This is a genomic window from Actinobaculum massiliense (genome assembly GCF_001457435.1).
Classification (GTDB): domain Bacteria; phylum Actinomycetota; class Actinomycetes; order Actinomycetales; family Actinomycetaceae; genus Actinobaculum; species Actinobaculum massiliense.
In genome coordinates this window covers 230,687-288,357 of record NZ_LN881716.1, presented here as the reverse complement: position 1 = coordinate 288,357, position 57,671 = coordinate 230,687, and the positions used below count along the sequence as shown (strand labels likewise).

Annotated in this window: 49 protein-coding genes (2 of these 49 running past the window's edge); 38 read left to right on the top strand and 11 right to left on the bottom strand. The window is 61.7% G+C overall.

Annotated features, from left to right (window positions below):
- From BN2664_RS01530 to BN2664_RS01520, 3 genes are all read right to left on the bottom strand, one after another.
- Nucleotides 1–1,355, bottom strand: partial view of an AMP-dependent synthetase/ligase gene (locus tag BN2664_RS01530; protein WP_007000461.1) — the 5' portion only. 454 nt of this gene lie to the left of the window's left edge; only the first 1,355 of its 1,809 coding nucleotides appear in the window; it begins with the start codon at nucleotides 1,353–1,355; its stop codon lies beyond the left edge, outside the window.
- A 130-nt stretch (nucleotides 1,356–1,485) separates the two neighbouring features.
- Nucleotides 1,486–3,351: an AMP-dependent synthetase/ligase gene (locus BN2664_RS01525; RefSeq protein WP_007000460.1), complete on the bottom strand. Its 1,866-nt coding sequence runs from the start codon at nucleotides 3,349–3,351 to the stop codon at nucleotides 1,486–1,488.
- A gap of 115 nt (nucleotides 3,352–3,466) precedes the next feature.
- Nucleotides 3,467–5,401: an AMP-dependent synthetase/ligase gene (locus tag BN2664_RS01520; RefSeq protein ID WP_007000459.1), complete on the bottom strand. Its 1,935-nt coding sequence runs from the start codon at nucleotides 5,399–5,401 to the stop codon at nucleotides 3,467–3,469.
- A gap of 276 nt (nucleotides 5,402–5,677) precedes the next feature.
- Here BN2664_RS01520 and BN2664_RS01515 point away from each other — a divergent pair, with 276 nt between their 5' ends.
- The gene (locus tag BN2664_RS01515) at nucleotides 5,678–8,065 is read left to right on the top strand and encodes an HNH endonuclease signature motif containing protein (protein WP_007000458.1); all 2,388 of its coding nucleotides are present in this window, start codon (nucleotides 5,678–5,680) and stop codon (nucleotides 8,063–8,065) included.
- Between the two features lie 172 nt (nucleotides 8,066–8,237).
- On the opposite strand, the gene valS is transcribed toward BN2664_RS01515, so the two are convergent.
- From valS to BN2664_RS01500, 3 genes are all read right to left on the bottom strand, one after another.
- A complete protein-coding gene (gene valS, locus BN2664_RS01510; RefSeq protein WP_007000457.1) occupies nucleotides 8,238–10,928 on the bottom strand; it encodes a valine--tRNA ligase in 2,691 nt (896 codons plus the stop codon).
- Nucleotides 10,929–10,985: 57 nt separating this feature from the next.
- Nucleotides 10,986–11,786: a pyrroline-5-carboxylate reductase gene (gene proC / locus BN2664_RS01505; protein WP_007000456.1), complete on the bottom strand. Its 801-nt coding sequence runs from the start codon at nucleotides 11,784–11,786 to the stop codon at nucleotides 10,986–10,988.
- A gap of 135 nt (nucleotides 11,787–11,921) precedes the next feature.
- Nucleotides 11,922–12,311 carry a hypothetical protein gene (locus BN2664_RS01500; protein WP_058120591.1) on the bottom strand — a complete coding sequence of 130 codons (390 nt, stop codon included), beginning with the start codon at nucleotides 12,309–12,311 and terminating at the stop codon, nucleotides 11,922–11,924.
- A 20-nt stretch (nucleotides 12,312–12,331) separates the two neighbouring features.
- Here BN2664_RS01500 and ileS point away from each other — a divergent pair, with 20 nt between their 5' ends.
- The 7 genes from ileS to ffh all read left to right on the top strand — a co-directional run bounded on the left by ileS (nucleotide 12,332) and on the right by ffh (nucleotide 26,051).
- Nucleotides 12,332–15,547, top strand: a complete 3,216-nt coding sequence (ileS, locus tag BN2664_RS01495; protein ID WP_007000455.1) for an isoleucine--tRNA ligase — start codon at nucleotides 12,332–12,334, stop codon at nucleotides 15,545–15,547.
- A gap of 162 nt (nucleotides 15,548–15,709) precedes the next feature.
- Nucleotides 15,710–17,356, top strand: coding sequence for a bifunctional folylpolyglutamate synthase/dihydrofolate synthase (locus tag BN2664_RS01490; RefSeq protein ID WP_007000454.1), 1,647 nt, complete (start codon nucleotides 15,710–15,712; stop codon nucleotides 17,354–17,356).
- A 105-nt stretch (nucleotides 17,357–17,461) separates the two neighbouring features.
- On the top strand, nucleotides 17,462–21,103 hold the full coding sequence (gene smc / locus BN2664_RS01485; RefSeq protein WP_238318223.1) for a chromosome segregation protein SMC: 3,642 nt from the start codon (nucleotides 17,462–17,464) through the stop codon (nucleotides 21,101–21,103).
- A 91-nt stretch (nucleotides 21,104–21,194) separates the two neighbouring features.
- Nucleotides 21,195–21,992 carry a hypothetical protein gene (locus BN2664_RS01480; RefSeq protein ID WP_040316927.1) on the top strand — a complete coding sequence of 266 codons (798 nt, stop codon included), beginning with the start codon at nucleotides 21,195–21,197 and terminating at the stop codon, nucleotides 21,990–21,992.
- A 188-nt stretch (nucleotides 21,993–22,180) separates the two neighbouring features.
- On the top strand, nucleotides 22,181–23,317 hold the full coding sequence (gene ftsY / locus BN2664_RS01475; RefSeq protein ID WP_007000451.1) for a signal recognition particle-docking protein FtsY: 1,137 nt from the start codon (nucleotides 22,181–22,183) through the stop codon (nucleotides 23,315–23,317).
- A gap of 11 nt (nucleotides 23,318–23,328) precedes the next feature.
- Complete coding sequence (locus tag BN2664_RS01470) at nucleotides 23,329–24,351, top strand: diacylglycerol/lipid kinase family protein (RefSeq protein ID WP_007000450.1); 1,023 nt, start codon at nucleotides 23,329–23,331, stop codon at nucleotides 24,349–24,351.
- Nucleotides 24,352–24,515: 164 nt separating this feature from the next.
- A complete protein-coding gene (ffh, locus tag BN2664_RS01465; RefSeq protein WP_058120590.1) occupies nucleotides 24,516–26,051 on the top strand; it encodes a signal recognition particle protein in 1,536 nt (511 codons plus the stop codon).
- A gap of 195 nt (nucleotides 26,052–26,246) precedes the next feature.
- Here ffh and BN2664_RS01460 read toward each other — a convergent pair whose 3' ends face one another.
- Nucleotides 26,247–27,242, bottom strand: coding sequence for a cation diffusion facilitator family transporter (locus BN2664_RS01460; protein ID WP_007000448.1), 996 nt, complete (start codon nucleotides 27,240–27,242; stop codon nucleotides 26,247–26,249).
- A 353-nt stretch (nucleotides 27,243–27,595) separates the two neighbouring features.
- Between BN2664_RS01460 and rpsP the strand changes: the two genes are divergently transcribed.
- The 12 genes from rpsP (at nucleotide 27,596) to BN2664_RS01400 (ending at nucleotide 37,852) form a co-directional block, all read left to right on the top strand.
- The gene (gene rpsP / locus BN2664_RS01455; protein ID WP_007000447.1) at nucleotides 27,596–28,102 is read left to right on the top strand and encodes a 30S ribosomal protein S16; all 507 of its coding nucleotides are present in this window, start codon (nucleotides 27,596–27,598) and stop codon (nucleotides 28,100–28,102) included.
- On the top strand, nucleotides 28,102–28,341 hold the full coding sequence (locus BN2664_RS01450; protein ID WP_007000446.1) for an RNA-binding protein: 240 nt from the start codon (nucleotides 28,102–28,104) through the stop codon (nucleotides 28,339–28,341). Before rpsP ends, BN2664_RS01450 begins: the two co-directional genes overlap by 1 nt.
- Nucleotides 28,342–28,488: 147 nt before the next feature.
- Nucleotides 28,489–29,022: a ribosome maturation factor RimM gene (rimM, locus tag BN2664_RS01445; protein ID WP_007000445.1), complete on the top strand. Its 534-nt coding sequence runs from the start codon at nucleotides 28,489–28,491 to the stop codon at nucleotides 29,020–29,022.
- Nucleotides 29,023–29,024: 2 nt separating this feature from the next.
- Nucleotides 29,025–30,428 (top strand): tRNA (guanosine(37)-N1)-methyltransferase TrmD, encoded by a 1,404-nt coding sequence (trmD, locus tag BN2664_RS01440; RefSeq protein ID WP_007000444.1) that lies wholly within the window; start codon nucleotides 29,025–29,027, stop codon nucleotides 30,426–30,428.
- 231 nt (nucleotides 30,429–30,659) lie between these two features.
- Nucleotides 30,660–31,010, top strand: coding sequence for a 50S ribosomal protein L19 (rplS, locus tag BN2664_RS01435; RefSeq protein ID WP_007000443.1), 351 nt, complete (start codon nucleotides 30,660–30,662; stop codon nucleotides 31,008–31,010).
- Nucleotides 31,011–31,154: 144 nt separating this feature from the next.
- Nucleotides 31,155–32,477, top strand: a complete 1,323-nt coding sequence (gene lepB, locus BN2664_RS09240) for a signal peptidase I (protein ID WP_007000442.1) — start codon at nucleotides 31,155–31,157, stop codon at nucleotides 32,475–32,477.
- Nucleotides 32,470–33,177: a ribonuclease HII gene (locus BN2664_RS01425; protein WP_007000441.1), complete on the top strand. Its 708-nt coding sequence runs from the start codon at nucleotides 32,470–32,472 to the stop codon at nucleotides 33,175–33,177. The genes lepB and BN2664_RS01425 overlap by 8 nt, the downstream gene beginning before the upstream one ends.
- Nucleotides 33,174–33,551 (top strand): DUF2469 domain-containing protein, encoded by a 378-nt coding sequence (locus BN2664_RS01420; protein WP_007000440.1) that lies wholly within the window; start codon nucleotides 33,174–33,176, stop codon nucleotides 33,549–33,551. The genes BN2664_RS01425 and BN2664_RS01420 overlap by 4 nt, the downstream gene beginning before the upstream one ends.
- A gap of 126 nt (nucleotides 33,552–33,677) precedes the next feature.
- On the top strand, nucleotides 33,678–34,109 hold the full coding sequence (locus tag BN2664_RS01415) for a YraN family protein (RefSeq protein ID WP_007000439.1): 432 nt from the start codon (nucleotides 33,678–33,680) through the stop codon (nucleotides 34,107–34,109).
- Nucleotides 34,109–35,623 (top strand): YifB family Mg chelatase-like AAA ATPase, encoded by a 1,515-nt coding sequence (locus BN2664_RS01410; protein WP_007000438.1) that lies wholly within the window; start codon nucleotides 34,109–34,111, stop codon nucleotides 35,621–35,623. The genes BN2664_RS01415 and BN2664_RS01410 overlap by 1 nt, the downstream gene beginning before the upstream one ends.
- A complete protein-coding gene (gene dprA, locus BN2664_RS01405; RefSeq protein WP_007000437.1) occupies nucleotides 35,616–36,785 on the top strand; it encodes a DNA-processing protein DprA in 1,170 nt (389 codons plus the stop codon). The genes BN2664_RS01410 and dprA overlap by 8 nt, the downstream gene beginning before the upstream one ends.
- A gap of 107 nt (nucleotides 36,786–36,892) precedes the next feature.
- On the top strand, nucleotides 36,893–37,852 hold the full coding sequence (locus BN2664_RS01400) for a tyrosine recombinase XerC (RefSeq protein ID WP_007000436.1): 960 nt from the start codon (nucleotides 36,893–36,895) through the stop codon (nucleotides 37,850–37,852).
- A gap of 5 nt (nucleotides 37,853–37,857) precedes the next feature.
- Here BN2664_RS01400 and BN2664_RS01395 read toward each other — a convergent pair whose 3' ends face one another.
- Nucleotides 37,858–38,454 carry a M23 family metallopeptidase gene (locus tag BN2664_RS01395; protein WP_007000435.1) on the bottom strand — a complete coding sequence of 199 codons (597 nt, stop codon included), beginning with the start codon at nucleotides 38,452–38,454 and terminating at the stop codon, nucleotides 37,858–37,860.
- A 343-nt stretch (nucleotides 38,455–38,797) separates the two neighbouring features.
- On the opposite strand from BN2664_RS01395, the gene rpsB reads away from it, so the two are divergent.
- The 4 genes from rpsB to BN2664_RS01375 all read left to right on the top strand — a co-directional run bounded on the left by rpsB (nucleotide 38,798) and on the right by BN2664_RS01375 (nucleotide 42,231).
- Nucleotides 38,798–39,673, top strand: a complete 876-nt coding sequence (rpsB, locus tag BN2664_RS01390) for a 30S ribosomal protein S2 (RefSeq protein WP_007000434.1) — start codon at nucleotides 38,798–38,800, stop codon at nucleotides 39,671–39,673.
- Nucleotides 39,674–39,725: 52 nt separating this feature from the next.
- A complete protein-coding gene (gene tsf, locus BN2664_RS01385) occupies nucleotides 39,726–40,580 on the top strand; it encodes a translation elongation factor Ts (RefSeq protein ID WP_007000433.1) in 855 nt (284 codons plus the stop codon).
- A gap of 299 nt (nucleotides 40,581–40,879) precedes the next feature.
- Entirely contained in the window at nucleotides 40,880–41,152 is a 273-nt protein-coding gene (locus BN2664_RS01380; RefSeq protein ID WP_007000432.1) for a GlsB/YeaQ/YmgE family stress response membrane protein, read from the top strand.
- 194 nt (nucleotides 41,153–41,346) lie between these two features.
- Nucleotides 41,347–42,231, top strand: a complete 885-nt coding sequence (locus BN2664_RS01375) for a formate/nitrite transporter family protein (protein ID WP_007000431.1) — start codon at nucleotides 41,347–41,349, stop codon at nucleotides 42,229–42,231.
- A 57-nt stretch (nucleotides 42,232–42,288) separates the two neighbouring features.
- Here the strand turns inward: BN2664_RS01375 and BN2664_RS01370 are convergent, their stop codons facing one another.
- Together BN2664_RS01370 and BN2664_RS01365 are read right to left on the bottom strand one after the other, a co-directional pair.
- A complete protein-coding gene (locus tag BN2664_RS01370) occupies nucleotides 42,289–43,641 on the bottom strand; it encodes a PFL family protein (RefSeq protein ID WP_007000430.1) in 1,353 nt (450 codons plus the stop codon).
- Nucleotides 43,642–43,648: 7 nt separating this feature from the next.
- Nucleotides 43,649–43,915, bottom strand: a complete 267-nt coding sequence (locus BN2664_RS01365; protein ID WP_040316926.1) for an ACT domain-containing protein — start codon at nucleotides 43,913–43,915, stop codon at nucleotides 43,649–43,651.
- A 141-nt stretch (nucleotides 43,916–44,056) separates the two neighbouring features.
- Here BN2664_RS01365 and pyrH point away from each other — a divergent pair, with 141 nt between their 5' ends.
- The 9 genes from pyrH (at nucleotide 44,057) to BN2664_RS09415 (ending at nucleotide 50,870) form a co-directional block, all read left to right on the top strand.
- Nucleotides 44,057–44,800: a UMP kinase gene (pyrH, locus tag BN2664_RS01360; protein WP_007000428.1), complete on the top strand. Its 744-nt coding sequence runs from the start codon at nucleotides 44,057–44,059 to the stop codon at nucleotides 44,798–44,800.
- 87 nt (nucleotides 44,801–44,887) lie between these two features.
- Nucleotides 44,888–45,445, top strand: a complete 558-nt coding sequence (frr, locus tag BN2664_RS01355; RefSeq protein ID WP_007000427.1) for a ribosome recycling factor — start codon at nucleotides 44,888–44,890, stop codon at nucleotides 45,443–45,445.
- 75 nt (nucleotides 45,446–45,520) lie between these two features.
- Nucleotides 45,521–46,531, top strand: a complete 1,011-nt coding sequence (locus tag BN2664_RS01350) for a phosphatidate cytidylyltransferase (RefSeq protein ID WP_155856433.1) — start codon at nucleotides 45,521–45,523, stop codon at nucleotides 46,529–46,531.
- 63 nt (nucleotides 46,532–46,594) lie between these two features.
- On the top strand, nucleotides 46,595–47,140 hold the full coding sequence (locus tag BN2664_RS01345) for a DivIVA domain-containing protein (protein ID WP_007000425.1): 546 nt from the start codon (nucleotides 46,595–46,597) through the stop codon (nucleotides 47,138–47,140).
- A gap of 119 nt (nucleotides 47,141–47,259) precedes the next feature.
- Complete coding sequence (locus tag BN2664_RS01340; RefSeq protein WP_007000424.1) at nucleotides 47,260–48,123, top strand: GNAT family N-acetyltransferase; 864 nt, start codon at nucleotides 47,260–47,262, stop codon at nucleotides 48,121–48,123.
- 166 nt (nucleotides 48,124–48,289) lie between these two features.
- Nucleotides 48,290–50,068, top strand: a complete 1,779-nt coding sequence (locus tag BN2664_RS01335) for a proline--tRNA ligase (protein ID WP_007000423.1) — start codon at nucleotides 48,290–48,292, stop codon at nucleotides 50,066–50,068.
- An 86-nt stretch (nucleotides 50,069–50,154) separates the two neighbouring features.
- Nucleotides 50,155–50,493, top strand: a complete 339-nt coding sequence (locus BN2664_RS01330) for a PadR family transcriptional regulator (RefSeq protein WP_051014079.1) — start codon at nucleotides 50,155–50,157, stop codon at nucleotides 50,491–50,493.
- A gap of 10 nt (nucleotides 50,494–50,503) precedes the next feature.
- Nucleotides 50,504–50,677, top strand: a complete 174-nt coding sequence (locus BN2664_RS09120) for a DUF5808 domain-containing protein (protein WP_155856432.1) — start codon at nucleotides 50,504–50,506, stop codon at nucleotides 50,675–50,677.
- Between the two features lie 70 nt (nucleotides 50,678–50,747).
- Nucleotides 50,748–50,870: a hypothetical protein gene (locus BN2664_RS09415; RefSeq protein WP_269431460.1), complete on the top strand. Its 123-nt coding sequence runs from the start codon at nucleotides 50,748–50,750 to the stop codon at nucleotides 50,868–50,870.
- On the opposite strand, the gene BN2664_RS01325 is transcribed toward BN2664_RS09415, so the two are convergent.
- Nucleotides 50,867–51,880, bottom strand: coding sequence for a hypothetical protein (locus BN2664_RS01325; RefSeq protein WP_007000421.1), 1,014 nt, complete (start codon nucleotides 51,878–51,880; stop codon nucleotides 50,867–50,869). The two genes, BN2664_RS09415 and BN2664_RS01325, sit on opposite strands and share 4 nt — an antisense overlap.
- A 101-nt stretch (nucleotides 51,881–51,981) precedes the next feature.
- On the opposite strand from BN2664_RS01325, the gene BN2664_RS01320 reads away from it, so the two are divergent.
- The 5 genes from BN2664_RS01320 to rbfA form a co-directional block, all read left to right on the top strand.
- Nucleotides 51,982–52,530: a ribosome maturation factor RimP gene (locus BN2664_RS01320; RefSeq protein ID WP_007000420.1), complete on the top strand. Its 549-nt coding sequence runs from the start codon at nucleotides 51,982–51,984 to the stop codon at nucleotides 52,528–52,530.
- 26 nt (nucleotides 52,531–52,556) lie between these two features.
- The gene (gene nusA, locus BN2664_RS01315; protein WP_040317075.1) at nucleotides 52,557–53,558 is read left to right on the top strand and encodes a transcription termination factor NusA; all 1,002 of its coding nucleotides are present in this window, start codon (nucleotides 52,557–52,559) and stop codon (nucleotides 53,556–53,558) included.
- Nucleotides 53,559–53,735: 177 nt separating this feature from the next.
- Nucleotides 53,736–54,053: a YlxR family protein gene (locus BN2664_RS09500; RefSeq protein ID WP_007000418.1), complete on the top strand. Its 318-nt coding sequence runs from the start codon at nucleotides 53,736–53,738 to the stop codon at nucleotides 54,051–54,053.
- 58 nt (nucleotides 54,054–54,111) lie between these two features.
- Nucleotides 54,112–57,042 carry a translation initiation factor IF-2 gene (gene infB / locus BN2664_RS01310; RefSeq protein WP_007000417.1) on the top strand — a complete coding sequence of 977 codons (2,931 nt, stop codon included), beginning with the start codon at nucleotides 54,112–54,114 and terminating at the stop codon, nucleotides 57,040–57,042.
- Between the two features lie 246 nt (nucleotides 57,043–57,288).
- A protein-coding gene (gene rbfA, locus BN2664_RS01305) for a 30S ribosome-binding factor RbfA (protein WP_007000416.1) crosses the window boundary here: on the top strand, nucleotides 57,289–57,671 show its 5' portion. 85 nt of this gene lie beyond the right edge of the window; 383 of the gene's 468 nt are visible here — the first part of the coding sequence; its start codon is at nucleotides 57,289–57,291; its stop codon lies off the right edge, out of view.

Sequence of the window (57,671 nt, the reverse complement as noted above, 5' to 3'; positions counted from 1 at the left end):
TCGATATGGCCAATATCGCCGGTGCGGAACCAACCGTCCTCGGTAAAGGATTCCCGAGAGGCGGCGTCGTCGCCCACATAACCCGTGAACACGTGATCGCCCTTCACCAAGATTTCACCATCCGCGTCAGTGGCAACGTGGCAACCGGGGTAGGCCGGGCCCACCGAGCCAATCTTCTGATGGCCGATGCGGTTGACGGTGGTGGGGGCGGACGTTTCGGTGGTGCCGTAACCCTCCAGCACCGTGATGCCAATTCCGCGGAAGAAGTGCCCGAGGCGCTCGCCGAGCGGGGCGCCGCCGGAAATTGCGTACTTCAGCTCCCCGCCGAGCAGATCACGGAGCGTCGAGTAGACCAGGCGATCGCCGACGGCGTGGGAAAGACGCAGCGGCAGAGACGGCCCGGCCTCGGTATCCAGCGCGCGCGAATAGGCAATGGCGACCTTGGCGTAGTAGCGGAAAATCTTCTGCTTGGGGCCGGCCGATTTCGCGTCCGCGGCATTGTAGATCTTCTCGAAAACGCGCGGCACCGCCAGTACGTACTCGGGTTTGAAAGACTGAATATCCGCTATGAGGTTCTTCGTATCCGGCGCGTAGGCAATCACTTCGCCCTGATACAGCGCCACCAGGTTGATAAACCGCGCAAAAGAGTGGGCCATGGGGAGGAACAAGATCGTGCGCTTGCCGGTAAGAATCGGTGCAAGGTTCTCATCCAGGGGGCCATTCATCGCCACGTGTAGCAGATTGCGGTGCGTAAGCTGCACGCCTTTGGAACGCCCGGTGGTGCCGGAAGTGTAGATAATCGTGGCTAAATCATCGGCGCGAATAGCGTCGGTGCGCGCGTCGATTTGCGCGTCGAGCTCGCGGCCGCCGCGGGTGGCGAGGCGATCCAAATCGTTCGCTTCAATAACGAAAATTTCTTTGAAGTGCTCGAATTCTTCCAGTGCGGGTGCCACGGTGGAGCGCATTTGTTCGTTTTCGACGACGGCGAAGCGGCAGTGTGCATCGTCAATAATCCACCGCGCCTGGTCGGTCGAATCGGTCTCGTAAATAGGCACCGCCAGCGCTCCAATGGACCAGAGCGCAAAATCGAGCAGCGTGAACTCGTAGCGAGTATGGCACATAATCGCTACTCGATCTTTGGGCTGCACGCCGAGGTCAATAAAACCGCGGGCCAGGGCGCGGTAAGCCCCGGTAAAGGTTCGCCAGGTGATATCCGACCAGCCGCCGTAGGACTTAACGGCGATGGCCTTACGGTCCGGCTGCTCGCTCGCAATATTGCGGAAGAGCCAGGGAATAGACATTTCGTCGGTCACGCGAATCTTTCCGGGCGTGAAGCTCTCGTCGCGGTCAGTCATGATTCCTCCAATGTGGTTACGGCACCGTAAGTTAAATACCTGTAGCCAAGGTACCCCGCGGAAATCACTATGTCTCGGACACGCCTCAACCTTTGTGCAGAATCACAGAGGTGTTCGCTAGGCACCCGCGCTAGACGTCCTCGCCTTCGGCGCGGTTGTAGAGCGCGTCAATGAGATCGCTGTAATCGCGTAGCACCACATTGCGCTTGACCTTTGCCGACGCCGTCATGCGGCCATTATTGACCGAAAAGTCCTCCGGGAGGATGGAGAAGCGGCGAATGGATTCAGCTCGCGAAACTCCGCGGTTGGCGCGCTTAATGGCGGCATCAAGCGCGGCGATGACATCGGGATTCTTGCGGGCCTCGGCCACGCTCATCTCCGGCAGGCCCTTCGATTTGAGCCAGGCGGGGAGAGCGGTTTCGTCCAAGGTAATCAGCGCGGAAATGAACGGCCGCCCATCTCCCAGAACCACCACCTGCGAGACGAGTGGGTAGCCCTGCAAGCGCTCCTCAAGCGGGGCGGGAGCCACGTTCTTGCCACCGGCGGTGACGATAATGTCCTTCTTCCGGCCGGTAATCCACACCCAGCCGTCCGCATCGATTTCGCCCAGGTCACCGGTGCGCAGCCAGCCGTCGTCGGTAAAGACTTTCTTGGTTTCCTCGTCATTATTGAGGTATCCGGCGAAAACGTGATCGCCCTTGACGAGGATTTCGCCGTCCTTCGCGGTGCGCACGCGCGTGCCGGGATAGGCCGGCCCGGTGGAGCCAATTTTTTGGTAATCGGTGCGGTTGACGGTGGTGGGCGCCGTCGTCTCGGTAGCTCCGTAGCCTTCCAGCACGGTAAAACCAACGCCGCGGTAGAAGTGCCCTAGACGTTGCCCGAGCGCCGCGCCGCCGGAGACGATGTAGCGCAGGCGGGGCCCCATAAGCTCACGGATTTTAGCGTAAACGAGCTTGTCGCCCAGGGCGTGCTGCGCCCGAAGTGCCGCGGAAGGGCCTTCTTCTGTTTCCAGCGCCTTCGAGTAATCCGCTGCCACCTGAGCGTAGTGGCGCAGAATTTTTTGCTGCGCCCCCGAAACACGGGTATCGGCGGCGGTGTAAATCTTTTCCAGAACCCGCGGCACCAGGAGTAAATATTCCGGTTGGAAACTCTGTACGTCGTCAAGCACGGTAGAAAAATCGGAGACGTAGCCAATGTAGCGTCCCGAATAGAGGCACAGCAGGTTAATGAAGCGCGCAAAAACGTGCGCGAGCGGGAGGAAGAGCAGTGTGGAGCGCCCGCGCACAACTTCGCCAAGATCCATATCTAGCGGACCGTTGAGCACCACGTGAAGGAAATTGCGGTGCGTAATAATCGAGCCCTTGGAGCGCCCGGTGGTGCCGGAAGTGTAAATAATCGTGGCCGGATCATCCGCGCGGGTGGCGTCAATGCGGCGGTTAATCTCTGCGTCCAGCTCCGCGGCGCCTTCGGCGTCGGCGGGAACCGACAACTCGCGCAGGCTTTCCGGTGATACAGAGGCTACGCGCTCAAAGAAATCAAACTGGCCGACCGCGGGCTGCATCTCCTCGGCCATCAGGCCGTCTTCGGCGAAACCGCCCCGGCAACGCGAATCCTCGATAATCCACATAATTTGTTCGGGGGAGTCGGTTTGGTAAATCGGTACCAGGAGCCCGCCCGCGGCCCAGACCGCGAAATCCACCACCACGAACTCGTATCCCGTATGCGCCATAATCGCGTAGCGGTCACCGGGTTGCAGGCCCGCCCGGACGAGCCCTCGCGCGAGGGATAGGTAATCCTCGCGGAATTGCCGCCAGGTAATTGAATTCCACGAACCATCCGCATTCTTGGTTTTGATGATGGTCTTGTCCGGCTCTTCCTCGCTCTTCCAGCGATACAGCGCCGGCAGGGACATGTCATCGGTAACCTGAATTGAGCTGGGGATAAAGGATTCCCCGGCGCTATTGCGGAAAACCGGTTTCTCGCTCGGCTTTTTCATGGCTCTAAACTCCTCGTCGCACCCCGCGCATAATAGAAGGCCTACTCCCGTGCGTATTCCCGGGGCAGTCGCGGATTTCTTGTCCCTACCTTACGTCTTTTGGGTGGAGGGCGGTTTATTTGCTGCTGTTGCCGTACAGATCTCGTTCGACGACGTCGTTGAAATCGCGCAACACCAGGTCACGCTTCACTTTTAGCGAGGCCGTGAGGTAGCCGTTCTGGGGCGTGAAATCAGTAGGTAAAATAACGAACTTCCGTACCGATTCGGCGCGCGAAACCGCGCTATTTGCGCGCTTTATGGCGCGGTCAATCGCGGCAATCACTTGCGGGTCGGTGGCGGCCTGCGCCAGGGTCATATTTCCCAAGCCCTTATTCTTCAGCCACACCGGGAGCATGTCCCGATCCAGGGTCACCAGCGCGGCAATAAATGGCTTCTTATCGCCCACAATGACCACCTCGGAAATCAGCGGATGCGAGCGCAAGCGATCCTCGAGCACCGCGGGGGAGACGTTCTTTCCGCCCGCCGTCACGATGAGTTGCTTCTTACGGCCGGTAATCCAGATGTAGCCGTCCGCATCGATTTTCCCGATGTCGCCGGTCCGGTACCAGCCGTCGTCGGTAAAGGACTCCTTGGTGGCTTCGTCATTATTGAGGTAGCCGGCGAAAATATGATCGCCCTTCGCCAGGATTTCTCCGTCCGGCGCCTCGACCACGCGTGTACCCGGATATGCGGGCCCCACCGAGCCAACCCGCATTCGGTTTGGCTGATTGACGGCGGTAGGCGCCGTCGTCTCGGTGGTGCCGTAACCTTCCAGAATCGTGATTCCCGCGCCGCGGAAGAAGTGCGCCAGCCGTGCCGAAAGTGGCGCCCCACCGGAAATCGCGTAGGTGAGCTTGCCGCCGGTGGCCTCGCGAATTTTCCCGTAAACCAGGTGGTCTCCGGCGATATGCGCGGCGCGCAGGCGGAGATTGGGGCCTTCCGGGGTTTCTAGCGCGCGCGAATACTCAATCGCAACCTTGGCGTAGTAGCGGAACATTTTTTGTTTGAAACCGGTGTTCTTCGCGTCAATCGCGTTGTAGATCTTCTCGAAAACTCGAGGGACGGCGAGGAAGAAGTCCGGCTGGAAACTCGCCATCGAGCTCACCAGCTGGCTGGTGTCTGGTTCGTAGGCGATATAAAGCGAATGATAGAGCGCCGCGACGTTAATAAATCGCGCAAAAACGTGGGCCATCGGCAGGAATAACAACGTGCGCTTGTTCGGGAAGAAAAGGTCGCGCAGATTGTTGTCCAGCGGGCCATTAATCGCGAGGTGGAGCAGATTGCGGTGGGTGATCTTCGCGCCCTTCGGGCGGCCGGTGGTGCCCGAGGTATAGATAATCGTGGCAACGTCGGAGGCGTGGATCGCGTCAATTCGGCGGTCGATTTCGTTCTCGAGCTCTAAATCACCGCGCGCGGCGATTTTCGTCAGATCGTCCGATTCGATAACGAAGATTTGTTCGAGCGTGTTGATCTTCGCGGCGAGCGGGGCAAGCATTCCCTGCATTTGCGCGTTTTCCACGATCGCCATGCGGCACTGGGCGTCCTCCACGATCCACGCGGCCTGCTCGGCCGAGTCGGTTTCGTAGATGGGAACCGCCATGGCGCCAATTGACCAGAGTGCGGCATCAATCAGCGTGAATTCGTAGCGGGTGTGGCACATAATCGCCAGCCGCTCGCCCGGCCGCACCCCGAGCGCGATGAATCCGCGCGCCAACGCCCGATAATCGGCTTCGAATGCCCGCCAGCTCAGCGCCGACCAGGTTCCGTAGGCGCTTTTCCGCGCGATGATCTGCTGATCGGGGAGGTTGCGCGCATTGTTTCGCAGCACTCGCGGGATCGACATCTCCTCGGCCACCTCGACCACCGCGGGGGTGAAGCTAATTGGCTTCCCCTGCCGGAACTTATCCTCATGCTGGTCTTGGCGCAGAGTTTCCGGGGCGCACTGGGGTTCCGCGGGGGCGGTGCGGTTTTCCGCGGGGGCGGCTCCGGTCTGATTTTGCTGTTCTACCACGCGTTCCTCCGTTCAACTGGGGGTAACAATATCGCAACTTACGGAAGCGTAAGTAAATCGTGAGGGGTGTTTCGCTGGCGGCATGGACCTGCGGTCGAAAGTCGTGTCGGAGCGGTGTGCCAGACTTTGAATGGAACATTAGTGCGTTAAAAAGAATGAAAAATCGTTATAAGATCGCAATGCGTTTAAAACGTTTTAAACATTGTCAAATCTAACCAGAAAAGATATAATCTTTTTGTCGGTAGGTACCGGGATGAATGTGAGGGAGGTGAGCTCATGTCGGCATTACCGAAGCCAGGTGATGAGCTATCCCCGCCTTCAAGTCCCGAGGGGGCAACATTGTTCGACGGCGCTGCGGAATCCGCGGTTTTGGTCCCGGTCGGCACTGATGGTTCGGGTGCTGGTGGCTTGGGCGCAAATTGCTTCGGCTCCAGGGCTGTCGAGGCAACCGTTTCATTTCCCGGGGCCGCCAAAAAACTATTTTCTGAGCTGGATGGAATCACCGCGGACCTGCGTGAGTTGCCGCTGGCAGAGATCAACAATGGCGATCTCGAGCGGTTGATTGCGGGCGTCGTCGCGCGCCGAAACGCGTTGCAGGGCGTCGAAGCGGCGTGGCTGGGAGAAGCGGAGGCACGTGCTGAGGTGGCAAGGGTGGCGAAGAAGAATCGGCAAGCGGCGGAGGAAGGGCGCGAACCGGTGGCTCCTACGGCGGTGCCCCAGGGAAACTTCACTGACCCGGTGCAATATCCGCACCCGAAGGACCTGCTCGAGAGTAAGGGCGAGTCAGGCGCGGCTGCGCGGAAGGCGATGGAGCGCGCGCGAACGGCGGTTGAATTTCCGTTATTTGGCCAGGCGGTGAAAGATGGCGCGCTTCCGGTAGGTTTCGTCGATGTTCTAAAAGCTCGGGTGGGGAGCGCTTCCAAGATCCGGGAGTATCTCGCCGAAAACCCGGAAGAAGAGGCGCTTCTTCTTGAGCTCGCGAAGAAGGCGACGACGCCGGAGGCTTTTGGCAAGGCTCTTCGGGCCTGGGCGATCAAGGTTTTCCCCGTTGTTATGGAGCGCAAGGCCAAGCGTGTTTCCCAAGTGTCGCGGCTATCGTTATTCGCGAAGGATGACGGCACCGGATGGAAGCTCAGTGGCGATTTTGATGACATCGACGGTCACCACGTCAACGCCTGGTTCAACTCCATCATGGGGCGTAAAGCCAAAGATGATCACCGTAGCGTTGCCCAGCGCCGAGCGGCTGCTTTCACAACAGCAATTCTCAACGGTGCAGGCGGCCAGCCAACGGAAGGCGCGCGCCAAAACAATCGAGTTTTGAGCTACGTAATGGTTCGGGTTCCGATGGAAACGCTTGAACGCTATGCCGAACTCAGTGTTGGAAAGGCTACTAGCGCAGAGGTTGGCACGGACGCTGGAGCAAAGAAATGCGGGAGCGCTTTCGAAAAACCAACGATGCTCGGGATTTTGGACAAGCCTGGTGAGTCGGGTGGTCTTGGTGAATTTGGTAGTTCCGCAGGGTTTGGCGGTGCCGGCGAAGCTGGTGGTTCCGCAAGGTTTGGCGGTGCTGGCGGCTCGGACAGTCCCGGAGATCCGGGCGGCACTGGAGGCTCAGGCAAACTCGTTGATTCGGGAAGTACCGGGCGGCCACCGGATCGCATCGATGGCGATGAGAGTGAATTCGTAAAAAAGAAACTCGCAAAATTAGACGCCTCCTATCGAAGGATAGAGATCGCGTCGGCCGCGAAGTTCGATATCGCCTGTGGTCATTCGCATCCTTTGGCGGGTACGCCTCAATGCCCGTACTGCCTGGAAGCACAAAAGAAGTGCGGGCGGGTAAACGACGTGGAGGTCGCGCGCGCCCAGTCGCTTGACACTCGGTATATGCAACCGGGGATTTGTGGGCTGGAGGATTCCGTTGCTTCCTTGAAATCAACTCCATCCTCGGCACCGGTGTGCTCAGTCTCGGGTAAGGGCTTGGGCTGGCGCGGCGAGTGCACAAGTTCCGGCTTCACTCCGGAACGTCGTCGCGCTGCTGGATTGGTTGCGTCGGTCCAAGAGGCGATGGCTGAAGCTGGTGGCACTCGAGCTGATAGTGATCTATCTGCTGGAGATCAGGCCGGTGGAGATCGAGCCGGTGGGGATGAAGCGTGCAGCCATCAGGCCGGAACCGCTGAAACCGCCGCCAGCCTAGGTGATGCTCGCGGGACCATCCCCGACGATCCCTCGCCGGAAGGTTTCGTCGGATACGAGCCGGCTGTGCTCGGCGATGGTACTCCGCTACTTCCCTCCCAGTTGGGGCACCTGCTGTGCGATTCGCTGATCATTCGAACCGTGTTTGCCGGTTCAAGCACTGTGCTCGATGCGGGTAAAGCCACCCGCCTATATTCGGACGATCAAAGAAATGCGGTGATCGCTCGCGACGGAGGATGCGTCTTCCCCGGGTGCACCGATACGTATCAGACCTGCGACATCCACCATGCGCAGGGCTGGGCCGATGGGACCGGCCCCACGGACCTAAATAACGCGGTTTGCCTGTGCTGGCGTCATCACTGCTACGTCCACAGCGAGCACGTGCGCATCCATGTTCACTCCAATGGTCTCCTCTTCGAAAACGACACCGACGGACTTATTGGAGTACATCGCTGGGGTGCGAGTGAGTGAGCGAAGCGGTCTGCGGAAACGGGTCGCGGAAGCGGGTAGCTGGAGCGCGAGCGGGGATCGAAGCAGACCGCCGAAGCGGGAGGCGGGTACAGCAGTCGGCCGTCGCAAGGCTTGGTTTGCCCGGCGACGGCCGACTGAAGGTAGCTACTTTTAGCCCCTTATTAGCCCGTTATTAGCCCTTTTGCTTCGGCTGGGGCGGGTCGAGCTTGCTCAGCTCCGCATCCGCCGCCACTGGGCCGCCCTCGGGCTTGCCCGGCTGGAAGACCAGATCACCGCGAACGTGGGCGGCGCGCGTGAGGTCATCACGCACAGCTTCCAGCTCCGTATACGTTCCCGGAACGTCGGCGTCGTATACGATAACCGCGTGCTCGAAGGTTGTGCGCTGCGAAACCTTCGCGGTGGACTTCAACCCGCGCAGAGCGGCCAGAGCCGCTGCCGCTGTGTCTAGCAACGCCGCCTCAGCCTCGCCGGCCGCAGCGCGAATCGCCTCGGAAGTCGGCCAGGCAGTGCGGTGCACCGAGCCCGTGCGATACCAGCTCCACACCTCTTCGGTGGCGTAGGGAATGAACGGAGCCAAGAGGCGCACAAACGTGTCCACTCCAACCCCGAGGGTCACCTTCGCGGAGTTCGCGCTTGGGCCTTCCCCGTAGGCGCGATCCTTGACCAGCTCCAGGTAGTCATCGCAGAACTCCCAGAAGGCAGCCTCGGTTATCTCAAGGGCCCGGGCGTGATCGTAATTCTCGAAAGCCTCGGTGGCTGCATCGATGACCGCCGCCAGCTTGGCGAGGAGCGCCCGATCGATTTGCTCGGAAACCTTTCCCAGATCCAGATCGATTGCCGGTCCGACGCCGTTCTCATCCGGGCGTCCGAAAACGCCGAAGGCGAACTTGGAGGCATTGAGGATCTTCAGGGCGAGACGCCGCCCGACCTTCATCTGCTTTTCCTCGTAGGCCGCGTCGGTACCCAGGCGAGCCGAGGCCGCCCAGTAACGCACCGCATCCGCGCCGTACTTTTCCAGCAACCCCATTGGGGTAACCACGTTGCCCTTCGACTTGGACATCTTCTTGTGGTCCGGATCCAGGATCCAGCCGGAAATCGCGGCGTGCTCCCAGGGATTCGCGCCGAACTCAAGGTGCGAGCGAACCATGGAAGAAAACAGCCAGGTGCGAATAATGTCCTGGCCCTGCGGGCGCACGTCCATTGGGTAGACCTTGCCGAAAAGCTCCGGGTCGGTGAGCCAGCCCGCGGCGATCTGCGCGGTAAGCGAGGAAGTAGCCCAGGTGTCCATAATGTCGATTTCTGCCACGAAGCCGTTGGGCTTCCCGCGCTGATCCTCGGTGTAGCCGGCGGGCACGTCCGACGTCGGATCGATGGGCAAGGCGTCCTCAGACGGGGTAAGGACCTCGTCGAAAAGCGTCTCGCCGTTGGCGGAGACCTTGTACCACACCGGAATCGGCACGCCGAAGAAGCGCTGGCGCGAAACCAGCCAGTCGGTGTTTAGTCCTTCCACCCAATTCTTGTAGCGAACCGACATAAAATCGGGGTGGAACTTCAGTTCGTCGCCCGCCGCGAGCATATTCTCGCGCAGGTCTTTGCCGTTGGCCTCCTCGTAGGCGCGCCCGCCATTGCGGATGTACCACTGGCGCGAGGTGACGATCTCCAGCGGCTTATCGCCCTTCTCGAAGAAGTTGGTCATACGCTTGGTCGGCTTGGGATCGCCAACCATCTCGCCGCTGGCTACCGCATTTTCTACCACGACCTTGCGGGCGGAGAAAGTGGTCTTGCCAGCCATTTCCTCGTAAATCTCGCGGCCCTTCGGATCGGTGATCCAATCCGGGGTATCGCGGACAATGCGGCCGTCCTTGCCCAGAATCGCGCGCATCGGCAGATCCAGTTCGCGCCACCAGGTGACGTCGGTGAGGTCGCCGAACGTACAGCACATGGCGATGCCAGCGCCCTTGTCAATTTCTGCGTCGCGATGAGCGAGCACCGGAACTTCCATGCCAAAGAGCGGCGTCTTGACGGTGGTGCCGAACAGGTGCTGGTAGCGCTCGTCGTCCGGATGGGCGATAAGAGCAACACAGGCGGGAAGAAGTTCGGGGCGGGTGGTTTCAATGGCCACATCTTCGCCGTCGCCGTGGAAAATGAGGGTGTGGTAGGCGCCGTCGTACTCGCGCGCCTCCAATTCGGCCTGCGCAACCGCGGTCTGGAACGTGACGTCCCACAGGCCCGGGGCGGCGGCTTGGTAGGCCTCGCCGCGCTCAACGTTGCGCAAGAACGCGGTCTGCGCAATCTTCTGCGCCTTGGCGCCGATGGTCTGATAAGTCTGCTGCCAATCCACGGAAAGGCCCAGGTAGCGCCACAGCGCCTCGAACTGTTTTTCGTCTTCCGCGGTCAGCTTCCAGCACAGCTCAATAAAGTTGCGCCGCGAGATCGGGATCTGATCGGCGTACTTGATTGATTTACCTTCGCCGCCCTCGTGCGGGGGAACGAAATTGGGGTCGTAGGGGAGCGACGGGTCGCAACGAACGCCGTAATAATTCTGTACTCGGCGCTCGGTGGGCAGGCCGTTATCGTCCCAGCCCATCGGGTAGAACACGGCCTTGCCACGCATACGCTGGTAGCGCGCCATGGTGTCCGTGTGCGTGTAGGAAAAAACGTGTCCGATGTGCAAGCTACCGGAAACGGTGGGCGGGGGAGTGTCTACCGAGTAGACCTCGGCCCGTTCGGCCTCGCGGTCAAAGGCGTAAACGTGGTTTTCTTCCCACGCCGAGCCCCACTTGTTTTCCAACCCTTCGAGATTTGCGCGGTCCGGTACCTCCGTGTGATCGAGGAGTGCGGACGGTTTCGTGAATTGAGTCATGGCGCCATTCTTTCACGCGTTAGCGTACTTTCGCGGTTGCTGTGGCGCGTGCGACGCTTAGAGGCTCTTATCCTTGTCAATTGAAGCCTGCGCACCCGCGACGACGGCGCCGCCCAGCCCGCGAAGCTCCATCTCCACCACGCCGGCCACCGTCGAGCCGCCGGGGGACTGGACCGAGTCGGCTAGATCCGCCAGAGGCTTCTCGGACTCCAGCGCCATTTTGGCCGCGCCAAAAAGCGCCTGCGCCACAATGCGGCTGGCCTGCGCCTTGGGGATTCCGTTCTTCACCCCGGCGCGCGAAAGCGCGTCCATGAATACGAAGCCGTAGGCCGGCGAGCATCCGGCCAGCGCGGTATAAGCCGCGAACTGCGACTCGCGGATTTCTTCCACTCGGCCAATTGCTTCAAAGATTTCGCGTGCGGCCTGGAACTGCCAATCCTTGACCGCCTCGCCGCGCGCCATGCCCGTCATCGACTCACCCACCGCGGCGGCAACATTCGGCAGCACACGAATAATTGGCTGCTTGGGGGAAAGATGCTCGGCAATCATCTCCAGCGAACGCCCGGCGGCGACGGAGACGATAACGGTGTGGTTTTCTGCCGCGACGTCCCGAATCTCGTCGAGGACTTCGGCCAGAGTCCCCGGCTCCACCGCCACAATGACGATTCCGTCGTGGCCGGCCGCGTCCACCAGCTCGGGGTTCGTTGCCGCGGCTCGCGCGCCGGTTTCCTCGGCAAATTTTTTCGCTACCTCAACGTGCGCCGCGGAGACGACGACGTCGCTCGCCGGTGTGCCCGCCGCGATAAGTCCGCGGGCGAGCGCCCCGCCCAGGTTTCCTACCCCGATAAAACCGATCATGGCTTCCCTCTTTTCTATGTGGCTCACAGGCGTCTGTGCTGCTCGCTGTTATCCGCGCGACGCGCGGTTAATCTGGCCCGCGGCCATCTCGGTGTTGCCTGGTCAGTGAACCAAGCATCTCTCGCATCTCACTTTTTACCACAGCGCCGGGAATAACCAGTGCGCGGGTGCGTTGAGGTGGTCGATCTCAAAGAAACTCGCGCCGGCCAAGTTGGTCACGCGGGTTAGAATGAGGGGCATTGGCGAAGACCCGGCCGTTACGGTTCTTGCTTTGCCAGGCGTGTCTTCCGCGCAAAATGCGGGCGCGCTAGGGCGAAGCTGAAGCGAGCGGGTATCACCGGCGAGCTTTCCGGAAGAACGAGCGACGTCCCGCAGAGTGACGAGCGTAGCTTTATTAGAACCGGAACGATTGGACTCGTTATCGTCCCCAAGGAGTGGCGGGAGCGTCGTCGTCGGCGTCGTTCTCGCAAACGAGGTGGTACCGCGGGTACCGGGAGAACCGGGCTCGTCCTCACGGTTTTGCAAGGTAAGTGGAGGAGAGCTACGTGAAGTACCCGCTTCACCGCGAAGGCGGCGTGACCGCTTCGCCGAATTTCCCCGAGATGGAACAAGAAACGCTGGCGTTCTGGAAGCAGGATGATACTTTCCAAGCGTCCATTGACCAGCGTCCCTCGGGTGACCACGGATCTAACGAATTCGTTTTCTATGATGGTCCGCCGTTCGCCAATGGTCTGCCGCATTACGGCCACCTGCTCACGGGTTACATCAAGGACCTCGTGGCGCGTTTTAAGACCATGGAAGGTCGGCGCGTGGAGCGCCGCTTCGGCTGGGATACGCACGGCCTGCCGGCGGAGCTGGAAGCCATGCGCCTGCTGGGGATTGAAACTACCGACGAAATCAACGAGATGGGCGTCGATAAGTTCAACGAGGCCTGCCGTAGCTCGGTTTTGCGCTACACCAAAGAGTGGGAGGAGTACGTCACCCGCCAGGCACGCTGGGTAGATTTCGAGCACGACTACAAGACCCTCGATACGCCCTATATGGAATCGGTGATGTGGGCCTTCAAGACCCTTTATGACAAGGGCCTGGCCTACGACGGCTACCGCGTTCTGCCCTATTGCTGGCACGATGAGACGCCGCTGTCCAACCACGAGCTACGTATGGATGATGACGTCTACCAGGACCGCGAGGACCTGACGGTCACCCTCGGCCTGCGCCTGGAGACCGGCGAGCTGGCGCTCGTGTGGACGACGACGCCGTGGACGCTCCCGTCTAACCTGGCCATCGCGGTGGGGCCACAGATTGACTACCTGGTGGTTCGCCCCACCGAGGGCGAGTGGGCCGGCGAAAAGTTTGTGATCGCGCAGTCCCGACTGGCCGCTTATGCGGCTGAGCTGGGCGAAGAGCCGGAGGTGGTCGAACGCCTCAAGGGTAGCGATCTGGTGGGCCGTGCCTACGCACCCATCTTCGATTACTTCATGGATCGCGCGGATGACGAGGCTCCCGGCCCCAAGGCCTACCACGTGATTGGCGCGGATTTTGTGACCACCGAGGATGGTACTGGCCTGGTGCATACCGCTCCCGCTTTCGGCGAGGACGATATGAACGTGTGCAACGAGGAGGGAATCCTCCCCGTGGTGCCGGTGGATCAGGGCGGTCGCTTTACCTCCGAGGTCTACGATTACGAGGGCCAGCAGGTTTTCGATACTAACAAGACCATCATTCACGACCTGGCGCACACCGAAGCCGGCCCGCTTTCGCGCCGGCCCGAATCCGAGCGCGCGGTTTTGATCCAGGTGAAAAAGTACGTGCACTCCTATCCGCACTGCTGGCGTTGCCGCAAGCCGCTCATTTATAAAGCGGTGTCTTCGTGGTTCGTGAAGGTCTCCGCCTTCCGCGACCGCATGGTGGAGCTCAATCAGCAGGTGGAATGGACGCCGTCGTACATTAAGGACGGTATCTTCGGCAACTGGCTTGCCGGCGCTCGCGACTGGTCGATTTCCCGCAACCGCTACTGGGGTAGCCCCATTCCGGTGTGGCGCTCGGATGACCCGAACTACCCGCGTATTGATGTGTACGGTTCCTTCGCGCAGATGGAGGAGGACTTCGGGCGCCTGCCGCGCAACGAAAAGGGCGAGGTGGATCTGCACCGGCCCTACGTCGATGAGATCACCCGCCCCAACCCGGATGATCCCACCGGCAAATCGACCATGCGCCGCATCGCGGACGTGCTCGACTGCTGGTTCGAATCCGGCTCAATGCCCTTCGCGCAAGTGCACTATCCCTTCGAAAACAAGCAGTGGTTCGAGGACCACTACCCGGGGGATTTCATCACCGAATACATCGGGCAGACCCGCGGTTGGTTCTACACCATGCACGTGATGGCGAGCGCGCTGTTTGACCGCCCGGCCTTCACGAGTTGCGTTTCGCACGGAATCGTGTTGGGCGACGATGGGCAGAAGATGTCCAAGTCGCTGCGCAACTATCCGGACGTTTACGAAATGTTCGACGCCGTGGGCGCGGACGCGATGCGGTGGTTCCTTATGAGCTCGCCGATCGTGCGCGGAGGAAACCTAATCGTGACCGAAAAGGGCCTGCGCGATACCGTCCGCACGGTGCTTTTGCCGCTGTGGAACTCGTGGTACTTCTTCTCCCTGTACGCCAATGCGTGCCAGGGCGGGGCGGGCTACCAGGCCAAAGCGGTGGAAGACGTGGCGAAGCTTGACGTGATGGATCGCTACCTGTTGGCGTCCCTCAAAGGGCTTGCCGACGGCGTGCGCGCGGACCTGGAAGCCTACGCGATTAGCGATGCCTGCGCGCGGGTGGAAAAGTTCATCGATCTGCTGACCAACTGGTATGTGCGCACCAGCCGCGACCGCTTCTGGAACGAAGACGCGGGGGCTTTCGATACGCTCTACACCGCGTTGGAAACGCTGATGCGCGTGCTCGCTCCGCTGGCCCCGCTTATCTCCGAGGAGATCTGGAAGGGGCTGACGGGTGGACGCTCGGTGCACCTGCAGGATTGGCCCGAACTGCCCGCTAGCTGGGAAAACGAGGAGCTACGCACGGCAATGGATGAGGTGCGCGAGGTAGTTTCCGCCGCGCACTCCCTGCGTAAGACCCATCAGATCCGCGTGCGTCAGCCGCTTCGTACCATGACCGTGGTTACCGACAAGGCGCTTGAGCCCTTCCTGGAACTCATTGCCTCCGAGGTGAACGTGAAGAACGTGGAGCTTAAGGACGCCGAGCATTCGGGTATGCAGGTAACCCGCGATTTGGCGGTGCTTCCGCGCGAGCTTGACGGGGATACCCGCAAGCTGACCAGCAAGCTGTTCAAGGCGGCGCGCGAGGGAGACTGGAGCATCAATCCCGACGGTTCTGCCACCATGCACCTGGCGGATGGTGACGTGCAGCTCGCGGAAAACCAGTTCAAGGTAACCATTGGCGTGGAGGCGGAGGAAGGTACGGTGGCCACCGTGCTCGATTCGGGTTCCTTCGTTGCCCTGGATACGGAACTGGACGCGGAGCTGATCTCCGAGGGTTACGCTCGCGACGTGGTGCGTGCGGTGCAAGATGCTCGCAAGGCCGCTGGGTTGGAAGTCTCCGACCGCATCGAGCTGACCCTGACCGTTCCGGAAGAAGGTGCGGATGCGGTAAATACGCATCTGGAGTTCATTAAGCACGAGACCCTCGCCGTCCGCGCTACGGTTGAGGTTGGAGGTAGCGAGATCGTTGCTGTGACCAAGCGGATCGAGGCCTAGTTAGCAAGTTCTCTGGGCAAACGGCGGGGCGCGCTCCACATTCGAAGTGGAGTACGCCCCGCCGCTCTATACCCCCCATGAGCGATCTACCTGTTCTGCAATATTCATTTCCGGCGGGTCCGCGGTAGTGTTGTGCGGTAGTTCTTTGGAGAGAGGGTGACGATGGCAAAGCATGATGGTTCCGCGTTTGGTGTCGACGGGGGTTCTCCCGACCCGCACGACGGCGATGAATCCGCGGAAATTCGGCGGATAATCGAATTCAATGCCGCCGACGACGCCGCTCAGGCCGAGGCGAGCTACACCCAAGCGGAGCGTGAAGAAGATGAGGCGCTAGACGCCGCGCTTAGGGAGGTGCTTTCTTCTTCGCTGATTGCCGGGCCGGATCCCTCGGTGCTAGAAGATGTAGCCGCTGAGCCAGAGCCCGATTCGCTAGAAAAAACCGCCCAGGATGCCGAGCTTGATGCGGCGGTGGACGCAATTTACCGCGATATTTTGACTCGCGCCCCCGAGCATAAAGTCCAGCCCAGCCTGGAGCGGGTGCGCATGTGCCTGGACATGATGGGTAACCCGCAGGAATCCTTCCGCGTGGTTCACCTCACCGGAACCAACGGCAAAACCTCCACCGCGCGCATGATTGAAGCACTTTTGCGCGAGAAAGGCCTGCGCACCGGGCGCTTTACCTCGCCCCATGTGGAAAATGTGCGAGAGCGGATCGCCATCGACGGACGGGCGATTTCTCGCGAAGATTTCATCCAGGCGTGGGAAGACGTCCAGCCTTTCGTGGAGTTTACAGACGCGAAAAGCGCCGAAACCGGTGGTCCGCGCATGAGCTTCTTTGAGGTTTTCGTGGTGATGGCCTACCAGGCCTTTGCTTTCGCTCCTGTCGATGTGGCCGTTATCGAAGTGGGTATGGGCGGAACCTGGGACGCCACCAACGTTATTGACGCGGGCGTTGCCGTACTTACCCCCATCGCCCTCGATCACGAGCGGTGGCTAGGGGCAACCGTGGAAGAAATCGCCAGCGAAAAGGTGGGGATTATTAAGCCTGGAGCGGTGGTGGTTACCGCCGCCCAGGAGCCCTCGGTGGGAGAAATCATTGCCGCCAAAGCACGCGAAGTTGGTGCCCGCATCGAGGCCTACGGCCGGGATCTCCAGGTTCTTAGCCGCGAAACCGCGGTGGGTGGCCAGATGATTTCGGTGCGCACCGCGGCGGCGGAATACCAAGATATTCCCCTCGCTCTACGTGGAGACTTTCAGGCGGAAAACGCCGCGCTGGCGCTTGCGGCCGCCGAGGCGTTCTTTGATGGGACGGCGCTGAGCGGCGACGTCGTCGAACACGCGCTGATGGCGGTGTCCTCCCCGGGGCGCCTCGAAGTGGTGCGAACCAGCCCCACCGTGGTGGTGGACGCGGCACACAACCCGGCCGGCGCACAGGCGACCGCGCGGGCACTCCAGGAGTACTACCCGGGAACGCGGGTGGGCGTTATGGCAATGATGGCGGACAAGGACGTGGAAGGCACGCTCGGTTTCTTCGAGCCGGTGTTCGACGCCGTGGTGGTTACCGATATGCCCACCGACCGGGCCATGGATGCCGAGGAACTAGCCGAAATCGCGCGCGATGTATTCGGCGAAGATCGGGTGCACGTGGAGCGCGATTTGCTCAACGCGATTGACGCGGCGGGCGCGCTGGCCGAAGAGGCTAACGAGGAAGCGATGATTACGCCGGTGGTCGTGGTGACGGGCTCGATCCAGCTGGTGGGTAATGCGCGTCGGCTGATGGGAAAGCCGGCTCCCGACGGGGCGGAGTAGTGGTCCTAGCCGCGGTTCAGGCGCTGCGCGGCGCCTGGCGCTACGCCGCGGCCTAGGCGCGCGGGCGTTTTTGGCTAGATCCCGCGCCTGGTTTATCCTTGACCCGTGCATCTGAAGTCGCTTGTTATGCGGGGGTTTAAATCCTTCGCTACCTCCACGTCCATGCGCTTTGAGCCGGGCGTCAACGCGATCGTGGGGCCGAACGGTTCCGGAAAGTCGAACGTGGTGGACGCCCTGGCCTGGGTAATGGGCGAGCAGGGCGCGAAAAACCTGCGCGGTGGAAATATGGCGGATGTTATTTTCGCCGGCACCGCCAAGCGGCCCGCGCTCGGGCGGGCGGAAGTTTCCTTGACCATTGATAATTCCGACGGCGCACTTCCCATTGACTACACGGAAGTCACTATTACTCGGCGCCTCTTCCGTAACGGCGGTTCCGAGTACGAAATTAACGGCACTAGCGCGCGCCTGCTCGATATCCAGGAGCTTCTTTCAGATACCGGCATGGGCCGGGAAATGCACGTGATTATTGGCCAGGGGCGCCTGGATCAGGTGCTGACCGCCACCCCGGAAGATCGGCGCGGAATTATTGAAGAGGCGGCCGGGGTACTCAAGCATCGGCGTCGTAAAGAAAAAGCACTCCGGAAACTCGAGAATATGAAGGCCTCCTTTACCCGAGTGGAGGATCTTGCCGCCGAACTGCGCCGCCAGCTCGGGCCGCTCGCCAAACAGGCCGACGCCGCGCGCCGCTCGCAAATCATTCAGGCCACCGAGCGCGATGCCAAGTGCCGGCTTTTAGCTGACGACCTTGCCCAACAGTCGGCGAGAATGGAATCCGGCCTGGCCGACGGGGCGAAACTAGAAGAAATGCGGGCCGAAAACCGCGCGCAGACCGCGCGCGTACGCGATGAACTCGCGGCCGCGGAAGAGAACGCGGCGGCGCTTTCCCCACGCGCCCGCCTTCTGACCGATCAATGGCAGCAAGCCGGCTCGCTACAAGAACGCTTCCGCTCCCTCATCCAACTTGCCGAGGAGCGCCAGCGTTCCTTGCGCGCGGCGGGCCACACCGGCCAGCGCGGAGAGGACCCGGCGGAAACTCGCCGGCGAGCCAAAGCTGCCCGAGCGGAAGAAGAAAAGCTCGAGGCCCAGGCGAGCCAGGCGCGCGACGCTCTGACGGAGGCAATCCAGGCCCGCGAAGAAGCCGAAGAAACCGAGCGGAGCGCGGATAAGGAATACGCCACCATTAACCGTATTGTGGCCGATAGGCGCGAAGATTCCGCGCGTTTGGCAGGAAAGATTAACGCGGTGCGCTCGCGCCTGGAAGCCCTTGAAGATGAGCGCACGCGCGTCATTAAAGAAAAAGAATCAGCGGCTACGCGGGCGAAAGATGCCGCGCTCGACGTCAGTGGCGTCGAGGATGATCTTGCGGTGAGTTCATCCGGAGATGATTCACTGGCCGCCGCGCACGAAGAATCCGCGCGATATTTATCCGAGGTGCGCACGGCGGAGGGAGCGGCGCGCGCCGCGCTGACCGCCAGCCGCGAGAAAGTCGCCAGCCTCAAGGCAACCGTGGAAACCCTTGAGCTCTCGCTGGCGCCCGAGGATGCCACGGCCTGGGCGCTGGAGCGCGCGGCCGGTTTGGCGCGCGATGCGGTGACGGTCGAGGCCGGCTGGGAAGGCGCAGCGGAGGCCGCGCTTGGCGGGGCGGCGACTGGCGTCGTCGTCGAAACGCTGGCGGACGCGGTGGATTTGCTACGCGAGGCGAGTGAAAGTAACGCCGGGTTGGTGGACATTACTATCGCGGCTCCCACGGCGGACGCGCCAGGCTCCGCGAATGAGGCAGGCTCCACGGCGAGCGGTTGGCAGCGCGAAACCGCCGCCGCCCGCGATGCGGCGCTGGACGCCGCCTTTGCCGCTGTGAAACCTGAGGCGGCGGTGCGGGCGCGCGAAGCGATTCGCCTGGAAGGTCTGGCGGCCGATTCGCTCGGGCAGTTTTTGGCGGGCACGGCGCTCGCGGCCGACCTCGTGACCGCGCGGGCGCTCCTGGAAGCGGGTGCGCCGCGAGTGGTGACTGCGGGCGGGGCGGATCTCTCCGCCTGGCACGCGCGCGGCGGGGAAGTGAGCGCGGCGTCGGTGCTGGCGCGGCAGGCGCGCTACGAAGAAGCGCGCGAGGCGTTGGAGGCCGCGGAGGAGGCGGCCGACGACGCGGCGGTCGAACTGCAAGAAGCGCAGGTGGAGCTGGAGTCGGCTCGCGCCGAGAATGAAAAAACCGGCGCCGAGCTGAACGCGAGAGATTCCCAGCTCGCCGCGCAAACCGCGCAACTTGGGGCTTTGCGGCAAACACTGGCGGCTACCCGGGCGGAAGAATCGCGCGCGGCGGAGCGCTTGGCGACGATTGAGGAAGATATTCGCGGTCGGCAAGAAAAGTTGGCGGAGTTGCAGGCGCGGGAAAACGCCCAGGAGACAGATCCACAGGACCTCGCGGCGAAGCTCGAGGAGCTGGCGGCGGCGAAGGCGGATGCGGCCGCGGCGGCGAAGCGGGCGCGTCACCAGGAAACCGAGACGCGCTTGGCGCTACGGACCAAGGAAGAGCGGTTCCGCGCGATTGTGGGAAAGGCGGATGCGCTGGAGCGCAACGCCCAGGCCGCCGAGGAGCGCATTGAGCGCGAGGCCCGGGCGGCGGAGCGGCGCCGGGAAGCAGAGGCGATTGCCCAAAATGTGGAGACGCTGGCCCGCCGGGCGCTGGGGGTAACCGGGGAGTTGCATCGCCGGGTGGAAGAAGAGCGCGCGGGGGCCGAGGCGGCACGAAGCGAGGCCGATTCGCACCTAGCGCGGCTACGAAGGCAAATCGATGAGTTTAGCGCGCGTGGGCGCGAGCTGGACGATACGTCGCATAGGCGCGAGTTGGTGGCCGCCGAACAGCGCCTGCGCTACCAGCAGCTCGCCCAAAAAGCCGCTGATGAGTTGGGCGTTGAGGCCGAGACGCTGATTGAGGAATTCGGCCCGCATAACCTCGTTCCCACCGCGGACGGCGAGGTGGCCTACGTGCGCGAGGAACAGGAACAGCGCCTGGCCAAGGCACAACGGCAGCTGGCGCGGTTGGGGAAGATCAATCCCCTCGCGCTGGAGGAGCACGCGGCGCTGGAGGAACGGCAAAAGTACCTTTCGGACCAGTTGGCGGATTTGAAGAAAACCCGCGCGGATTTGCTCGATATTGTGCAGGATATCGACGCGCGGGTGGAAATGATCATGACCTCCGCACTGGAAGACGTGGCGGAAAAATTCACCGAGGTGTTCGCAACGCTTTTCCCGGGCGGCGAGGGGCGGTTGGTGCTCACCGATCCCGCGGATGTGCTGACGACGGGGGTGGAGATCGAGGCGCGCCCGCCGGGCAAGCGGGTCAAGCGGCTTTCCTTGCTTTCGGGTGGGGAGCGCTCGCTCACCGCAATCGCGTTCTTGGTGGCGACCTTTATGGCGCGGCCTTCCCCGTTCTACGTGATGGACGAGGTAGAGGCGGCGCTCGACGACGTGAATCTTTCCCGCCTGTTGGAGATTTTCCGGATGTTGCAGAAGAACTCCCAGCTCCTGATCATCACCCACCAGAAGCGCACCATGGAGGTGGCCGATACGCTTTACGGCATTTCCATGCGCGAGGACGGGGTCTCGACGGTGGTCTCGCAGCGGATGGCGGAAGTGTTGCCTCGCACGACGGCGGAAGAGCGCTCGGGCACGACGGCGAAGCGAACCTAGTTACTCTTTCGTGACTCAGCTTTATCAAACTGCAATGGTGACACGCCAGGCAAAAGGCGGCTTTTACCGCAGTGATTGAGATAATGGCCAGGTGCTCGTTGTGATTATTGCGTTCCTCGTGATCGCCGCCGTTGCCGCGGTGGCTATTGGTTTGACCATTAATGCGCGCGGTCGGGATGCCCGACATTGGGTGACTGAATCCGTGGAGGCCTGGCGTGCCGATGAACTGAACCTCAGCGATTTCCATATCGAGGCGCGCGACGAGCACGTGACCGCGATTTTCGAAGAATTCCCCCGTGAATCCGAGGCCTATGTTTCTCCTGAGGCGGTGGAGGATCAGCTCGATCGTTTCCGCCCGCTGGAACGCCAAATTTCCAGCCGGGTGCGTGATATGGGATCGAAGGTACGCGAGGCTCGCGAGAATATGCCGAAGCGCAAGAAGAAGCCGCGGCCGGTAGTCGACGGCGAGGTGCGATCTGCTTCCATGCCGATGCCGATGCCGATGCCGGTGGCCGCGAAAGCGGATGCCGTACGCGCGAAGCAGGGAGCCGCGCCGGCGAAGGCGGAAGCTACGCGCACGAAGGCGGAGCCGGCGAAACCGCGTCCGGTCTGGCCCGCGCTCGCTTCGCAGGAGGAAGCGGAGGTTTCCGCAAACGCGCCGGAGCTGGTAGCCGAGAAGGCGCCTGAGCAAGCACCCGAGCAAGTGGCCCAGCCAGTAGCCAGCGAAGAACCCGCGGTTACGCCGGTGACCTCTATCGAGGATGCACAGCGCGCGGCTCGCGCTCAAAGCGAGGAAGAAAATGCGCTGGCGTGGCTTGAGGTGGCCGAGGCGGCGTCGTGGAAACCCGCGGACGGGAAAATCGAATTCCCGGATCGGCGAACTGCCTAGCGGCACCGAGGCTCGCTTCGCCTAGTAATCGCGTTGCCGCGGGCATGCAATTCGGTCGTGGCGGCCCAACAACACGCCGACTTAGCACCGCCAGCAAGGCGGCTTAGCCCTGCTCGCTGGAGTAAGACCTCAATAAGAAAATAGCTTTGCAGCTGGAAAAGCGCCTCGCGGTTTGAGAAACTGACGGGGTGGATACTCCCGTAATTATCGCAATTGTTGTAGCTGTTGTTCTCGCTCTGCTTTTGGTGCCGGTCCTTATCGGCGTCATCAAGAAGAATGCGCGGCGCGAAGAACTTGAGAGGCGCGCCGAGCAGCGCGAGGAAATTACCGAAGCTGGTGAGCAGCCCGCGGGCCGGGTGGAAACCGCCGTCGCGATTGAACAACCGGAATCTGTTCCTTCGCGTATGCAACGCCTCCGCGAACGCCTGGCAACCTCGGGCGGTTTCGGCAAGGCAATTCTGGCGATTATCTCCCGCGGCGATCTTTCTGCGGGAGACTGGGAAGAGCTTGAAGACACCCTTCTGATGGCGGATATGGGACTCGATTCTGCCACCGAGGTGATGGATAGCCTCCGCCAGCGCGTCAAGGTGGAGAACACGAAGGATCCCGAGCGCGTGCGCGAACTACTGCGCGAGGAACTGCTCAAGTTGGTCGACCCCACCATGGACCGCTCGCTGAACCTCACCCGCGCCGAAGATGCCGATGGCGTCGTTCATCCGGCGTCGGTGCTCATGGTCGGGGTGAACGGAACCGGCAAGACGACGACGGTCGGAAAACTTGCGCGGCTTTTGCGCGCTGACGGCAAGACGGTAATTTTGGGCGCGGCCGATACGTTCCGCGCCGCGGCGGCCGATCAGCTCGAAACCTGGGGCGAGCGCGTGGGCGTTGAGACCGTTCGCTCCGATAAAGAGGGCGCTGATCCCGCTTCGGTGGCTTTCGATGCCGTCCACCGCGCGGATGAAGAAGGCGTGGACGTAGTACTCGTCGATACCGCTGGGCGTTTGCAGAATAAGGCTGGCCTGATGGACGAGCTCGGCAAGATCAAGCGTGTGATGGAGCGGACCGCGCCGGTCAATGAGGTGCTCCTCGTGCTTGACGCCACCACCGGCCAAAACGGAATGCAGCAGGCACGGGTATTTGGCGAAGTAACGGGAATTACCGGAATTGTGCTGACCAAGCTGGACGGCACCGCCAAGGGCGGAATTGTGATGTCTGTGCAGCGTGAGCTCGGGGTGCCGGTGAAGCTGGTGGGTCTGGGCGAGGGTCCGGACGATCTGGCGCCCTTCGACGCCGAAGGGTTCGTTGACTCGATTCTCGGAAATTAGGCCGGCTCCAGGTGAACGCACAGCTATCAACCACGCGGATTGAGCGCATCGCGTTTCTCTATAAAATCGCTGCCAATACCGGGAAAGCGGGGATTCGGCTCCGCCGCGCCATTCGCGCATTCAAAAGCCGCGGGATCACCGTGGTGCAAAGCTCTACCAAAACAATTGAGGCCACCCGCTTTATAGCCCGGCGCCACGTTGAGGCCGGCGACGTTGACGCGATTGTGGTCTTCGGTGGCGACGGCTTCCTGCACGCGGTGCTCCAGGAAGTTGCGCTCACCGATATGCCGGTGGGGATTATCCCTGCCGGCAGTGGGAATGACTTTGCACGCCACCTGGGCGTGGACTCGCGCATTGGTCGAGCGGTGGACGAATTGCTTGCTGGTAACGTGGCGCGCCTCGACCTTGGGAGAGCGACGCCCGCGGGCGACGCCGTGATTGGCGGCGGGCCCGGGCTTGGCGGCGAAGCCGGGCCGGTCGCACCAACCAGCGAAGCTACGCGAGCCGGCGAAGCTACGCCCGGGCAGTGGTTCGCGAGCGTGGGGTGCATTGGCTTTGACTCTCGGATTGTGGCGCGCACGAATACATTTAGTTGGCCGCGCGGCACCGGGCGCTACGTACTCTCGCTTCTGCTCGAGCTTCCCACATTTGGGCCGGTGTTCGCCCGAATTAGCGTCGACGGCGAAGTGGTGCACGAAGGCCAAACCACCCTCTGCGCGGTGGGGAACACTGCCTATTACGGCGGCGGTTTCCCAATATGCGCCGGAGCGGATCCGACTGACGGCCTCCTCGATATCACAGTGGTCGGCGGGGTCTCGCGCAGTTACCTCGGTACGCGGATCTATAAGCTTTTCACGGGCAGCTTCTCCAAGCTGCCCGAAGTAGGTATTTTCCGCGGCAAGAGTGTGCGTGTTGAAGGTGCTGCGGGTCTGATTTCTTTTGGCGACGGTGAAGCCATGTACCGCGCTCCTTATGACATTGAGCTGGTCGAGCGCGCGGTGAGCGTGATCGTTCCGCCGCGCTTCGCCCACTGAGGACGCGGCGGCCATTCTTTGCCGCTGAGGATTTACCGGCCCCGCTTCGCCCGCTGAGGAGTTGCCCACCGGGCGCGGCGCGTGGGGCAAATGCCACGTAGAATGGGTGAGATACGTGCCGGCATAGCGGGCACTGAGAATGACCGAGATATCTGAGGCTAACTTTGTTCAACAATCTTTCCGATCGTATTACCGGTGCGTTTAAGAACTTGCGAAGCAAGGGCCTTCTCACCGAGGCCGACGTCGAGCAGACAACCACCGAGATCCGGCGCGCGCTTCTTGATGCCGACGTCGCCTTGCCCGTCGTGCGTGAATTCACCGCGAATGTGCGGGAAAAGGCCACCGGTGCGGTTCGTTCTCAGGCGCTTAACCCGTCCCAGCAAATCGTCAAGATTGTTTATGACGAGCTGGTGCACATGCTGGGCGGCGAGGATCGTGAACTCAATTTCGCCCAGGGACGCCCCACGGTCATTATGCTGGCCGGTCTGCAGGGTGCTGGTAAAACCACCCTGGCTGGAAAGCTCGGTAAATGGCTCCAGAGCAACGGCCGTAAAACCCTTCTTGTTGCCTCCGATCTGCAGCGCCCCAATGCCGTCCAGCAGCTTCAGGTAGTGGGCGAGCGTGCCGGCGTGGAAGTGTGGGCGCCCGAGCCCGGTAACGGCATTGGTGATCCGGTGGCGGTGGCCCGCTCGGGCGTGGACTACGCCGCACGCGAGGGCTTCGCCGCGGTGGTGGTTGATACCGCCGGTCGCCTGGGTATCGACGAAGTACTCATGCGCCAGGCCGCTGATATTCGCGATGCGGTGCGGCCCGATGAAAGTCTGTTCGTCATTGACGCGATGGTGGGCCAGGACGCGGTGGCAACCGCGAATGCGTTCCAAGAGGGAGTCGGCTTCAGCGGCGTCGTCGTCACAAAACTTGACGGCGACACGCGAGGCGGTGCCGCGCTTTCGGTACGCGGGGTAACCGGCAAGCCAATTCTGTTCGCCTCCACCGGCGAGAAGCTCACCGACTTCGAGAAGTTCCACGCCGACCGCATGGCTTCGCGAATTCTTGATATGGGTGACGTGCTCACCCTCATTGAGCAGGCCGAACGTACCTGGAACGAAGAGCAGCAGGCCGAGCTCGCCTCCAAGATGAGTGAGGGCGATTTCGACCTCAACGACTTCCTGGTGCAGATGAACCAGATCAAGCGCATGGGCTCGATGAAGAAGCTTTTGGGAATGCTCCCGGGAATGGGGCAGTTCCGCAAGCAACTGGAGGATTGGGACGAATCTTCCATGGGCCGCATTGAGGCGATTATTCAGTCGATGACCCCGCAGGAGCGTCGCAATCCGAAGATCCTCAACGGCTCGCGCCGTCAGCGTATCGCCAATGGCTCGGGCACCACGGTGCAGGAGATTAACTCGCTGATTGAGCGCTTCGAGCAGGCGCGCAAGGTCATGCAGCAGATGTCGCGCGGCGGGGGAATGCCGGGGATGCCCGGAATGCCGGGGATGCCTGGTGCCGGCGGTTCGCGTAAGCAGAAGCGGGCGCAGAAGAAGAAGTCAGGCAATAAGAAGGGACGTTCGGGCAATCCCGCCAAGCGGGCACGCCAGGAGGCGGAGGCCGCGGCCGCCGCTCAGCAAAAGCCCCAGCAAGGTAGCGCCTTTGGGGGCGCGCAAGGCGGGGCGCTCGGCCTGTCTCTTATACCCATCTAGATGTGTATAAGAGACAGCCCCACCTCAGGTAGATGGGTATCAGAGGCGGGTCCGGCAGGAGGCCCGCTCGGCGGCCCGGCCGCGGGGAGCGAGCCGGAGATAGATATGGAAGAGCTCAAGCGTTTCTTGCGCTAGTTGCTATTTCGCGTGGCGCTCGGCTTCTTTGCCGGGCGCCGTTTCATTGCCCGATGCCGTTTACTCGCCGGGCGCGGGTTCCTCGCGTTTGCGAGCCAGGGCGTCGATAACGACGTCGGGAACAGAATCGGCGAAACCGCCCAGGGGCACAAAACCTTCCGGAATATCCTCGTAGGAGCGCGGATCTTCCAGCGGCTCCACGTGCACCAGCACCCGCAAGCCCGGCACCGCCGCGGAGAGCTCTTCGATAAGGTCCTCGGCGGCCTCGTGCCCCTCGCGTACCGTCCACGAACCGGGAACCAACATATCGAAGTTGGCAAAAGACTCGCGCCCGGATACGCGCGTTTGCAGGCCGTGGAAGCGCACATCTTTGCGGGTGTGTTGGCGCAAAATCTCCACCACCGCGGCGTTGTGGTCATCGGGAAGCGTGGCGTCCATCAGCCCGGCTAAGGAATCTTTAACCAGGCGAACGCCGGTGACAATAATATTGATCGCCACCAGAATCGCCACGATGGGGTCCAGCCGTTCCCAGCCGGTGACGGCGACCAAGGCCACTCCGGCGATTACCCCGAGCGAGGTCGCCACATCGGTGAGTAGATGCTTCCCGTCCGCGATCAAGGTGGGGGAGCGGTTGGCTTTGCCGGCGCGCAGAAGCGTCAGGCCCGCCAGGAAATTAACAACCGTTGCCACACCGACCACGGTAAGACCAATTCCCAGTTGCTCAAGTGGTTGGGGGTGAAGGAGTCGCTCGACGGCGGAGACAATAATGACGGCGGCTGCCACAAAAATCATGGAGCCTTCGACGGCGGAAGAAAAGTATTCGGCCTTCGAGCGGCCGTACGGGTAGTGCCGATCGGCGGGTTTGCCGGCCACAATAAGTGCTGCCAGAGCAATAATCGCTGCTACGAGATTTACCAGCGATTCGGCGGCGTCGGACAGCAAACCAACCGAGCCGGTGAGGAAATAGGCTCCCGCCTTGAGGGCGATGGTGAGGATTGCGGCTGCTACCGAAAGCCACGCATATTTGACTAAGCTTCCCGTACTTATTGTTTTCACGCCTTTATTCTCACCGATTAGCCTCCTGTTTTCGCGCCCCTGTGCACAATGTCAAGGTGTGCGGGGAGCCGAAGAATTTGGGCCGGGGGAGCGAAAGCCGTGCCGCGGCGGAGGCTTGGATGCCCGGCGGTGCGGCGGTGGCGCGGTGGTAGCCGGCGCCGTGGTAAACCGCCGCGGCGGTGACTAGCTCCACCGAAGCGAGGGTGTTATTTATTCTTACTTTCTGGCAGAATACTTGGTTGTACTTGGAAGGTCTGGGTCCCTCTCAACCGAGATTCTTCTTTGTTCACGGGAATTTCAGGGGCGCGCATGTACCCCCAGCGCGCCGATTTTTCCACCCAAGTAAGAAAGGCATGACCACTCAAGTGGCAGTCAAAATTCGTTTGAAGCGCATGGGCAAGATCCGTGCGGCCCAGTACCGTATCGTCGTCGTCGATTCGCGCAAGAAGCGTGATGGCCGCGTGATTGAAGAGATCGGCTACTACGACCCGAACACGGATCCGTCCACCATTCGCATTGATTCCGAGCGCGCTCAGTACTGGCTCGGCGTTGGCGCTCAGCCGTCCGAGGCGGTGCTCGCGCAGCTGAAGATCACCGGCGATTGGCACAAGTTCAAGGGTTACAAGAACGGTCAGGAAGGCCGCCTGCGCGTGCCGGAGACGGTTGACCGCGAAGAGGCTCGCAAGTCGGCGGTTGAGGACGTTCAGAACCAGGCCGAGAAGCGCCGCGCCGCGGTGGCTGAGGCCAAGGCTAAAGAAGAGGCCGAGAAGAAGGCCGCTGAAGAAGCTGCCGCTGCCGAGGCGGCGGCTGAAGAGACCACCGAAGCCGAGCCGGCCGAAGCGGCTAACGAGGAGAACTAATGCTAGTTGACGCGCTCGAACACCTGGTTAAGGGGATTGTTGATTCGCCGGAGGACGTCGAGGTGAGCTCGAAGGAAAACCGTCGCGGTGAACTCCTTGAGGTTCGCGTGAACCCGGATGATCTGGGTCGCGTAATCGGGCGCGGCGGGCGTACCGCCAAGGCCCTGCGCACCGTGATGAACGCGCTGGCGGGTCACGGCGGAGTCCGGGTCGATGTTATCGAAACGGATCTCGCCTAAATTCCTCGTTTGAAGCGAGAGGCGCTTGGCGCGGCTCTTGTTTCGATTCGAATTCCGAAAGCCGGCCCGGCCCCGTGAGGGACGGGCCGGCTTTCGTGTTGTTTGCTAATGGGCTTAGCACTACCCATTCAACCATAGGGAGCGAAAATGCAGCTAACCGTTGCGATAGTGGGCGCCGCCAAGGGTCTCAAGGGTGAGGTGCGCTTGGAAATCCGCACCGATGATCCGGAAAAGCGCCTCGCCGTCGGCAATACATTGGAAACCGAACCTTCGGAGTTCGGTCCGCTCACGGTCGCCCGCACCCGCACCTATAAAGGCTCCACGTACGCCCTTTTCGAAGAGGTGGGCAACCGCAACGCGGCCGAGGAGCTGAAGGGGGTGCGGCTGGTCATTGAGTCCGACGAGGACGAACCGGAAGCGGACGCCTGGTATCCTCACGAACTCGTGGGCCTGGAAGTGCTCGATCCGGAAGGCTACGAGCTGGGCACCGTCAGCGGAATTGAGCACGGAGTTGCGCAAGATTTGCTGGTTGTGCGCGAGCCGGATGGCCGCCTGACGCGCGTCCCCTTCGTGAGCCAGATCGTGACCGACGTAGATCTAGATGACCACTGCGTGGTGGTGGATGCCCCTCCGGGCCTCTTCTCTGAGGAGGACATCATCGTGGTGGAAGGCGAGGACTAAGCATGCGCATTGATGTGCTCACAGTTTTCCCTGATTTCTTTAGTGTCCTGGATATCTCGCTGGTCGGCAAAGCCCGGGAGGCGGGGCTGATTTCCGCCCGCGCCCACGATTTGCGCAACTGGACCAGCGATGTTCATCGCACGGTGGACGACACCCCAATCGGGGGTGGCGCCGGGATGGTCATGAAGCCGGATATTTGGGGCAAGGCCATTGATTCTTTGCTAGATGAGGCCCGGCCCGCGGCGGCGTCGGGAAAGAAACCTGTGCTCGCAATACCCACCCCGGCGGGAATTCCCCTCACCCAGAAGCGGTGTGGTGAACTGGCCGGGGCGGACCACGTGATTATCGCCTGCGGGCGGTACGAGGGCATCGACACCCGAGTGGCTGAGCATTACCGCCAGGCAGGTCTCGAGGTTTTCGAATATTCGCTGGGTGACTACGTGCTCAATGGGGGAGAGGTGGCCGCGGTCGCCCTCATCGAAGCCGTGGCGCGGCTGGTTCCCGGGGTGGTGGGGAATCCGGAATCTCTGGTTGAAGAATCGCACGGAGAAGCTGGGTTGCTCGAATACAACTCTTATACCCGCCCGGTTTCCTGGCGCGGTCTGCAGGTGCCGGAGGTTTTGCTCTCCGGAGATCACGGGAAAGTTGCCCGCGTGCGGCGCAATGAGGCACTCGAAAAGACCTGCGCTCGGCGTCCGGATATGATCGCCGCGCTCGCGGCGCAAAAGCTCGACAAGAAGGACCGCGCGTTTCTGGCGCAGCTGGGCTGGTACACCGCTAAAGACGGTGAGCACCCGATCCGGTTGGAAGCGCGAGTTCCCGGGCCGGAGGATGCTTCGCGCCTGGCCGCCCTCGCGGCGCGCACCTTCCCTGACGCCTGCCCGCCGGAGATGGCGGCCGCGGAGTACGAAAGTTTCGTGGCGGAGAACCTCTCTACCGAGCGGTTTGAGGAGTACCTGGCGCCGGACGGGCCCTGGCTGGTAGTCACGATTGAGGCGGACGGCCGCCCCGTTGGTTATACGCTCAGCCTCATTCCCGCCGGTGGCGGGGTCGCCGGCGCGGAGGAAGGCGCTCCGGTGGGGGCCTTGGAGAAGGTTCTCGACGGCCCGCTAGTTGAGCTCTCAAAGTTCTACGTGGAGCGGGCCTGGCGCTCGTCCGGCGCGGCGTATCTGCTCGGTTGCGAAACCCTTCGCCGCCTCTCCGACGCTACCCGCGATTTCCCGGCGCCCTTCGTGTGGCTGGGCACCAACAAGGCCAATCGCCGCGCCATGAAGGCTTATCGGAAGTTCGGATTCCGGCGAGTCGCAACGCGCGCGTTCAAGGTGGGCGGCGTGATGAACGACGACGTCGTCTTTGCGCGCCCCTTGCATCATTCTTGGGAGGATGCATCGGGGGACGCCAGTTGAGTTAGGTGGCTGGGTTAGACGGCTGAGCTAGACGGCTGAGCGGGAAGGCGATGAAAATCTCTTTTTATGACGCTTCTCGCCTGTGGACTAGGGGCGGGCGTGTGGCATAATGGTTAGGTTGCTTCTCGCACCATGTACTGTGCAAGCCCGCCGCAGGGGGCACGGCACGCGAGTTCTAAACGTTGTAAATATCGCTATTGACCTGCGTGCAGTAGCGGAAGGTGAAAATTCATGCAGACCCTTGATGCTGTTGATGCCGGGCAGCTCCGCGATGACATCCCGGAGTTTCGCGCCGGTGATACCGTTCGCGTGAACGTGAAGGTCGTCGAAGGTAATCGCACCCGTACCCAGGCGTTCGAGGGCGTTGTCATCGCCCGCCAGGGTGACGGAATTCGCGCCACTTTCGATGTTCGTAAGGTTTCCTTCGGTGTTGGTGTGGAACGTAAGTTCCCCGTCCACTCGCCGTCGATCGAATCGATTGAAGTGCTCTCCCGCGGTATTGTGCGCCGCGCGAAGCTCTACTACCTGCGCGATCGCCACGGGAAGTCGGCTCGTATTCGCGAGCGTATGGAAGACCGCTAAGTCGCTTGAAAACTCTGCCAGGGCTTGGCTCAGGCGGAGTATTCGATAGAACTTAAACACTGTGGGGCTCGCCGCTTATGCGGCGGGCCCCATTTTCTGCGATAGAGTTTTGGAGCCTGCGAACGCGAGCAGCATGGAGGTTTAATGAACGCGGAAAACACTCCTCCCGAGGAGAGCCGGGCGGTAACGCGCCGCTCGATTTTTCCGCGCCATGGCGAGTCCGCAGACCGCGGAGTCACGCCGGATGAAGGTGACGTCACCTTCGATCGTCCCCTCGATATTCCTCGGCTCAGCTCACAAGACTTTCGATTGCCGGAGGAAAACAAGGTAGAAGCTCCAGCCCGTGCGTACAGATGCAAGACGCGTAGTCGGCATGCCGCGTCCCCGGAAGAAGCGGCGGCAAGGGTAGTGGCGAGCAAGCGGGCGCCTGAGCTTGAGCAGGTGCCTGAGCTTGAGCGGGCGCAGGAATTCGCGCCCGCGGCCCAGGCTGAGCCGGCTCCTGAGCCTGAGCTCGCTCCCAAGCCCTCGCCCTCGCCCGCGCCGGCGATTCCCGGCGATCCGCTCATTGGCACGCTATCTGGCCATTTGGCAAAGGCAGACGAAGGTTTTTATTCGGAGCGCTATGCGCCCTATCTTCGCAATTCGAAGGGAGCTAACCCGCCCGTGGATAAAGCTAATTCGCTATCGGAATCGGCGGTAAACGTGCCGCCAAGCTATCAGCCAAAGACCTCGCCCGCCAGCTTCGATGATGAATTCGACGAGGAGCCAGAGCCCCCGCGTCAACCGTGGGTGCGGACCGTGGTTGAAATCGTCGCCATTATTGTCTCGGTGCTCCTAATTTCGGTAGTGGTCAAGACTTTCCTCGTCCAGGCTTTTTCCGTCCCATCTCGATCAATGGAATCGACGCTAGAGCCTGGCGATAAATTCTTCGTCAACCGCCTGATCACCTCCGAAGACGAGATCCGTCGCGGCGACGTCGTCGTATTCGTTGACCCGGGCGGCTGGCTCACTCCGGCGGAGACCGATGAAAACCCGGTGGCCAAAATCGGGCGCACCGTTTTGCAGGGAGTGGGAATCCTCCCCGCGGACACGGGACATTTCCTAGTTAAGCGCGTCATTGGCAAAAGCGGCGACCACGTTCAGTGTTGCACCGACCAGGGGAAGATCACCGTGAACGGAACTCCGATTGATGAGCGATACCTCGATCCTGGAATGGCGCCGTCGATGGAGGAATTCGACGTGATTGTGCCGCGCGGCCAACTGTGGATGATGGGCGATAACCGCTCGAATTCAAAGGATTCGCGCTGGCATCAACGCGAGACCGGAAACGGGTTTGTGCCGGTTGGCAACGTTGCGGGGCGTGCGTTCGTTATTTTCCATCCCTGGGATCGGGCGGGCAAACTCACCGACTACAGCGATGTTTTTGCCGAGGTGGCCGAACCGCAGGGGGCGGCGGCCGGTGGCTAAGGTAGCGGCCACGCCGGCGGGAGCACCTACTCGAGAACTTGAAACCATTTTGCTGGCGCAAACCCAAGAACGCGGCGGGAGCGTGCTCGCGGGCGTTGATGAGGTGGGGCGCGGCGCCATTGCCGGCCCGGTTTGCGTGGGTATTGCGTTGATTGACGCGACGACGTCGAACAGTTTCCCCGCCCGCCTGCGGGACTCAAAAATGCTCTCGCCGCGGCGGCGCGAAGAAATCTACCGGGAGGCGCGCGCCTGGCCACTGGCTGTGGAAGTGGGGAGCGCGAGCTGCGCGGCGGTGGATAAGTTTGGCATTGTCGGGGCGCTACGGCGCGCGGCGGCGGATGCTTTGGCCAAGCTCGCGGCGCGGGGTTTGCGCCCGGATGCGGTGCTATTGGACGGTTCTCATAACTGGTGGAACGCGGCTTCGATTTTCGACGTCGAACCGGTACTTCCAGATCTGCCGGTGACCATGCAGACGAAAGCCGATGCGCAGTGCGCGGTGGTGGCCGCGGCGAGTGTGGTGGCAAAGGTTGAGCGTGATCACATAATGGAGCGGCTAGACGGGATGTATCCCGGCTACGATTGGGCGAAGAATAAAGGGTATGGAAGCGCCAGCCACGCGGCCGCGCTTTCGCAGCTCGGGGTGAGCCCCCACCACCGTGTGTCCTGGCATTTGCCTGGTGTAGGAGGGACTGAAAAATGAGCGAAATTGACGGTTACGAAGCGGAACTAGAGCTTGCACTTTTCCGGGAATACCGCGACGTGGCGAAAATCTTTCGGTATGTGGTGGAAACCGAGCGGCGTTTTTATCTAGCCAATGATGTGGATGTTAAGGTGCGCGCCTCCAGCGGCGGCGATGTTTTCTTCGAGGTGACACTTAGCGACGCCTGGGTCTGGGATTTGTATCGTGCCTCGCGCTTTGTGCGGAGCGTGCGCGTGGTGACCTTCAAGGACGTCAATATCGAGGAACTCAATAAAACCGATATCACCCGCGAACTTGATTTGGGCCCCGATTTCGAGGGTGGCTCCGGTCCGCAAGAGCCCGGCTACGGTGGGAGCGGTCAGAATAAGCGCTAGCTGCCCTTAGCCTTTCACGCTAGCCACCTCTAGCGAAGCGTTCCACAGAACGCTTCGTGTAGGTGCCCATCCACAGCCCGCGCTTCCGCCCGTCCGCCGGGCGCCGGTTTCCTCCAGACTGGCGCCATGGACGATGCAAACATTGAATGTATTTCGCCGGGGAAAAATATAGAGATTCCGGCACTATCAAGCGAGGCGAGCCCGCGTGAACTAGGGCGTTGGGGTGAGGAACTCGGGGCGCTGTATATGCGCTCGGCGGGCTTTGAGATTCTTGCCCGGAACTGGCGCGCTCCCAGCCACGCGGGCGAACTCGATCTAGTGTGCCTTGAGGGGCAGGCGCGCCGGCTCGTTGGTGTAGAAGTCAAAACTCGCCGCGGAAATAATCAGGTTCCTGCCCTCGAAGCGGTGACGCCGCAAAAACGCAACCGGCTGCACGCGCTTGTTTATGAATGGTTGCTGGAAAATCCCGGTAGCTATAGTGAGGTCGGGGTGGACCTGCTCGCCGTCGAACTCGTGGTGGGCGAGGGCGTGGAAATCTACCACGTGAGGTCCATCTAATGCGGGTGCGAGTATCCCATTCGGTGGCGATCCACGGGGTGGAAGGAGCGGTGATCAGGGTAGAAGTGGCCACCCTGGGCGGGATTCCTAATCTCGCGATCGTGGGACTGGCGGATACCGCCGTAAGCGAGTCGCGCGAGCGCCTGCGCGCCGGATTTGCGGCGTGCGATATACCGTTCCCTCGGAGCCGCATCACCGTCAATCTTTCCCCCGCGGACCTGCCGAAAGCCGGGACGGGTTTCGACCTTCCCATCGCCGTCGCAATTCTCGCCGCCGCTCACGAGAAGACGCTCGACCGGCGCACGGTTTATTTAGGGGAGTTGGGGCTCGACGGCGGAGTTCGGGCCGTGCGGGGAACTCTGCCCGCGGTGCTAGCCGCGAAGCGGGCCGGGTTCGAACGGGTCGTTGTTCCCGCAGAATGCGGCGAGGAGGCGCGGCTGGCGGGAATCGAGGTAGTTGAGCTGTGGCATTTGAGCCAGGTGGCTGCCGAGCTCGGAATTGACAGTTGCCCGGTGCCGCCGCGTCCCAGAGTTACTCAGCAGGCCGGGCGGGCGCGCCGAGTGGGAGATATGCGTGAGGTCTTAGGCCAGCGGGAGGCCATTCGTGCGGTGGAAATTGCGGCGGCGGGCTCGCATCACCTTTTGATGACGGGAGCGCCGGGGATTGGGAAAACCATGATCGCGGAACGAATCCCCGGGATTCTCCCGCCCCTGGATGAGGCGGCGGCGGTGGAGGTGGCGGCGATCCAGAGCGTGTTAGGAGAGTTTTCCGGGAGGCTCGACCCGACGCCGCCCTTCACTGCCCCGCACCATTCCGCATCGGCGGTGGCGCTGGTAGGAGGCGGGGGAAAGCCGCGCCCCGGAGCGGTTTCTCGTGCCCATCGCGGGGTGCTTTTTCTCGATGAAATCCCCGAATTTAGCGGTACTGCTTTGCAGGCACTACGCCAGCCAATGGAAACTGGCCAGGTGCACTTGGCGCGTGCGAGCGGGGCGGTGACGTTCCCGGCTCGCTTCCAACTCATTGCCGCGGCCAATCCCTGTAAATGTGGAAACTACCTCGACGATCCGGCGCGGTGTAGTTGCTCGGTGCAACAGCGCAGAAACTATTGGCGCCGCCTGGGCGGCCCAATCTTGGACCGTTTCGATCTCAACATTGTTTTACGCCGCCCCACCCGGGCCGAGCTCAGTGGGCGAAGCCCTAACGAAGCAAGTGAAACTATCGCGGCCAGAGTGCGCGTAGCGAAGGAGAAGCAACGGCACCGCTATGCCGGATTGGCGTGGGAATCAAATGCCCATGCGCCGGGTAAATGGATACGCGAGAACGTCAAAATGCCGAATCTTATTAGCCGCCGTTTTTCGGACCTCCTCTCCCGCGGTGAACTAAGCATGCGCGCGGTGGACAAAATCCTGCGGGTGGCGCTTTCGATTGCGGATCTAGGAAGCGGTGGGCCACCCGATAGTGGGGACTTCGCGGAGGCCTTCACCCTGCGCATGAGGGGAGCAGGCAATGTGTGAAGAAGATACGCGGGCCGAGCGCGATGCCGCCATGGCGTGGACCCGGATAGCGGAGGGTGAAGATTACGCGGCGGCCCTGCTCACCAAGCAAATGGGATTTGCCCTCGCCCTAGATTTTGTTCGCAACCCGGCCCTGGCCTCCGCGGTCCCGGAGGTAATCGAAAAAGGTCTGAAACGTTGGCAGCCGCGCCTAAGTGACGCCACTTTTGAGCGCGATCGAAAAGCTGCTTGGGAGGGGCTTGGCTTCGTCTATCGCGGCGGACCGGGCTACCCGCCGCGCCTTTGCGATGGCGCCTTCGAGAGCCTGCAGTCAATTCCGCCTCTGGGTTTGTGGTATCGCGGGGATTTACGGTTGCTGGAGGAGAAATGCGTGGCGATTGTGGGCTCGCGCGACGCCACCCCCTACGGTTTGGCGCTCGCGACCGAAATGGGTGACGCAGTCGCGCGGGCCGGCGTGACTGTGATTTCGGGCGGTGCTTTTGGCGTCGACACCGCCGCTCATCGCGGGGTACTAGGCGCGGGAGGCCGGCCGGTCGTGGTCTTTGCATGCGGCGCGGACAGGTATTATCCGCGCGGGAATATGGATATGTTCCGCGCTATTGAACGCGCGGGCGGATTGCTCGTTTCTGAGGCCGCTCCGGGTTCTGCTCCGCAACGGCACCGGTTCCTTTCCCGGAATCGCATTATTTCCGGCTTGGCCCAGGCGGTGCTGGTGGTTGAAGCTCCATATCGATCGGGAGCTATATCCACCGCGCGTCATGCGCTCACCCAGGGCCGGCCGGTGGGCGTGATTCCTAATTCGGTCCGGGTGCCCCAGGCGCAAGGGTGCTTGCGCCTTTTGCGAGAAGGCGCGGTCTGTGTGCGCTCGGCGGAGGACCTGCTAGAACTTGTGGGTATCGATGCGCGCTCTGGCACATCCCATGACCATGACGACCAACTGGAACTACCCGTGACGGACCCGCTCAGCGGTGACGCCAGCACGATCCGAGTGCGCGACGCACTACCGGTACGCAAAGCGGTGAGCGCGGAGCGGATTTCAAGCACAGCGGGCCTGCCTTTCCCAGATGTTTTGCGAGCTCTTGGCAAGCTCGAAATTTTCGGAATCGCGGAGTCGAAAGGGGGCGGTTTATGGCGGCTGACCCCACCGAGCCAGCGTGCCTAAGCGCTCGGCGGCACCATTCGCCTAGCGTGCGGGTATTTGCTTAGCGGGCAGGCGTTGCCCGGTTGCGCGGATATTTGCCTCATGCGCGGGTGGGTTAGGGTGGAGGCATGGCAGGCACGATTGACCAGATCATTGGAGAGTATGAGCGCGAGCTTGCCCTTCGGCGTGGTTTTTCGCCGCATACCGTGCGTGCCTATGTGCGTGAAGCCCGCGAATTGCTGGAGTTCGTGGCCGTACTAGCGGGTAGCGGGCCGCGCGATGAGCTTGAGATTGAGAACCTGGAGCTGGCCGACCTGCGCGCGTGGATGGCCGAAGAATCACCTCATGCGGTCGCATCTTTGGCGCGGCAGTCGGCGTCGATCAGGAGTTTTACCTCCTGGCTTTACCGGTCTGGCTACACGAGAACGAATGCGGGTGCGCGGCTAAAGGCGCCGCGCGTTTCCAACGAACTACCCCATGTTTTGACCGAGGATCAGGCGGCTCAGTTGCTCGACTATGCCCATGAGCGCGCCAGCGACGGCGACCCCGTGCACGTGCGCGATTGGGCAATGTTGGAATTGCTTTACGCCACCGGTATTCGCGTGGCCGAACTGTGCGCGCTCAATATGAACCAACTCGGGGCTGACCGCACGCTCCGGGTTATCGGCAAAGGCGATAAAGAACGGGTGGTGCCGTACGGGGTGCCGGCGTTACGCGCCCTCGACCAGTATGTGAGGGTGCGGCGCGCCTTGGCTAAGAAGCCGTCTGCGTGCGAATCGGGGCAGGGAGCGGCAAGGACATCTACGGCAACTACCCCGGCGCTTTTCCTCGGCGCGCGTGGGAGCCGGATCAATCAGCGTTCGGTACGCGATGTGGTCCACCGCCTCGCCGCGCAAGCCGGTGTGCCAGATATCAGCCCGCACGATTTACGCCATTCGGCCGCCACGCATTTGCTGGCCGGGGGCTCAGATTTGCGCACGGTGCAAGAGCTACTGGGCCACAGCTCTTTGGCTACCACTCAGCGCTATACCCACGTTTCCGCCGAGCGATTGCGGGCCGCGTTCAACCAGGCTCATCCGCGCGCCTAGCGCGGTTAGTACAGCCGGATCTCGCGGTGGCGCAGGAGCGAGAGCGGATCGATGTATTTGCCGGCTCGACGCGCGCCAAAATGTACTGCCACAGTGGATTCCCAGAAATGTTTATCGGTGTGGCCCGCCTCCGCGTAGCCGATAAGCTGCCCGGCGCGCACATGCTCGCCGCGGCGTACCACCGGATCGACGGGCTCGTAAGAGGTGCGGATTCCTTCGGAGTGCTCGATTGAGACGAGGTTTCGATCGACCAGAAGGCCCGCGTAGATGACGACGCCGTCGCCCGCCGCATACACTTCGCCACCTTCAGCAAACTCCAGGTCGACGCCCCGATGACCAGGAAGCCAATTGGGTGTAGGCGCATAGTATTCGCCGGTGACAACCGGATCGGCCCCGCTGGGCGAGACGAACTTCGTGGCCCGGCGAGAGGGTTCCATTGGTAATAGCTGAGGGGATGAGGCGGCGCCGGCCCCTACCCGCGCGCTCGGCGCAAAAGCTATTTCCGCCGCGGGGAAGTTCGCGCCCGGGGAAACACCCGCCAGACCCGCGGCCAAGAGTGGGGTGAGTAAGAAACTGAATGTTCGAATAATTGATTCGTTCATAGCCGCATACTTGCGGATTGAGTGGGCGGAACAGAGCGGCGGCGTCGTCGTTGTGGAAAACTACAACGCGAACGGAACTGTGGACACCGAAGCGGCGTGGGTAAGTGGCGTAAAACGCATGGCGACGCGGAAGAAGCCCTTGAACAGCACCCGGGGGTCTCGGGTACGATATTGAAGTAACTCTGTATTTCGCAGAGTTGTAAATACGCGTGCCTCGAAAAAACGCGTGCGGATCGGTCCCGCAAGGGAACCGTGCGCGGGAGGTGCCAGGGTGCGCCGGCAATCCCGCCGCCGCACAAGAACCGATTGCGCGCAAAACCGCGCGCCTGAGAAAGGACGCCACATGGCCGTCGTTACCATGAGCCAGCTGCTTGAAGCTGGCGTTCACTTCGGACACCAGACCCGTCGTTGGAACCCGAAGATGAAGCGTTACATCCTCACGGATCGTAACTCGATTTACATCATTGACCTGCGCAAGACGCTTTCCGATATCGACAAGACTTACGATTTCATCAAGGAAACCGTTGCGCACGGCGGAAACATTCTTTTTGTTGGTACCAAGAAGCAGGCTCAGGAAGCTATCCGTGAGCAGGCCGAGCGTACCGGCATGCCTTACGTGAATGAGCGTTGGCTGGGCGGCATGCTTACCAACTTCCAGACCGTTTCCAAGCGTATCCAGCGCCTGAAGGAGCTGGAGCAGATGGATCTGCAGGACACCGCGGGAACCGGCCTGACCAAGAAGGAACTCCTCATGCTTTCGCGTGAGAAGGACAAGCTGGAGAAGACCCTCGGCGGTCTGCGCGATATGACGAAGCTTCCGTCCGCGATCTGGATCGTGGACACCAACAAGGAGCACCTCGCCGTCGCCGAAGCCAACAAGCTCAACATCCCGGTGGTGGCGATTCTCGACACGAACTGTGATCCCGACGAGGTTACCTACCCGATCCCCGGCAACGACGACGCCATTGGCGCCGTTCAGCTGCTGACCCGCATTATCGGCGACGCCGTGGCGGAAGGCCTGCTGGCTCGCTCGGGCGGCAAGAACGACGAAGCGATGCCCGAGTGGGAGCGCGAAGTGCTGGCCGCCGGTAAGGAGGCCGAGGAAGCCCCGGCTACCGAGGCGCCGGTTGCGGAGGCTCCCGCTGAAGAGGTCCCTGCTGAGGAAGCTCCGGCCGAGGAGAAGGCTGAATCGGCTGAAGCCGAGACGCCTGCCGAGTAAGCTGAAACCGCTGAGTTAAAACGTCAACCACAAAATAAGACTGAGGAGAAAAATGGCTAACTACACAGCCGCCGATGTCAAGGCGCTCCGTGACAAGACGGGTGCCGGAATGATGGACGTGAAGAAGGCTCTCGACGAGGCCGATGGCGATGCTGCCAAGGCTGAGGAGATCCTGCGCATTCACGGTGCGAAGGCTGCCGCTAAGCGCGAAGGTCGCACGGCGGCCAACGGGCTCGTGATTCCCAAGGTTCTCGACACCGAGAATGGTCAGCGCGGAATCCTCGTTGAGGTCAACTCCGAGACGGACTTCGTTGCTAAGACCGAGCGCTTCATCAATATGGCCGAAGAGGTCCTCGCCGCGGCGATCGACTCCGAGGCGCAGACGGTCGAAGAGCTCCTGGCCGCCAAGCTGGGAGATGGCACCGTTGCCGATCGCGTAACGGAAGAAATCGCCGTTATTGGCGAGAAGCTCGTTGTTTCCAACCTCGAGATCCTCGACGGTCACGTTGTCGAGGCCTACATGCACCGCACCGACCCGGCGCTTCCGCCGCAGGTGGGTGTGCTGGTCGCCACCGACGAAGCCGGCAAGGACGTGGCGCACGACGTTGCCGTTCACATTGCCGCGATGACGCCAAAGTACCTCTCCATTGAGGACGTTCCGGCCGAGGTGGTGGAGACCGAGAAGCGCATCGCCACCGAAACCACGATCGCCGAGGGCAAGCCGGAGAAGGCTGTTCCGAAGATCGTTGAGGGTCGTATGCACGGTTTCTACAAGCAGGTCGTGCTCCTGGAGCAGGGCTGGGCTCGTGAGCCGAAGAAGGCCGTGAAGGAAGTTCTCAAGGAGAACGGTGGCACGGTGACCGGCTTCAGGCGCGTGCGCGTGGGCGAATCCGCTAGCGCGGAGTAACAGCGCAAAGCATCGCAATCGCACCGGGCGCCTAATGAAGGCTCCGGCCGCGGTTTGAAACGATAAGGCCGCGGGGAGGTTTGCCTCCTCGCGGCTTTTTTCTTTTGCCGGGGCGCGCGAGGGTGGCGCGGGGGCCCCGATTGCCTTCGCCTAGGGATGCAACGTTAGCCGCAGGTGGGCCCGATAAAACCGTTGTCTTTATTGTTCAACATTATAAAAATGCTTCCGATAACATGGTTCTTGTTGCATCGTTTTCGGCGCGCAGAACGCCGGCCGAATACGGAACCTAAGGAGGAACCATGCTGACGATTTTGAGCTGGATCATTGTTGGACTCGTGGCGGGCATGATTGCTCGCGTCCTGGTGGGGCGGAATATGGGCGTCATCGCCACTATTGTGCTCGGCGTTGTCGGCGCCGTGGTGGGTGGGCTGATTAGCTCGTTCCTCAACGGTCGCGGATTTAGTGCGGTTATGCATCAGCCGTTTGCCGTCGTCACCATGATTTGGGCGATTATTGGCGCCATTGTGGTGCTCCTGCTGGCCGGTTGGTTTGCGGGACGGAGCAACAAGTAGCGCCCCGCTACAGCAGACGCGGAAGCGCTCTGCCCTAGCAGGTGCGCGGGCGCCAAGCTTCAACAACTACCCAGTCGCCGCGTCGAGTAAACGCGGCGCGCGGCAAAAGTAATCTCACAATTGCATAAGTTTGGCCACGGGACCGATAGGGTTAGCGCTGATTCCCTAATAATTTAGCGACCCCAGGAGGGCCCGTGGCCGATCTTCAACCGGTAATTCCAGCAGCTGCCGATCTCGCCGTCGAAAACGCGAATGCGGCTTACAAAAAGACGCAGAAGAGCCCCGCCAAGGCGCTTTGGCTTGCCCTCGCGGGCGGATTCTTCATTGGCATCGGCTATATTTTCTACATCACCAGCCAACAGGGGCTGGCCGATGCCCCGGTAGGCCCGGCAAAGGTACTTGGCGGAATCGTCTTCACCGTGGGCCTGTTCCTCGTGATCGTCACCGGAGCTGATCTTTTCACGTCCACCACCATGACCGTAATGCCGCTGTATTCGCGGCGAATCACCGTTGGTCGCTGGGCGCGGCACTGGGCGACGTCGATCACCGGCAACCTGGTGGGAGCGCTGACCCTCGCCTTCCTGGTCTTCGCCTCCGGGCAGTACATGGCGAACGGTGGCGAGTGGGGACTGGTTGCCCTGCAGACCGCCGCGCACAAGACGGACCATACTTTCATCCAGGCTCTGCTCTTGGGCGTTCTCGCAAATATTGCGGTGTGCCTGGGCGTTTATATGGCGCAGTCGGGCCGCTCGACCACCGATAAATTCTTTGGATGCCTCGGCCTCATCGCCCTTTTCGTCTCCACCGGTTTCGAGCACTCGATTGCCAATATGTTCCTGCTCCCGCTCGGCTACCTAGTGAAGGTTGGCGGCGGCGATGCTTTCTGGAGCTCGACGGCGGTAGCGGACGCCGCCGTCCAGTACGCCGATTTCGAGAGCTTTAATCTGCAGTCGATTGTGTTGGGCAACTGGGTCCCCGTCCTCATTGGAAACGCAATTGGCGGGGCAATTTTCGTCGCCAGCTACTTCTATATCGCCTACGTTCGCGACGCCGAGTGCGCCGCAGCCGCGGCGCACTAGATAGCGCCGCAACGCGCGGCCGCAACTCGACGGCCGCGCGCTAGGCGTTGAGCGTAGCTAGTTCTTGAACTGGTGCACGGGTGCGGGGATGAGCCCGCCCCGAGCCGCAAAACCAGCCGAGGAATACGGCGAAACCGGGAGTACCGGCGCCGAGCCCAGAAGGCCGCCAAATTCCACCGTGTCGCCCACCTTTGTTCCCGGGGCGGGAATCACGCGCACGGCGGTGGTCTTGGAATTCATAACGCCAATGGCGGCTTCATCGGCGATCATGCCGGCGATGGACGAGGCGGGGGTATCGCCCGGGATCGCGATCATATCCAGTCCCACCGAGCAAATTGCCGTCATGGCTTCGAGTTTGGCGAGGGAAATCGCTCCGCAGGCGGCGGCTTCAATCATTCCCTCGTCCTCGGAGACGGGGATGAATGATCCAGAAAGCCCGCCCACGCGCGAGCAGGCCATGAGTCCGCCTTTCTTCACCGCGTCATTGAGCAGAGCTAGCGCGGCCGTGGTGCCATGAGCTCCGACTTTCTCCAGGCCGGTTGCCTCCAGAGCGCGGGCAACCGAATCGCCGACGTCCGCCGTCGGCGCCAGGGAAAGATCGACGATACCAAAGGGAACGCCGAGCCGCTCGGCAGCCAGGCGCCCCACCAACTCGCCGGCGCGGGTGATCTTAAATGCCGCCTTTTTGATGACTTCCGCCAGCTCCGAGAAGCTCACCTCGCCAGCGGTTTGAATCGCGCGAGTAACAACACCGGGGCCGGAAACCCCAACCGATACCACGGCGTCCGGCATTTCAGGCCCGTGGAAGGCACCCGCCATAAACGGGTTATCGCCCACGGAGTTGGCGAAAACCACCAGTTTGGCGGCGCCGATTCCGCCTGGCTGGGCGCTCGCGGTTGCTTTTACAATCTGGCCCATGCGCGCCACCGCGTCCATATTGATGCCGGCGCGTGAAGATCCCACATTCACGGAGCCGCAAACCACCTCGGTGGTGTTGAGGGCTTCGGGTAGGCAATCCATTAGCGCCGTGTCGGCACGGGTTTGCCCCTTTTCCACCAAGGCCGAAAATCCGCCGATGAAGTTCACGCCGACGGTCTGGGCGGCGTCGTCGAGCATGCGCGCCCACGGAACGAGGTCCGTCTCCCGCGAGGCGGCGGCCACCAGCGCAATTGGCGTCACCGAAATGCGCTTGTTGACAATCGGGATGCCGAGCTCGCCCTCGATTTTCTCGCACGTCGTTACCAGGTTCTTGGCGCGGTTAACGATTTTTTCGCGCGCCCGGGCACGCGCCTTTTCGCCGTCGGAATCGGCGCAATCGAGAAGTGATATCCCCATCGTGACGGTGCGGATATCGAGGCGATCCGTGTGGATCATGGAAAGTGTTTCAAGAATGTCAGATTCGGTATTCATGAAGTGCTCACAACCTGTGCATGGCGTCGAAAATTGCCTCGGACTGAACGTGGATCTCAAGCGCTTCACGCTCTCCGAGCTTGCGCATATCGCCCTGCAAATCGGCGATATCCAGCTCGGCGGGCAAAACGATCTCCACGATCATGGTGAAGTAATCAGACATGATAGTTTGTGAAATATTCGCGATATTTGCGTGGTGCTCGGCAAGTTTGGTCGCGACGGTGGCGACGATGCCGGTACGGTCCCGGCCGGTAACAGTCATGATTGCTCGCATGTGCTCCAGTCTCTCACGTCCGGGAAGTTTTTCGCTCCCGCGCCGCGCGCTGGTAGGGTAAACGATGGTCGGTTTCAACGAGAATCTCGCGGCGGGCGCCAAGGGTGGGCCTCCGGCGGGAACAAACAGCGAGGAGTGGTCATGACGATTTTGGGGCGCCCCGCCGCACAAGACGGCGTACGAAGGGTTCTGCTCAAACTTTCCGGCGAAACCTTTGGAGGAGGGGAGGTCGGCCTTGACACCGACGTCCTGAGCCGGGTGGCCTCAGAGATCACCGACGCCGTTAATAGCGGCATTGAGGTGGCCATTGTGGTGGGCGGCGGAAACTTCTTCCGCGGCGCCGAACTCCAGCAGGGCGGTATGGATCGGGCCCGCGCCGACTATATGGGAATGCTTGGCACCGTGATGAACGCAATTGCCTTGCAGGACTTTATTGAGCGCGCCGGCACCCCCTGCCGCGTCCAGACCGCGATTCAAATGACGCAGATTGCCGAACCGTACATCCCGTTGCGTGCCATTCGCCACCTGCAAAAGGGGCGCGTGGTGATTTTCGGCGCCGGCGCCGGGATGCCCTACTTCTCCACCGACACCGTTTCCGCCCAGCGCGCCCTGGAGCTTCGTTGCGATGAGCTCCTGATGGGGAAGAACGGGGTCGACGGCGTCTATAGCGCCGATCCGAAGTTGAACCCGGATGCCGTCAAGCTGGATACGCTCACGTATTCGGAAGTTATTCAGCGGGACTTGCGGGTGGCGGATGCGGCGGCATTCTCGCTGTGCCGCGACAATGATTTGCCGATCCGAGTTTTCGGGATGAGCATTTCGCGCAACGTCACTTCAGCACTTCTGGGGGAGAACATCGGTACTCTGGTAACAGCGGATAAGTAACCTCGTCTTGAGGCCGATATCCAGACGCAGTTCAAAAAGACGCAGTTCATAGAGACGTAGTTCAGAAAACAGACACGTGAGGGGAAAATGATTCAGGAGACGCTCCGCGAAGCGGAAGAAAATATGCAGAAGACCATTGATTTCACGCGCGAAGAGTTCGGGCACATTCGCTCCGGCCGCGCCTCTGCGGGGCTTTTCAACCCCATCTTGGTCGACTATTACGGCACTCCCACCCCGCTCCAGCAGCTGGCCACCATTGTGATCCCCGAGCCGCGCACGGTGATGATTACGCCCTTCGATCCGAGCGCCAAGGCCAATATTGATAAGGCTCTGCGGGAATCAGATTTGGGCGTTAATCCGTCCGATGATGGCAACGTTTTGCGCATTAACCTCCCCGCTCTTACCCAGGAGCGGCGCCAGGAATACGTGAAGCTCGCCCGTGCGCGCGCGGAGGAGGGTCGCGTTTCCCTGCGTGGAGTTCGTCGCAAGGCTATGGATTCGCTGGAGAAGATGCAAAAGGACGGCGACGCCGGTGAAGACGAGGTGCGCCGCGCTGAAGAGCAGGTAGAAACGCTCACGAAGAAGTTCGTGACGGATATCGACAACCTTCTCCAAGCCAAGGAAAAGGACCTGATGGAGGTGTAAGTGCCCGGCGAGCACATCTCGCCAGCACCACCTGCAAGCAGAATTCCTGGATCCGAAAGCGTTACGCCAAAGCCCATGCATATATCGTCAGAAACTCCCGCGGATGCACCGGCGGGCGCGAGTGACGCGCGGGGGAGGTGTCAATCGCGCCGTCAGCGGTTGGCGCAATACCTTACGCCGCATCCGCCCGCACCGCCTAAGCCCTCGGCCTCGCGCGCGGGGCGCAATTTGAAACTGGCTGTTCCCACCGCCTTGGCGCTTTTGGTGCTGGTGGCGCTTTCGGTTGCGTTCCGCATGGAAATTTTCGTTGGCCTGGTGGTCATCGCGCTGTGCATTGCCGTGTGGGAAGTGGCGGGCGCCTTCCTCAACCGAGGAATTCGCATTGCCCTCACGCCTCTGGCTCTGGGCGTGGCCGCGATGGTTGCGGCCACCTGGTGGCGCGGATTGCTGGCGGGGATCGCGGCTTACGCCGTGACGCTCCTGGTGCAGTTCCTATGGATCGTTTGCCGGGAGCCACTCAGCCTGCATCGCGTGACGCAGTGGCGTAGGCGCGGGGGTAGACCGTCGGGCCCACTGCAGCCCGAGCAGCTACTGGTGGAAACTTCCGCCGGGGCGTTTGCCTTGGCCTGGATCGTATTGCTCGGAACCTTCGCCGTCGCGCTGGCGGGAACGGAGCAAGCACAAGCCCATATTGCCCTGCTTATCTTGATGCCGGTGGCCAATGACACCGGTGGCTGGCTGGCCGGGATTCTTTTCGGCAAGCACCCCATGGCCCCGAAGATTTCGCCGAAGAAATCGTGGGAAGGGTTCGCCGGATCCTTGCTCCTAGCGCTCGTGGTTGCCCTCGTCCTGGTTACCGCAATTCTCCATCACCCCTGGTGGGTTGCCGCCGCCACCGCGCTAGCCGCCGTCGTATGCTGCACCCTCGGGGATCTTTCCGAGTCATTGCTCAAGCGCGACTTGGGAGTGAAAGACATGGGCGCGATCTTCCCCGGCCACGGCGGAATGATGGACCGGCTCGACTCAATTCTCATGTGGGCACCGTTTTGTTATCTCATCGTGGTGGCCGCGAACGGGATACTATAAACTCGCGCAAGAAACCGGGCCAGATAGTCCAGGCCGCGGCGGCACAGAGGAGGACAGGTACCAATGGGGAAGGATACGTTCAAGCGAGTGGGTCCCTTCAGCCACGGATATGACGTGGACGAGGTCGATTCATTCCTCGAAAAGTCCCGGGAAGCCTACTCGAACGAAGACGGCACAATCGATGAAAACGACGTGCGCTCAATTGGTTTTACCCGCACCCGCCGCGGTTACGACACCGTCGCCGTCGACGCCGCGCTCGACCGCTTGGAAGCGGCCTTTATCCACCTCCACCGCGCGAATGTAATCGCCGAAGAGGGCGAACAAGCCTGGCTTTTGCGCGCCTACGAAGCCGCGAAGTCTCTTTATCCGCGTCTTTTGCGTCCGCGCGGGGAGCGTTTTGCGGATGCCGATGGGTGGGGCTACCGCAAGCAGGAAGTCGATGCCCTGATGGGAAGGCTCGCCCGCTATTTCGACGGTGAAGCCGAACTGACCTCTCAGGATTTGCGCCAAGCCCTTTTCCCGGAGGCGAAGAATTCCGCCGCCTATGACGAAAGCGTGGTCGACGTTTTTATTGAGCGCGCGGTGACGGTGCTGACCTCGGTGGAGTAATCACGATACGAAGTCTCAAACTCTGGCGCATGCTGAACCCGGGCGGTAAGGCGTGCCATACTGGGCCGGGTGACAATGGAAGTGAGCCGGCAACGGCGCAGGCTAGTGGGAGAGGTACTATGAGTCCTTTACGCTGGCCCGGCCGCTCAATCGCTACCCTGCGCAACCTCCGCACCCTGGAGAAGGACAAGGTATACGAATTCTTCGCCCGCGATCCCGTCAACTCCGTTATCGCGCGGGTGAACGTGGAGCGAATGTCTTCCAGGTCCGCGTCGCTCCTCGCCCAATGCGGTGATTCGGGGGAAATTCTCGCGGTTGCCTGGGACGGTGGAAATGTGATTCCCCTCGGCTTTTCCGAGGACGGTTTAGACGAGCTGGCGGCGAGTTTGCTTTCCCGACGCCGGATTGCGACGTCGTTGGTTGGCCCGGCTGATCAGGTGCTCGGGCTGTGGCGGCGCTTAGAAAAGTCGTGGGGCCCGGCCAGGGACGTGCGCGAGTGCCAGTACTCCATGGTGATGACGGAGAAGTCTCGGGTGAAACCGGACTCGGCGGTGCGCCCCGCGCTGTCCGAGGAAGCGCCGCTGGTGCTACCGGCGTCGGTGGCAATGTTTACCGAAGAAGTTGGCTACAACCCTATGATTTATGGGAATTCCTACGCTTACCACGTGGGGGTTCTGATCGACCGTGGGCTTACTTTCGTGCGCACCGAATGCGATGAGAGCGGCCAAGAAAAGGTAGTTTTCAAGGCCGACGTCGGCGCTCTGGCCGGCGGCGTCGCGCAGATTCAGGGAGTCTGGGTGGATCCGCACTGGCGCGGGCAGGGGATCGGTACGCACGCGATGGCCGCCGTCGTTGAATTTGTACTGAAATACATCGCTCCCACGGTCTCGCTGTACGTCAACGACTACAACGTTCACGCCGTACGCCTCTATGAAACGGTGGGCTTCACGCGGCGCGAGGACTGGGCCACGATTCTGCTGTAGTCGCTCGCAGCGCGCCGGCGCAGGTTGCTGTTGCGCGAGCGGCGGAAGAGAACGCGGCGGCGCCGGGAGGGTTTGCAGCAGCGCCGGGAGGATCGTCACCCCACAACTTTGCCCCCGCGGCGCGTGGGAAGTGCGCAATCGGGCTACACTGATACGCGTGCTAAGAATGTCGACTTTGTTTGTCCGTACCCTCCGCGAAGACCCTTCTGACGCCGAGGTGCCCAGTCATAAGCTCCTTATCCGCGGTAGCTACGCGCGCCGCGTGGCCCCGGGGATTTACACCTGGCTGCCGCTGGGCTTGAAGGTCTTGCGCAAGGTGGAACGGGTGGTCCGCGAGGAAATGGATGCGGCCGGCGCGCAGGAAGTGCTTTTCCCCGCGCTTTTGCCGCGTGAGCCCTACGAGCAGACCGGCCGCTGGGAGGAATACGGTCCGCAGCTTTTCCGCCTGCAGGATCGGCGCCAAAATGACTACCTCCTGGCACCCACGCACGAGGAAATGTTCACGCTTCTCGTCAAGGATCTCTACAGCTCCTACAAGGATCTGCCGCTGACGCTCTACCAGATTCAGACCAAGTATCGTGACGAGGCACGTCCGCGCGCGGGCCTCATTCGCACGCGCGAGTTCGTAATGAAGGACGCCTACTCCTTCGATATGGATGAGGCGGGCCTGGATGCCTCCTACAAGGTGATGCGCGAGGCGTACCAGAAGGTGTTCACTCGCCTTGGCCTTCCGTTCGCGATTGTGTCGGCCATGTCCGGCCCGATGGGTGGTTCGAAGTCCGAAGAATTCCTTTACCCGACGCCGGTGGGCGAGGATACGTTTGTACGCTCGGCGGGCGGCTACGCCGCAAATACCGAAGCGGTGACCACGGTAGAGCCGGCCGAACAGGATTACGCCGGTGTTCCGGCTCCGGAGCTGGTGGAAACCCCCAATGCGAAGACCATTGCGGACCTGGTGGAGGTGGCCAATAGGGTTCACCCGCGTGAGGATCGCCCCTGGCAGGCCTCCGATACGCTCAAGGTCGTCGTCGTGAAACTAACCCACCCGGATGGGAAGACCGAGCTGGCCATTATTGGTGTGCCGGGCGATCGGGAAGTTGATGAGAAGCGCGTCGAGGCGGCGCTTTCACCCGCCGAGGTGGAGATGGCCGGACCCGAGGACTTCGAAAAGTTCCCCGAGCTGGTTGCTGGCTACACCGGCCCGCAGGTGATTGGCCCGCAGTCCGCGCGCCGCGAAGGCCTGGCGGAGGACGAAGATCTTCCCCTGCGTTTCTTCCTCGATGCGCACGTTGCTCGCGGTAGCCGCTGGATCGCGGGTGGAAACGAGCCGGAAAAGCATGTATTCAACCTGGTGTACGGCCGCGACTTTGAGGCCGACGAGCGGATTGAGGCCGCCGAGGTGCGCGAGGGCGACGAGGCACCGGACGGTTCTGGCCCGTTGCAAATTGCGCGCGGAATCGAAATCGGGCATATCTTCCAGTTGGGCCGCAAGTACGCCAAGGCGCTGGACCTGACGGTGTTGGATGAAAACGGCAAGACCCGCGTGGTCACCATGGGAAGCTACGGCATTGGTGTTTCGCGTGTTATGGCCTCCCTAGCGGAGGAGTACCACGACGAAAAGGGCCTGGTGTGGCCGGTTGAGGTTGCTCCCGCGCAGGTCCACGTGCTTGCGACCGGCAAGGATGAGGAAATCTTCGCGGCGGCAGAAAAGCTCTCGGAGGAACTGGACGCCGCCGGCGTTGAGGTGATCTTCGACGATCGCCGCAAGGTCTCCGCGGGCGTGAAGTTCAAGGACTTCGAGCTTTTGGGTATGCCCTACGGAATCGTGGTGGGAAAGGCACTGCAGGACGGCAACGTTGAACTTCGTAACCGCGCCACCGATGAGCGCAAGATCGTGCCGCTCGCGGATGCGGCCGCGCAGATGCTCGCTATCCTCAGCAAGTAACGCCGCTAGGCGCGCGATAAGAAAACTCAAAAAACGGCGGGTTCGCACCAGATGCGGGCCCGCCGTTTTCCCGTTTGAGTGGGGGCTTGAGTTTTTTCCCGCGGCTGGGCGCAGGCTTTTCCCTGGGCGGGGGCTGGAGTTTTGCGACGCGAGGCGACCTACGGGGTGCGTTGCTGGCTGAGTTAGGCCAATATGCAGGCCTCGACATTGGCTCTGGCACCCTTTACCCGCTTTTGCGCCGATTGCGGCAGACCGGAATGGTTATCGCTCATTGGGAGGAATCCCCGGTCGGTCCGCCGCGGAAGATCTACAAAATCTCAGCCGACGGCGAGGAATATTTGCACAAACTCACCCGCGAATGGCGGGCAATCAACCGGGCTCTGGCCGGCATCCTGGGTGAAACGAAAGGGGAAAATCATGGCTAAACCACGATGTATGAGCAAAGAAGCGCGGCTCAGAGTATTCGACCCGGAAAGTCCGCGACTGTTCGTTCCGCGTTCATCTGGTTGGGGATGGGAGCTCAATCTCGGCGCCGTGGCCGCCAAACTCGGCCTCATCCGCCCCGACGATACGGTTGAAGATCTCGAAGCCTACATTCAGTTGAGCTGATTAAAGGCTTAGCGCCACCCGCCGCTCTCTGGAAAACAAACCCGCGAGCAAGTCCGCGCGGTATTGGGAGGTGCCGGTCGGATTAGTCGCCATTCCCGCGGTGTCGGTGGGAGTAATGGCGGTGACGATTAGGGCCGCTTTGCGAGAACTGGATACCGAGCTCGCCCATGGCGCCGAGCAACGAGCGAACTAGTGACGCTCGTTAGCTAGGCCGGGCAGGGCCGGCGCGGCGGAACGCTCAGCTGAATCGAGGTAGAGCGAGCACCCGAAGTTCACGAGTTCCCGCGCATCGCCGTTCGCGCCGGTCAGAATCTCGGCATAGTTTTCGAGGCCGAGATTAATAAGATTTTCGCTTGATTCGTCCGTGGGATAGGCGGCGGGAACCATGCGCGAATCGGGTATACCGGCACCCACCATGCCCTCCTCAAAAGTGGTGAGCGCATTAATTCGCGGCAAGCGCTGATTTCGTTGCGCTGGCTCGAGCCGCGCGGTAGCGGTTTCAATCCACTCCCGGGAGGCGCTCGCTTTTTCCAGCCCGGCCGATGAGGCCGCCAAAGCCCCCGCACTTTCCGCATTTGCTTCACAAGCGGGAACCTCGGTGCCCGCCGCTTCGGCTAGAAGTTGCGCATCAAGCCGGGCTCGCAGAGCAATGGAAAGGTAGAGCGGCCTGGAGGGCGCGGATTCGATTGACTCGCTTAGTCCGTTGGCGGCCGCAATTGCCGCATCGGAGAGGTCTAGCGCCTGCGCGGCCAATTCCTGGGTGGAAAGATCCGCTCCTGAGGTGGGTAGGGGAGGATTGGTTGTCCCGGCGGGAGCTCCGGTGGGCCATGGCTCCCACACGCCCCCGAGCGCATTGCTAAATTCCGCGGCGTGGGATGCAACCTGGGCGTAAGTTTCGCCGTCGTACTGCCGAGCGCCGTCGGCCAAGCGAGTCGCACGAACCGCGAGGTCCTGCCGCGCCGCCTCTGCCGCCGGCACGGGAGCGGGCTCCTCGCTTCCGAAACGCACGCCTATCGCGGCGAGGATCCCCACGAGCAACGCGGCCAGCAGAACAGCCCAGATGGCCGTCCCCGCCACCGCTTTCCAACCGCGCGGCCGGGAGTGGGAGATATCGCGTAACTTCGCGCTTGCATGGGCGGTGGCTACCGAGCCACCCGCGGAAGATCCGCGGGTCTTCCGGTTACCGTGGTGAAGGTCGCTCAATCTTTTCCTCCCTCGCTCAATTAACGCCTCGGTGGTTCATCCTTTCACGCGAAGCCGTGTTTTCGGGAAAGGAACGCTGGTGGGCGGGTACGCTAGATCGCATGAATCGCCAGAATCACAAACGTCCGCCCGCTCGCCGGGACAATCACGCTCCGCAAGCGCCGCGCGCCAAGGGCGCCGGATCGCAACTGCAGGCCCGCGTTATCGAAGCGATAGAGCCGGTTGTCAAGGAATCCGGGCTCTATTTGGAGAGCGTTAAAGTCGGTCGCGGTGGCCAGCGGTGCGTGGTCCGGGTGACGGTCGATTTGCCGGCGGGGCCGGGCGGCGTCGGTTCGGATCAACTAGCTGAGGTTTCCCGAGCGATCTCCGCGCGTTTGGACGACGTCGACTTAATCGAAGGTGCCTATAACCTCGAAGTGTCTACCCCCGGCGCGGATCGCCTGCTCATCGAGCCACGGCACTTCTCACGAGCCCAGGGCAGATTGATTAAGGTCACGCCGATAGAGGGAAAACCCGTGGTGGCACGCCTAGAGGCGGTTGAGGGTGATATTTTGGTACTCCGTGGGGACAACGGCACCTGGCGTCAACCCATTCGAGATATCGCGAAAGCGCGGGTTCAGATTTCATTCGATCACCCGGACGATAACTAGGAGATACTGTGGATTTCAAAATCCAGATGACTGAGCTCCGGGCTCTGGAGAGCGAGCTTGGGGTAGGCGTCGACGTGCTGATGAAGACCATCGAGGAGGCGCTTCTCTACGCCTATATGCGCATGCCGGGAGCGGTTAAGGGCGCGCGCGTGGAGTTGGACCAAAAGAGCGGGGACGTAACCGTCTGGGCCCCGGAGGTCGATGAGGAAGATAACGTCATCGGCGAATTTGATGACACCCCTAAGGACTTTGGCCGGATTGCCACCGCCACCGCGAAGTCGGTGATTGCGCAGCGTTTGCGCGAAGCCGAGGCGGATCGGGTCCTTGGCTCGTTCAAGCATAAGAAGGGCGAAATTGTTTCCGGCGTGGTGCAGCACCATGCCGGAAAAGACGCTGACTCGCGCGATTTGCTGGTGGACGTAGGCGAGCATGAGGCAATTCTGCGCGCCGAGGAGCAGGTTCCGACCGAACACTTCCACCATGGCGACCATATTCGCGCCCTGGTTTTGGATGTGGCCGTTACCCCGCGTGGCGCTTCGGTGCGTCTTTCACGTACCCACCCGGATTTTGTGCGCCGGCTTTTTGAGCTTGAGGTGCCCGAGATTGCTGAGGGAACGGTGGAGCTCGTCGCGCTCTCGCGCGAGGCGGGGCACCGCTCGAAGGTCGCGGTGTGGTCACCCGACGAAACGATTAACCCCAAGGGCGCTTGCATTGGCCACAATGGTCAGCGCGTTCGCGCGGTAACGCAGGAGCTCAATGGGGAAAAGATCGACATCGTGGACTACGACGACGATCCGGCAAAGTTCATCGCCGAATCGCTTTCGCCAGCCACGGTACTGCGGGTGGAAATCCTCAATAAGGACCACCGCCAGGCTCGGGCCATTGTGCCGGACGGTCAGGCATCCCTCGCCATTGGCAAGGAGGCGCAAAATGTTCGCCTCGCTGCCAAGCTCACCGGATGGTCAATTGATATCCGTAAGGAATCCGACGCCACTCCGCATGAGTGCTATGCGGAGCCGGGGGAATAAGATCCCTGGCCGACGCCGGTGGCCCGCGTTGCCTTAGGGCAAGACCGCGCGGGCCCTTTCGGCCAAATATGAGAGCAATCTCGCGGCCGAGCCGGAATGCGACTCACAGATTTTCGTTAACCTTTAAGCCGGTGAGCCGCTAGAATCGGTGAGGCGTTCTGTAACAAGGAGACATTCGTGAATCCACGCACGTGCGTGGCATGCCGAAAAAAGGATGCACCTAGCCGCATGGTGAGGCTCGCATACACCAACGGGTACGTCGTCGTCGACCGGGAAGGAAAACTACCCGGACGCGGGGCGTGGACACACCCGGAATCGGTATGTCTTACCGGAACGCTACGGAGCGGTGTATTGGCACAGGCTTTTCGGAGCCGCGTAAATACCTCGCTACTGGAAGAAGAAATACAACAAGTCAGTTCGCTCGGAAGGGCGAAAACCCGAGATACAGAAAGCGGGTTGGAAGCTGATGGGCACCCGATGAGTACCCAGCGATGAGCTGCCAGATTTAGATGGGTCCGCGCGCATTTGCCGGGGCCCCCAACGAAGGAGAACTGTGGCAAAAGTCCGCGTCCATGAACTCGCCAAGGAAATTGGCGTCACGAGCAAGAAACTGCTCGCGGTGCTGAAGGAAAACGGTGAATTCGTTAAGTCAGCCTCGTCAACAATCGAGGCTCCCGTCGTGCGTAAGGCACGCGATTATTTCGATGCGCACCCCGAAGAGGTAGGCGCAGAATCCGGCAAGAAGGCGCCCGCGAAGGCAAGCGGCGCGGCGGCAAAGAAGGAATCCGCTAAGCCGAAGAAGCCCGCCGCCGGTACCCGCGCGGCGGTTGATCGGCCGGCCGGATCCGAAGCAATTGTGGTGGAAACACCCGCCGATGAGGCGCAGGCAAATAAGCCCGCGCCGGCCAAGCGGGCCGGCTCCAGCTCTGCCCCGAAGCCGGGCCCCAAGCCCGCGCCGAAGCCAGCCGCCCCGGCGCCGGCCGACGATGCTGCGCCCGAGCAAGCCTCGGCCGCCTCGCACGGTGAGGCTGGCGGGGAAAGTGCCGCGAAGCCGTCCCGCCCCGAACACTCCGAGCAGCGCTCGAATATTCCTACCCCGATGGGCGCAGCCAAGTCGGCTCGCGCCGCGCGGGCGGAGGCAACCCCGGGCCCGCGCCCGGGCAACAATCCCTATGCTTCCAAGCAGGGTATGCCTCGCCCGGGTGGCGGGCGCGGACATAAGCCGCGTCCCGGTAATAACCCCTATGCTTCCAAGCAGGGTATGCCTCGCCCGGGTGGCGGGCGCGGCCGCGGCGCCAAGCCCGGCGCACCCGCGCAGGGCCAAGGTCAGGGTCGGGGGCAGGGACATCAGAATCACCAGGGCGGCGCGAATACGCGGCGCGGCCCGCGCCCCTCGCCGAATATGATGCCCAGCCAGATGGCGGGCCAGACCGATAATCGCGGCGGCGGCCGCGGACGCGGCGGGCGCTCCGGGCAGAACAACAACGGTGCCGGAGGCGGCGCGCATCGCCGTCCGGGAGGCGGTTTCACCCGTAGCGGTGGCCGTACCCGCGGTGGTTCGACCGCTGGCGCGTTTGGCCGGCGCGGTGGCGGCGCGCGGCGTAAGTCGAAGCGCACGCGGCGCGAAGAGTTCGATGCAAATGCATCGCCAACCGTACGCGGCGTTCAGATCCCGAATGGCAACGGGCAGACCCTCAAGGTCCGCCAGGGCTCGTCGGTGGCGGACTTCGCTGAGCAGATCGGCGCCTCCAGCGCGGATCTGATTACCGTCTTGATGCGCATGGGCGAGATGGCCACCATGAACCAGTCGCTCGACGAGGACACCTTCAAGCTCCTCGGCGAGGAAATTGGTTACAACGTGGAAATCCTCTCTCCGGAGGACGAAGATCGCGAGATCCTCGAGTCCTTCGATATCGATCTGGAAGCCGAGGAAATCCTCGACGACGACGATGAGTTGGAGTCCCGCCCGCCGGTGGTCACCGTTATGGGCCACGTCGATCACGGTAAAACCAAGACCCTGGACGCCATCCGCCACGCTTCGGTGGAAGGTACCGAATCCGGTGGTATCACCCAGGCAATTGGTGCCTACCAGACCCACGTGAAGTACGAGGGCCAGGATCGCGCGATTACCTTTATCGACACCCCGGGCCACGAGGCGTTCACCGCTATGCGTGCCCGCGGCGCGAACGTCACCGACATCGCGGTGCTGGTTGTCGCTGCCGACGACGGCGTGATGCCCCAGACGGTGGAAGCAATCAACCACGCCCAGGCGGCCAAGGTTCCGATCGTCGTCGCCGTCAACAAGATGGACGTGGAGGGCGCGAACCCGCAGAAGGTTCGCTCCCAGCTCACCGAATACAACCTCATCGCGGAAGATTATGGCGGAGACACCCTCTTCGTGGATATTTCCGCCAAGCAGCGCACCGGTATCGATGACCTCCTCGAGGCCATTCTGTACGTGGCGGATGCGGAACTGGATTTGCGTGCAAATCCGAACCGCCCCGCGCGCGGTGTGGCGGTGGAAGCCAAGCTTGATCAGGGTCGCGGCGCGGTTATTACCGGCCTGGTCCAGGTGGGTACCCTGCGCGTGGGCGATCCGATTGCCGTCGGCACCGCGCACGGCCGCGTGCGCGCCATGTTCGACGAGCACGGCCAGCCGGTTGAGGCCGCTGGCCCCTCGCGGCCGGTGCAGGTGCTGGGTCTTTCCTCCGTGCCCTCGGCCGGAGATATGTTCCTGGTGGCTGAAGATGAGCGCACCGCCCGGCAGATTGCCGAGCAACGCGAATCCGCCAAGCGCGCGGCAAACCTCGCCAAGCGTCGCAAGCGCGTCTCCCTGGAGAACCTGGGCGATGTGCTCAAGGAGGGCAAGGTCGATACGCTCAACCTCATTATTAAGGGTGACTCTTCGGGTGCCGTGGAAGCGCTCGAATCCTCGCTCCTGGATATTGAGGTCGACGACGAAGTTCAGCTCGACATTATCCATCGCGGCGTCGGTGCGATTACGCAAAACGACGTTAACCTCGCGACGGTCGATAACGCCGTCATTATCGGCTTCAACGTTCGGCCCGCCGAGCGCGTGCAGGAGCTCGCCGATGAAGAGGGCGTGGAGATGAAGTTCTACTCCGTCATTTACGACGCGCTCAACGACGTCGAAGCGGCTATGAAGGGCATGCTCAAGCCGATCTACGAGGAAGTCCAGCTGGGCACCGCGGAGATCCTGCAGCTCTTCAAGTCCGGCAAGGCTGGAATGATCGCCGGTTCGAACGTGCGCAAGGGCACGATCAAGCGCGGTGCCAATGCCCGCCTGGTTCGCGATGGCGTGGTTATTGCTCCGGATCTCAAGATCGTCTCGCTACGCCGCGAAACCGAGGATGTTACCGAGGTTCGCGAGGGTTACGAGTGCGGTATTACTCTCGGCCACAAGGACATCCGCGTGGGCGACATTATTGAAACCTTCGAGATGCAAGAAAAGCCGCGTAACTAGCGCTATTTCTTCCTCTCGGCCCTCTCCGCTTGGTTTTGCTTCGCGGGGAGGGCCGGTTTCTTTCCGCGCCAGCTAAGCCTCTGAGCTGGCGCTTTGCAAAGCGTGTCCGGATGGTGGCGGTGTTACCTATTTCGCGTAGGGAATTACTAGGGAAAGTCACAACCGTTAAGTAGTCTGGGCACTGGAACTTGAAGGAGGCGGGAAGCAATGTTTCCCGCCTCCTAAAAGATTTACGAGGAGAACATTATGGTAAATCCCCGCGCGGATAGAGTTGCCAAGCGCATCCAGCAAATCGTAGCTGGGATGCTTGGTGGCAAACTCAAGGATCCGAGGCTCGAACTAGTAACGATTACTGACGCTCGAGTTACCGGCGATCTTCAGCAAGCCACGGTGTATTTCACCGCCCACGGGGAAGAACGCCAGGTTGCCGCCGAGCGTGGCCTCAATGCCGCGAAGGGCGTGATTCGCAGCGAAGTTGGAAAGCAACTTGGTCTGCGCCTCACCCCGACGATTGAATTTGAGGTGGATAACCTTCCGGAAGCAGCGCGTTCTTTTGAGGACGTCCTCGATGCTGCGCGGCGCCGCGACGCCGAACTCGCCGCTCAGCGCGGTAGCGAATACGCCGGCGG

Coding starts and splice junctions, on each gene's coding strand:
- BN2664_RS01370 (WP_007000430.1), bottom strand. CDS start 43,641: ATGAATACCGAATCTGACATTCTTGAAACACTTTCCATGATCCACACG.
- rimM (WP_007000445.1), top strand. CDS start 28,489: ATGCAGCTAACCGTTGCGATAGTGGGCGCCGCCAAGGGTCTCAAGGGT.
- lepB (WP_007000442.1), top strand. CDS start 31,155: ATGAACGCGGAAAACACTCCTCCCGAGGAGAGCCGGGCGGTAACGCGC.
- BN2664_RS01395 (WP_007000435.1), bottom strand. CDS start 38,454: ATGAACGAATCAATTATTCGAACATTCAGTTTCTTACTCACCCCACTC.
- valS (WP_007000457.1), bottom strand. CDS start 10,928: ATGACTCAATTCACGAAACCGTCCGCACTCCTCGATCACACGGAGGTA.
- frr (WP_007000427.1), top strand. CDS start 44,888: ATGATTCAGGAGACGCTCCGCGAAGCGGAAGAAAATATGCAGAAGACC.
- nusA (WP_040317075.1), top strand. CDS start 52,557: ATGACTGAGCTCCGGGCTCTGGAGAGCGAGCTTGGGGTAGGCGTCGAC.
- BN2664_RS01350 (WP_155856433.1), top strand. CDS start 45,521: ATGCATATATCGTCAGAAACTCCCGCGGATGCACCGGCGGGCGCGAGT.
- BN2664_RS01450 (WP_007000446.1), top strand. CDS start 28,102: ATGCTAGTTGACGCGCTCGAACACCTGGTTAAGGGGATTGTTGATTCG.
- pyrH (WP_007000428.1), top strand. CDS start 44,057: ATGACGATTTTGGGGCGCCCCGCCGCACAAGACGGCGTACGAAGGGTT.
- BN2664_RS01420 (WP_007000440.1), top strand. CDS start 33,174: ATGAGCGAAATTGACGGTTACGAAGCGGAACTAGAGCTTGCACTTTTC.
- rplS (WP_007000443.1), top strand. CDS start 30,660: ATGCAGACCCTTGATGCTGTTGATGCCGGGCAGCTCCGCGATGACATC.
- BN2664_RS01345 (WP_007000425.1), top strand. CDS start 46,595: ATGGGGAAGGATACGTTCAAGCGAGTGGGTCCCTTCAGCCACGGATAT.
- BN2664_RS01365 (WP_040316926.1), bottom strand. CDS start 43,915: ATGCGAGCAATCATGACTGTTACCGGCCGGGACCGTACCGGCATCGTC.
- BN2664_RS01525 (WP_007000460.1), bottom strand. CDS start 3,351: ATGAAAAAGCCGAGCGAGAAACCGGTTTTCCGCAATAGCGCCGGGGAA.
- dprA (WP_007000437.1), top strand. CDS start 35,616: ATGTGTGAAGAAGATACGCGGGCCGAGCGCGATGCCGCCATGGCGTGG.
- proC (WP_007000456.1), bottom strand. CDS start 11,786: ATGATCGGTTTTATCGGGGTAGGAAACCTGGGCGGGGCGCTCGCCCGC.
- BN2664_RS01490 (WP_007000454.1), top strand. CDS start 15,710: ATGGCAAAGCATGATGGTTCCGCGTTTGGTGTCGACGGGGGTTCTCCC.
- trmD (WP_007000444.1), top strand. CDS start 29,025: ATGCGCATTGATGTGCTCACAGTTTTCCCTGATTTCTTTAGTGTCCTG.
- BN2664_RS01380 (WP_007000432.1), top strand. CDS start 40,880: ATGCTGACGATTTTGAGCTGGATCATTGTTGGACTCGTGGCGGGCATG.
- rpsB (WP_007000434.1), top strand. CDS start 38,798: ATGGCCGTCGTTACCATGAGCCAGCTGCTTGAAGCTGGCGTTCACTTC.
- BN2664_RS09120 (WP_155856432.1), top strand. CDS start 50,504: ATGAGCAAAGAAGCGCGGCTCAGAGTATTCGACCCGGAAAGTCCGCGA.
- BN2664_RS01400 (WP_007000436.1), top strand. CDS start 36,893: ATGGCAGGCACGATTGACCAGATCATTGGAGAGTATGAGCGCGAGCTT.
- rpsP (WP_007000447.1), top strand. CDS start 27,596: ATGACCACTCAAGTGGCAGTCAAAATTCGTTTGAAGCGCATGGGCAAG.
- BN2664_RS01335 (WP_007000423.1), top strand. CDS start 48,290: ATGTCGACTTTGTTTGTCCGTACCCTCCGCGAAGACCCTTCTGACGCC.
- BN2664_RS01415 (WP_007000439.1), top strand. CDS start 33,678: ATGGACGATGCAAACATTGAATGTATTTCGCCGGGGAAAAATATAGAG.
- BN2664_RS01515 (WP_007000458.1), top strand. CDS start 5,678: ATGTCGGCATTACCGAAGCCAGGTGATGAGCTATCCCCGCCTTCAAGT.
- BN2664_RS01410 (WP_007000438.1), top strand. CDS start 34,109: ATGCGGGTGCGAGTATCCCATTCGGTGGCGATCCACGGGGTGGAAGGA.
- BN2664_RS01340 (WP_007000424.1), top strand. CDS start 47,260: ATGAGTCCTTTACGCTGGCCCGGCCGCTCAATCGCTACCCTGCGCAAC.
- BN2664_RS01320 (WP_007000420.1), top strand. CDS start 51,982: ATGAATCGCCAGAATCACAAACGTCCGCCCGCTCGCCGGGACAATCAC.
- tsf (WP_007000433.1), top strand. CDS start 39,726: ATGGCTAACTACACAGCCGCCGATGTCAAGGCGCTCCGTGACAAGACG.